Annotated in this window: 38 protein-coding genes; 27 read left to right on the top strand and 11 right to left on the bottom strand. The window is 49.8% G+C overall.

Annotated elements, in window-relative coordinates; genetic code table 11:
• Positions 1-163 precede the first annotated feature (163 nt).
• Together HMPREF0645_RS09505 and HMPREF0645_RS09500 are read left to right on the top strand one after the other, a co-directional pair.
• Positions 164-2062 carry a 2-oxoacid:acceptor oxidoreductase subunit alpha gene (locus tag HMPREF0645_RS09505; protein ID WP_007174770.1) on the top strand — a complete coding sequence of 633 codons (1899 nt, stop codon included), beginning with the start codon at positions 164-166 and terminating at the stop codon, positions 2060-2062.
• 56 nt (positions 2063-2118) lie between these two features.
• Positions 2119-3174 carry a 2-oxoacid:ferredoxin oxidoreductase subunit beta gene (locus tag HMPREF0645_RS09500; protein ID WP_007174769.1) on the top strand — a complete coding sequence of 352 codons (1056 nt, stop codon included), beginning with the start codon at positions 2119-2121 and terminating at the stop codon, positions 3172-3174.
• 10 nt (positions 3175-3184) lie between these two features.
• Here the strand turns inward: HMPREF0645_RS09500 and upp are convergent, their stop codons facing one another.
• A complete protein-coding gene (upp, locus tag HMPREF0645_RS09495; protein WP_007174768.1) occupies positions 3185-3844 on the bottom strand; it encodes a uracil phosphoribosyltransferase in 660 nt (219 codons plus the stop codon).
• Positions 3845-4117: 273 nt separating this feature from the next.
• On the opposite strand from upp, the gene pckA reads away from it, so the two are divergent.
• The 13 genes from pckA to HMPREF0645_RS09430 all read left to right on the top strand — a co-directional run bounded on the left by pckA (position 4118) and on the right by HMPREF0645_RS09430 (position 19341).
• A complete protein-coding gene (gene pckA / locus HMPREF0645_RS09490) occupies positions 4118-5731 on the top strand; it encodes a phosphoenolpyruvate carboxykinase (ATP) (RefSeq protein WP_007174767.1) in 1614 nt (537 codons plus the stop codon).
• A 717-nt stretch (positions 5732-6448) separates the two neighbouring features.
• Positions 6449-8743 carry a hypothetical protein gene (locus HMPREF0645_RS09485; protein ID WP_007174765.1) on the top strand — a complete coding sequence of 765 codons (2295 nt, stop codon included), beginning with the start codon at positions 6449-6451 and terminating at the stop codon, positions 8741-8743.
• A 6-nt stretch (positions 8744-8749) separates the two neighbouring features.
• Positions 8750-8932, top strand: coding sequence for a hypothetical protein (locus HMPREF0645_RS09480; RefSeq protein WP_007174764.1), 183 nt, complete (start codon positions 8750-8752; stop codon positions 8930-8932).
• Positions 8933-9193: 261 nt separating this feature from the next.
• Complete coding sequence (locus HMPREF0645_RS09475) at positions 9194-10567, top strand: DUF6242 domain-containing protein (RefSeq protein ID WP_007174762.1); 1374 nt, start codon at positions 9194-9196, stop codon at positions 10565-10567.
• Positions 10564-11241 carry a type IX secretion system protein PorG gene (porG, locus tag HMPREF0645_RS09470; protein ID WP_007174761.1) on the top strand — a complete coding sequence of 226 codons (678 nt, stop codon included), beginning with the start codon at positions 10564-10566 and terminating at the stop codon, positions 11239-11241. Before HMPREF0645_RS09475 ends, porG begins: the two co-directional genes overlap by 4 nt.
• A gap of 4 nt (positions 11242-11245) precedes the next feature.
• The gene (locus HMPREF0645_RS09465; RefSeq protein WP_007174760.1) at positions 11246-12013 is read left to right on the top strand and encodes an isoprenyl transferase; all 768 of its coding nucleotides are present in this window, start codon (positions 11246-11248) and stop codon (positions 12011-12013) included.
• Between the two features lie 102 nt (positions 12014-12115).
• On the top strand, positions 12116-14740 hold the full coding sequence (locus HMPREF0645_RS09460; protein ID WP_007174759.1) for a BamA/OMP85 family outer membrane protein: 2625 nt from the start codon (positions 12116-12118) through the stop codon (positions 14738-14740).
• Between the two features lie 142 nt (positions 14741-14882).
• Positions 14883-15410, top strand: coding sequence for an OmpH/Skp family outer membrane protein (locus HMPREF0645_RS09455; RefSeq protein ID WP_044123554.1), 528 nt, complete (start codon positions 14883-14885; stop codon positions 15408-15410).
• 76 nt (positions 15411-15486) lie between these two features.
• Positions 15487-15981 carry an OmpH/Skp family outer membrane protein gene (locus HMPREF0645_RS09450; RefSeq protein WP_007174757.1) on the top strand — a complete coding sequence of 165 codons (495 nt, stop codon included), beginning with the start codon at positions 15487-15489 and terminating at the stop codon, positions 15979-15981.
• Between the two features lie 140 nt (positions 15982-16121).
• Positions 16122-16676, top strand: a complete 555-nt coding sequence (locus HMPREF0645_RS09445; protein WP_007174756.1) for an OmpH family outer membrane protein — start codon at positions 16122-16124, stop codon at positions 16674-16676.
• Between the two features lie 94 nt (positions 16677-16770).
• Positions 16771-17616 carry a glutamate racemase gene (gene murI / locus HMPREF0645_RS09440; protein ID WP_007174755.1) on the top strand — a complete coding sequence of 282 codons (846 nt, stop codon included), beginning with the start codon at positions 16771-16773 and terminating at the stop codon, positions 17614-17616.
• A 44-nt stretch (positions 17617-17660) separates the two neighbouring features.
• Positions 17661-17996 carry a 30S ribosome-binding factor RbfA gene (gene rbfA, locus HMPREF0645_RS09435; RefSeq protein WP_007174754.1) on the top strand — a complete coding sequence of 112 codons (336 nt, stop codon included), beginning with the start codon at positions 17661-17663 and terminating at the stop codon, positions 17994-17996.
• 7 nt (positions 17997-18003) lie between these two features.
• Positions 18004-19341 (top strand): FtsX-like permease family protein, encoded by a 1338-nt coding sequence (locus HMPREF0645_RS09430; RefSeq protein ID WP_007174753.1) that lies wholly within the window; start codon positions 18004-18006, stop codon positions 19339-19341.
• Positions 19342-19363: 22 nt separating this feature from the next.
• Here HMPREF0645_RS09430 and HMPREF0645_RS09425 read toward each other — a convergent pair whose 3' ends face one another.
• Complete coding sequence (locus HMPREF0645_RS09425; protein WP_044123552.1) at positions 19364-20068, bottom strand: O-methyltransferase; 705 nt, start codon at positions 20066-20068, stop codon at positions 19364-19366.
• Between the two features lie 175 nt (positions 20069-20243).
• The gene (gene aroQ, locus HMPREF0645_RS09420) at positions 20244-20666 is read right to left on the bottom strand and encodes a type II 3-dehydroquinate dehydratase (protein ID WP_044123499.1); all 423 of its coding nucleotides are present in this window, start codon (positions 20664-20666) and stop codon (positions 20244-20246) included.
• A gap of 185 nt (positions 20667-20851) precedes the next feature.
• Here aroQ and xerD point away from each other — a divergent pair, with 185 nt between their 5' ends.
• The 11 genes from xerD to HMPREF0645_RS09365 all read left to right on the top strand — a co-directional run bounded on the left by xerD (position 20852) and on the right by HMPREF0645_RS09365 (position 34958).
• The gene (gene xerD / locus HMPREF0645_RS09415) at positions 20852-21772 is read left to right on the top strand and encodes a site-specific tyrosine recombinase XerD (RefSeq protein ID WP_007174750.1); all 921 of its coding nucleotides are present in this window, start codon (positions 20852-20854) and stop codon (positions 21770-21772) included.
• A 330-nt stretch (positions 21773-22102) separates the two neighbouring features.
• Positions 22103-24922, top strand: a complete 2820-nt coding sequence (locus tag HMPREF0645_RS09405; protein ID WP_007174749.1) for a M16 family metallopeptidase — start codon at positions 22103-22105, stop codon at positions 24920-24922.
• Positions 24923-25071: 149 nt separating this feature from the next.
• On the top strand, positions 25072-26361 hold the full coding sequence (metK, locus tag HMPREF0645_RS09400; protein ID WP_044123497.1) for a methionine adenosyltransferase: 1290 nt from the start codon (positions 25072-25074) through the stop codon (positions 26359-26361).
• A 75-nt stretch (positions 26362-26436) separates the two neighbouring features.
• Entirely contained in the window at positions 26437-27465 is a 1029-nt protein-coding gene (locus HMPREF0645_RS09395) for a DUF4271 domain-containing protein (protein WP_007174747.1), read from the top strand.
• An 8-nt stretch (positions 27466-27473) separates the two neighbouring features.
• Complete coding sequence (locus HMPREF0645_RS09390) at positions 27474-28229, top strand: uroporphyrinogen-III synthase (RefSeq protein ID WP_007174746.1); 756 nt, start codon at positions 27474-27476, stop codon at positions 28227-28229.
• 9 nt (positions 28230-28238) lie between these two features.
• Positions 28239-28670, top strand: coding sequence for a ribonuclease P protein component (gene rnpA / locus HMPREF0645_RS09385; protein WP_007174745.1), 432 nt, complete (start codon positions 28239-28241; stop codon positions 28668-28670).
• Between the two features lie 5 nt (positions 28671-28675).
• Entirely contained in the window at positions 28676-28918 is a 243-nt protein-coding gene (gene yidD / locus HMPREF0645_RS13390; protein ID WP_007174744.1) for a membrane protein insertion efficiency factor YidD, read from the top strand.
• Positions 28919-29007: 89 nt separating this feature from the next.
• Complete coding sequence (tyrS, locus tag HMPREF0645_RS09380; RefSeq protein WP_007174743.1) at positions 29008-30306, top strand: tyrosine--tRNA ligase; 1299 nt, start codon at positions 29008-29010, stop codon at positions 30304-30306.
• Between the two features lie 225 nt (positions 30307-30531).
• Positions 30532-33180 (top strand): calcium-translocating P-type ATPase, PMCA-type, encoded by a 2649-nt coding sequence (locus HMPREF0645_RS09375; protein WP_007174742.1) that lies wholly within the window; start codon positions 30532-30534, stop codon positions 33178-33180.
• A 1-nt stretch (position 33181) separates the two neighbouring features.
• Positions 33182-34132: a bifunctional riboflavin kinase/FAD synthetase gene (locus HMPREF0645_RS09370; RefSeq protein ID WP_007174741.1), complete on the top strand. Its 951-nt coding sequence runs from the start codon at positions 33182-33184 to the stop codon at positions 34130-34132.
• Complete coding sequence (locus tag HMPREF0645_RS09365; RefSeq protein ID WP_007174740.1) at positions 34125-34958, top strand: CPBP family intramembrane glutamic endopeptidase; 834 nt, start codon at positions 34125-34127, stop codon at positions 34956-34958. The genes HMPREF0645_RS09370 and HMPREF0645_RS09365 overlap by 8 nt, the downstream gene beginning before the upstream one ends.
• Positions 34959-35121: 163 nt before the next feature.
• On the opposite strand, the gene HMPREF0645_RS09360 is transcribed toward HMPREF0645_RS09365, so the two are convergent.
• The 8 genes from HMPREF0645_RS09360 to HMPREF0645_RS09325 form a co-directional block, all read right to left on the bottom strand.
• Positions 35122-35616, bottom strand: a complete 495-nt coding sequence (locus tag HMPREF0645_RS09360) for a hypothetical protein (protein WP_007174739.1) — start codon at positions 35614-35616, stop codon at positions 35122-35124.
• 657 nt (positions 35617-36273) lie between these two features.
• Entirely contained in the window at positions 36274-36786 is a 513-nt protein-coding gene (locus HMPREF0645_RS09355; RefSeq protein ID WP_007174738.1) for an RNA polymerase sigma factor, read from the bottom strand.
• Positions 36783-37559: an acetylglutamate kinase gene (gene argB / locus HMPREF0645_RS09350; RefSeq protein ID WP_007174737.1), complete on the bottom strand. Its 777-nt coding sequence runs from the start codon at positions 37557-37559 to the stop codon at positions 36783-36785. Before argB ends, HMPREF0645_RS09355 begins: the two co-directional genes overlap by 4 nt.
• A 30-nt stretch (positions 37560-37589) precedes the next feature.
• Positions 37590-39482, bottom strand: coding sequence for a biosynthetic arginine decarboxylase (speA, locus tag HMPREF0645_RS09345; protein WP_007174736.1), 1893 nt, complete (start codon positions 39480-39482; stop codon positions 37590-37592).
• 60 nt (positions 39483-39542) lie between these two features.
• Positions 39543-40175 carry a shikimate kinase gene (locus HMPREF0645_RS09340; RefSeq protein WP_007174735.1) on the bottom strand — a complete coding sequence of 211 codons (633 nt, stop codon included), beginning with the start codon at positions 40173-40175 and terminating at the stop codon, positions 39543-39545.
• An 89-nt stretch (positions 40176-40264) separates the two neighbouring features.
• Complete coding sequence (topA, locus tag HMPREF0645_RS09335) at positions 40265-42595, bottom strand: type I DNA topoisomerase (protein WP_007174734.1); 2331 nt, start codon at positions 42593-42595, stop codon at positions 40265-40267.
• Positions 42596-42827: 232 nt separating this feature from the next.
• A complete protein-coding gene (locus HMPREF0645_RS09330; RefSeq protein WP_007174733.1) occupies positions 42828-43352 on the bottom strand; it encodes an NUDIX hydrolase in 525 nt (174 codons plus the stop codon).
• Positions 43353-43375: 23 nt separating this feature from the next.
• Positions 43376-44545 carry a TlpA disulfide reductase family protein gene (locus tag HMPREF0645_RS09325; protein WP_007174732.1) on the bottom strand — a complete coding sequence of 390 codons (1170 nt, stop codon included), beginning with the start codon at positions 44543-44545 and terminating at the stop codon, positions 43376-43378.
• 178 nt (positions 44546-44723) lie between these two features.
• Here HMPREF0645_RS09325 and HMPREF0645_RS09320 point away from each other — a divergent pair.
• Positions 44724-46572: polyribonucleotide nucleotidyltransferase (locus tag HMPREF0645_RS09320; protein WP_007174731.1), on the top strand; the 1849-nt coding region annotated here is incomplete at its 3' end.

The raw sequence follows: 46572 nt of genomic DNA, 5'->3' as shown, positions 1-46572 counted from the left end.
TGCCAATACCCAAATAAAAATTCGCATTTGTTTTGTTATATCCTAAACTTATCCTAACTTTGCATTACCTGACATTAAACCTATGACCTTTGAGCAACAACCCAAACGAGGCAAGATGTAAGCATCACAAACAAAATGAAAACCTATCTAAATTTATTACACGATGGCAGAAGCATTAGAGGTTAAAGATCTCGAGGATGTAGTTGTAAGATTCTCGGGCGACTCGGGTGACGGCATGCAATTGGCCGGTAATGTTTTCTCAACCATATCTGCATCGGTTGGCAACGACATTTCCACATTCCCCGATTATCCCGCCGACATCCGTGCCCCGCAAGGGTCGCTCACGGGCGTTTCAGGCTACCAGGTGCATGTGGGCGAAAGCAAAGTCTACACCCCCGGCGACCAGTGCGACGTGCTGGTGGCAATGAATGCCGCCGCGCTGAAAACTCAGTTCAAGCATGTGAAACCACAGGGCATTATCATCATCGATACCAATGCCTTTGGTCCGGAAGACCTGAAACGTGCAGACTTCAAGACCGACGACTACCTGCGCGAACTGGGCATAGACCCCGATAGAGTGGTGGCCTGCCCCATCACACGCATGGTGAAGGCCTGCCTGGCCGAGACGGACATGGACATGAAGAGCAAGCTGAAGTGCCGCAACATGTTTGCCGTGGGACTGGTATGCTGGCTGTTCAACCGCGACCTGGAACTGGCCGAACAGTTTCTGCGCGATAAGTTTGCCCGAAAGCCGGCCATCGCCGAGGCCAACATCCAAGTGGTGATGGCCGGATACGACTATGGTGCCAACACCCACACAACGGTGCCAAACACCTACCGCATCGAGGCAAAACACAAAAAGCCCGGGCGCTATATGGACATCACGGGCAACAAAGCAACGGCTTATGGTCTGATGGCTGCCGCCGAACGTGCCGGCCTGAAACTTTTCCTGGGCTCCTACCCCATCACGCCGGCCTCAGACATTCTGCATGAGCTAGCCAAGCACAAGTCGCTGGGCGTTACCACCATGCAGTCTGAAGACGAGATCAGCGCCTGTGCAACGGCCATCGGCGCCTCGTTTGCGGGCGCACTGGGAGTCACTTCGACATCGGGACCTGGCATTTGTCTCAAGAGCGAGGCCATGAACCTGGCCGTGATCGACGAGCTTCCCTTGGTGGTCATCGACGTACAGCGTGGCGGACCGTCCACGGGCATGCCCACCAAGAGCGAACAGACCGACCTCCTGCAGGTGCTCTACGGTCGCAACGGTGAAAGCCCCATGCCGGTGATTGCACCCATCAGCCCGACCGACTGTTTCGAAGCAGCCTACATGGCAGCCAAGATTGCCCTGGAACATCTCACGCCCGTGGTGCTGCTCACCGATGCCTTTGTGGCCAACGGCTCGTCAGGATGGCGCTTGCCGGAAATAGACAAGCTGCCGGAGATTCAGCCACACTATGCACCGGACAGCCAGAAATACAAATACGTACCCTATAAACGCGACCCGGAAACACTGGTGCGCTATTGGGCCATTCCCGGCACGGAAGGTTACACCCACATTCTGGGTGGACTGGAGAAAGACGGTAAGACGGGAGCCATATCCAGCGACCCAGAGAACCACGACTTGATGGATCGCATGAGATACAACAAGATTGCAGCCATCCCGGTGCCCGACTTAGAGATTGAAGGCGACAAGGACGATGCCGAGTTGCTCATCGTGGGCTTCGGCTCGACCTACGGACATCTCTACTCCGCCATGCAGCAGCTGCGGAAGAAAGGCCACAAGGTGGCGCTGGCTCAGCTGAAATACATGAATCCGCTGCCCGACAACACGGCCGAAGAGCTGACAAAATATCCCTTGGTGGTGGTGGCTGAGCAGAACCTCGGACAACTGGCCGCCCTGTTGCGCATACGCATCAACGACTTCTCACCCTATCAATACAACCAGGTGAAGGGGCAACCCTTTGTCGTCAGCGAGCTGGTAGAGGCCTTCGAGACGCTCATCACCAACCCCAACGACAAAGCCATAGGCCGCACCTTTGATACCAAGATGCTGCAATAGCAGCGTCAGACCTGTCAAGGCCAAATTACAGAACCCAGATTAAAAGAAGACATCTTATGGAAGAAAATATTCAGACTGCAGCCCAGGAACAACCCGCCACGACTGTAAAATATACGGCAAACGACTTCAAGAAGGGACAGCCCAGATGGTGTCCCGGATGCGGTGACCACGCCTTCCTGAACAGCTTTCAGAAGGCCATGGCCGAGATCGGTGTGCCACCGTATGAGACGGTGGTCATCTCGGGCATCGGTTGCTCAAGTCGGTTGCCCTACTATGTGAATGCATACGCCATGCAGACCATACACGGGCGTGCCGCTGCCATTGCCACCGGGGCAAAGATCGCGAATCCAGAACTCACGATATGGCAGGTGAGCGGAGACGGAGACGCACTGGCCATCGGGGGAAACCACTTCATCCATGCCATGCGGAGGAACGTGAACCTGAACATGATTCTGCTGAACAACCGCATTTACGGCCTCACCAAGGGTCAGTATTCGCCCACCAGTCCGCGCGGATTCGTATCGAAGTCGAGCCCCTATGGCACCGTGGAAGACCCGTTCCGCCCAGCAGAACTGTGCTTTGGCGCACGCGGTAAATTCTTCGCACGCACCGTGGCCACCGACGGCTCACACACCATCCGCATGCTCAAGGCAGCCCACAATCACAAGGGAGCCGCTGTGTGCGAAATTCTGCAAAACTGCATCATCTTCAACAACGGCATCCATGAATCGGTCTACACCCAGGGAGGGCGCAAGAAAAATGCTATCTATCTGGAGCACGGCAAGCCGCTGGTCTTTGGCGAGAACAATGAGTTCGGACTTGTGCAAGAAGGGTTCGGCCTGAAAGTGGTGGAAATCGGCAAGAATGGCTACACCATCGACGACGTGCTTATCCACGATGCCCACTGCGAGGACGACACCCTACAGCTGAAACTCGCCATGATGGACACAGAAAAAGGATTCCCCGTGGCTCTCGGCGTCATTCGTGACGTGGAAGGCCCCTGCTATGATGAGGAAGTGAACAAGCAAATCGAAGAGGTGAAACAACAAAAGAAATATCACACCTTCGAGGAATTGCTCGAGACGAACGACATCTGGGAGGTAAAAGAATAAGACTCGCGGATTAGATTTTGCTGCCGTAGCACAGATCTCCGGCATCACCAAATCCCGGAACGATGTACTTGTTGGCATTCATTCCGGGATCAATGGCGGCACACCATATCGTGGTTTTGTCGTGGGGGAAGGTGTTCTTGATATGTTCTATGCCCTCGGGATTGGCTATGACGCAGCACACATGGACTTTCTTGGGAGTGCCCTTGGTGAGCAACGCCTTATAGCCCAACTCCATGCTGCCACCGGTTGCCAGCATGGGGTCGGCAATGATCAGCGTCTTGCCATCCAGTTCCGGAGTGGCCAGATATTCTACGTGAACCCCTACCTCGTGGTGCGCCTCGTCCTCATATTCCCGATAAGCCGAAACAAAAGCGTTGCCGGCGTGGTCGAACACATTGAGAAAACCCTGATGAAAGGGCAGCCCGGCACGAAATATCGTTGCCAGGACAATCTTGTCTGACGGCACGCTCACCTCCGATGTACCCAACGGCGTAGTGACTTCCTTGGTTTCATAACTCAACATTTTAGACACCTCGAAAGCCTCATACTCCCCTATACGCATGATGTTGTTGCGAAACAAAAGACGGTTTTTCTGGTACTCGGCATCGCGAATTTCTGCCATGTACTGGCCAATGATACTGTTACGATCAGACAGATTGATAATTTCCATAGATTTTGGGTTTATCTTTTGTATGGAAAGAGCATAAAAAAACAGCCCTCCCTAAAATTTGGATGCAAAGTTAGCAAAACGGATTTGCTTTTGCAAAGTCTAAATAGCAAATATCTTTCAACACGTTTTCTTTTTAACTTCTTTAACCTAAAAAGAGAAGAGTTAGGATAAAAATCACGCATAAACATTGTGTAGGTAAGCACTTTTTGTTAACTTTGCATGGAGTAAGTAGAAGATATTTATCACATTCATAACTTAAATACATTGAACGAAATGGCAAAGTTTGACAAATCCGTATTGGAAAAATACGGCATCACAGGTACTACAGAAGTAGTTTACAATCCCTCCTATGAGGTACTGTTCGAAGAAGAGACCAAAGAAGGCCTCGAAGGCTTCGAAGTTGGTCAGGAAACAGAACTTGGCGCAGTAAACGTAAAGACAGGCGTTTACACCGGTCGCTCTCCTAAGGATAAGTTCATCGTTGACGATGAGAATTCTCATGACACCGTTTGGTGGACATCAGACGAATACAAGAACGACAACAAGAAGGCTTCCAAGGAGGCTTGGGCTGCAGTAAACGAACTGGCTAAGAAAGAGCTTTCCAACAAGCGTCTGTTTGTTGTTGACGGCTTCTGCGGTGCCAACAAGGACACCCGCATGAAGATTCGCTTCATCGTGGAAGTAGCATGGCAGGCTCACTTCGTTACCAACATGTTCATCAAGCCTGTTAATCAGGAAGAACTCGATCAGGAGCCGGACTTCATTGTTTACAATGCTTCCAAGGCCAAGGTGGAGAACTACAAGGAACTCGGCCTGAACTCAGAGACAGCTGTTGTGTTCAACGTAACGACCAAGGAGCAGGTGATCATCAACACATGGTATGGTGGTGAAATGAAGAAGGGTATGTTCTCTATGATGAACTACTACCTGCCACTGAAGGGCATTGCCTCCATGCACTGCTCTGCCAACACCGACCTCAACGGTGAGAACACCGCCATCTTCTTCGGTCTCTCCGGCACCGGTAAGACCACATTGTCTACCGACCCGAAGCGTCTCCTCATTGGTGACGACGAGCACGGATGGGACGACAAGGGCGTGTTCAACTTTGAGGGTGGCTGCTACGCCAAGGTGATCAACCTCGACAAGGAGTCTGAGCCCGACATCTACAATGCCATCAAGCGCAACGCTCTCCTCGAGAACGTGACCGTAGATGCTAACGGCAAGATCGACTTCACCGATAACAGCACCACCGAGAACACTCGCGTGTCTTATCCGATCAACCACATCAAGAACATCGTTAAGCCGATCTCAGCAGGTCCCGCTGCCAAGCAGGTGATCTTCCTGAGCGCTGACGCATTCGGCGTGTTGCCTCCCGTATCTATCCTGAACTCAGAGCAGACCAAGTACTACTTCCTCTCTGGCTTCACCGCCAAGTTGGCAGGTACAGAGCGTGGCATCACCGAACCTACGCCTACTTTCTCGGCTTGCTTCGGTCAGGCATTCCTCGAGCTGCATCCTACAAAATATGCTGAGGAGCTCGTTAAGAAGATGGAGAAGAACGGTGCCAAGGCTTACTTGGTGAACACAGGTTGGAACGGTACCGGCAAGCGTATCTCGATCAAGGATACACGTGGTATTATCGACGCCATCCTGAATCACTCGATTGATTCTGCTCCTACCAAGACTATTCCTTACTTCAACTTCGTTGTTCCTACAAAGTTGGAAGGTGTAGACACCAACATTCTCGATCCACGCGACACATACGCTGACGCATCAGAGTGGGAAGAGAAAGCTAAGGACTTGGCCGGACGCTTCATCAAGAACTTCAAGAAGTATGAAGGCAATGAGGCAGGCAAGGCTCTCGTAGCTGCCGGTCCACAGCTGTAATCATTGCTCATTCTCTGCTTGTAAGGAGGTGCGCATCCGCACCTCTTCTACAAGACACAGAATCAGAATATATCACCCAAAAAGGCTTGTCTTCATCCGGAGGCAAGCCTTTTGGTTGATGTCTGTCAGGAGAGTAAAAAACACGGGCGCAAATCAAAAGAAGTATTAAAACCGTTAAAACTTGCAATAATATTTGGTGTGTCCGAACACAATGCGTATATTTGCATTGTCTTCGTGAGAAGATTCACATAAAGTTTCATTAGGTTAGTAGTTTGATAGATTTTTTAAGGTAAAGATTAGGATTATGTTATTAGATTTTGAATCACTCGTGATGTCTGTATAAAGTCTCACTTTGATGACTATTCTTAGTATTATTGCTTTGGTAATACCGACATCCGTTAACATTATTCTTACAAAAAAGCAGCGTGAGTGATCATACTGCTTTTTTGTTTTATAAAGACAATTAACGCTCAACTCATTTAACAAACGCAAAATACAGCGGCTATGTTCTTAATATTTGTTAAAAATTAGAGGGGGGGGGTAATTTTCTCTGTCAATTTCTAAATACTTTTGTAAAGTTTGCAAGACACAAGCATATTCGTAGCCCGTTTTCATGGTCTTGCACATGCCCGTATCTCGAATTCCTGGCAACACTCCCAAGTTGTTGCTACACCATACAAAAAATTATGAATGATAACACATTAACACTTTAAGAAGATGATAAGAAAACATCTACACACATTATTAATTACGTGCCTCGCTCTGCTGTCCTGCGTCACCGCCCAGGCTGGCCTCAACGAGTGGACAGTAAATCCGAAAAATTCGAAAGAATTGTTGTACACGTACAAGACAAAAACTTATGACTATGCCGGTTATAAAGTATACGGTGAAATTACATTTTCATTTGTCAACGAGCGTGTGAATCGTGTAGCTAACGACAACTGGAAAGATTTTCACATGCGCATAGGAACAGTTAAAGAGAATGGCGTAACTTATCAAACGTCTGGATATGTTAAAGTTGTAGGAACTGATGCCAATGGATTTTCTCATGATTTATCAAATTATTGTCACTTTCATTATTACAACTCAAATATTAATGAAAATAAGAAAGACTTGGTAGAATATAGTGATTTTCCAGTTTGGGGCTCAGCTTGGTGGGATATGGATGTGCAAAGTAGTATTAAATTGTTCTTCCATGACTACTATCATAATGTTCTTGAAACGGTACGAATCCCTCGCCCCATCGATACTGAAGTTAAATGCTACAGTACCACCGAAGGTTCATTGCTCACTGATCAAACACTATTAGTGCGTCACTATCGCACCAACCTTTTGAATCGCTATAATCAGTTTAATCAGCACATGAACAAAGGCGTGATGTATGTGAAGAACAATGGCGACGGTACATATCTTTTCGATCCTGTATGGGAGGAATTCAAGACCACTGACGCGTACAACAATCAATATGCCCGAAACAAATACAAACAAAACGCTTTAGGATGGACAGGACAAGTTGGTAGCGACAAGGTTGTAGTAGCTCCCAAAGGTACAGATGGAAAATATCGTCTTACCATCAATGCACTCTTGCCTATTGCTACAATCGAAGAACAAAAGGACGGTTTAGCCTATACACTGTTACAAGCCATTGTACGTGCACCAAAAGGTGCTAAAGTCAGAATGAGTGTCAAGGCTTGGGACTATGTAGATCGAGTGTACAAAATGGCTGAAACAGATGGTGCTGTTGTAGCAGGTGTTGGTATTGACGACACTCGCGATCTTACAAAAAATACTGCATACGGCACTGTTAATAAACATGGTCGCGTAGACTATCTAAAACGTGAGGCTAATGGTGGCTGGTTGAAATTGGAATTTCCAGTTAGACTGAAACAGGTTGAAAACAAACCAGGACAAGAAATGGAATCGAGAGGCTACATGATTCTCACTTCTGACCAGGAATTTGAGGTGAGCGACATTTTTATGCTGTGGCGTCCCAACCAGCCTGGATACTACCAAACATCTGCGAATTACAACCCCAATAAAATGGGTGATTACGATATGAATACATCCTACATTGACCTGACAGCAGAAAAAAAGTTCAGCCTCTTTGACCGAGGAGACAATCTCAATCGTGTGGTAAAGGTTAATGCAAACACTACCTTTGCACTTAAAGGGCACGAACACCCATGCAACGTCTTAGTAGAAGGGAAAAATATGCCGCTGCTTTATCTTACAGACCGTGGCGTGCTGACACACGACAACGGCTCATTCAAAGCAAACACTGGCGTATGGATAGACAAAAACAGAGACAAATATATGAAGAGCGGCTATACCTTTGGTGTAGACGAAGGCTTTACGGCTGATAAGGTATGGTTCGACCGCAACTTTGCTTATACGACAGATGCTAACGGCAAATCTCACAGCATGTCTACCATCTGCCTGCCATTCGCAATGAACGCAACAGAGCTGTCCAAGTTCAACGTATCAAAGGCTTACGAGTTCATGAAAGCCAAAGGCAACACGGCTACATTCCAGGAAGTGACATCAACCGAAGCTGACACTCCTTATTTGATAGAACCGAACGAAGCTATCACCACAGCCAACGAAACGCCTATCGAGTTTGTCAACAAGCAAATCCCTGCCAGCAACATTGCCACAGGCGACTTCATCGGAACCTACCAATATCGCAACTTACCAGCCAAAGACGGAGAATATACGAACTATATCTTCGGTTTCAATACACAGAAATTCAACTACGTGAAGTCTACCGGTGCTTCGTTTAAGCCTTTCCGCGCTTATCTCCGCTCTAAACAACAGGCCAACAAGGCCAAGAGCATTGTGTTGCAACTGTGGGACGGTTCGACAACTGATATCATGAACATTGACAACACAACAGCGCCATCGCCCAATGCACCGCTCTACACCATTGACGGGCGCATGGTTAGTCCCACGGGCAACTGTCAGAATCTGCCGAAGGGCATCTATATTCAGAACGGAAAGAAATTCGTAAAATAAGCACACATGATGAAGAAGATATATCAAAAACCACTTATCGCTATATGGAGTATTAACTCCGAAGATATTTTGCAAAAAATAGTGTCTGCGTCTAAAGAAGATGACGCTGCCGGTGCTAAGAAATTCGACATTGAAGAACCCGGCGATGAATGGAATGAACCTGTATGGTCAGATTCTGATTTCGAATAAAGCAAACAACCAAGGGCAACTTGTTGGCAGCAACAAGGCTCCTGACAATCAAGAATGGGTGGATCGGTTTTTCCGACTCCACCCATTCTTTTTTTTGTTGCCGTGCGTCCACACCCGACTGACCGCAACAAGTTCTGACAAACCTAAACAAACCTAAAAATACTCCTATAAATCAATATTTTGCATAATAAACAATTAAAATACATGATAAATTGAATTATTCTAAGTAAATTTGCAGCTAAATTCATTAAATAGCGCGCAATGATGAAGAAGCTTATGTCAGTAGTCATCATGGTTTCTGCCATGTGCCTACTTTCTTCTTGCTTGAAAGATAACAATGACGAGATAACCTATCACGACGACACTGCAGTGACGGGATTCTCGCTCGGCACCCTGAAACGCCACCTTCATACCACGGCCAAAGACGGAGTTACCGACAGTGTGTATACGGTTGCCTATAACGCCAAGGACTTTGCATTCAGCATCGACCAGACAAGAAAGCTGATCTATAATCCCGACTCCCTGCCCCAAGGCACGGATGCATCGAAGATAATGGCCTCGATCACGTCGAAAAACAGTGGTACGATTGTCCTGAACCTGAAAGACAGATCGGGCAGAGACAGCCTCTGCTACTATAATCCCAAGGACACGCTCGACTTCACCGAGCCCATGCGCTTACGCGTCTACAACATGCGCAAGACGGCCTATCGCGAGTACATCGTGAAGGTGAACATTCACCAGGAAACCGGAGATGAGATGACTTGGAAGCAGGGTAGCTTCGCAGAGCTTGCTGGCGTGGCCGAGCGCAAACTGATTGAGAACAACGGAACGATGTATCTCTTCGGCATGAAGGAGGGGAAGACCGTCGCCTTCAGGCAAGAGGGTGACAGCTTTAAGCCACTCGGCATCTCGTTTGGCTCCAAGGCCTACAAGAACGTGGTTGCCATGGAGGGTTGGCTGTATGTATTCGATGGAAAATCCGTGAAACGATCGGCAGACGGTCTTTCGTGGAAAGAAACCGGATCGCCAACTGGTCTGACCCAACTGGTGGGTGCAAGCAGCAACAAGCTCTATGCGCTGGCTGCGGGCGGACTCATGTCGTCGGCCGACAACGGTGCCACATGGAGCACCAATGCCTTGGACGACAACGCCGCCAACCTACCCACTGAAAACATTTGCTTCGTGTGCATTCCGGCCAAGACCAATGCCCAAACCAATAGCCTCATGATCATCGGAACCCGCGACGGGGAGACGAAGATATGGCGCAAGGTGGAGGAGAACGCAAGTGGATCGCAGGATCAGCCCTGGGCATTCTATTCCCCGGACGACTATAACAAGCACACCCTGCCGGCACTGACCAACCTACAGGTGATCAGCTACGACAATGCACTGCTGGCACTGGGCGGCGACTTGAGCACACTCTACAGCAGCAAAGACCAAGGGCTAACCTGGTTTGCAACCGACAGCTACAAGCTGCCAGCGAGCCTGCCCCGGCGGGAGACGCCCTTTAGCATGGTTTGCGGCAACAAAAACATGATATACATCACCCAGGCCAACGATGCCATCGTGAGAACAGGACGCATCGCCCGAATGGGATGGGCCAGGGAAGAAAGGACATTGACCGCATCAAGATGAAACAACTGGCCATCTTCATCATGCTGTTGGGTTCTGTCACTCAGCTGAGTGCACAGGACGACCCGGAGTATCGCATGGAGATTGGCGCAGGAGTGGGACTGAACGGGTATCTCGGAGACTTTAATGGTAACATGACCAAGAACCTCCAGCCCATGGTGTCCGTACTGGCAAGATATGTCTTCAACCCGTACATGGGGTTGCGCATGAATGTGAGCCGCGGTACGATGAAAGGTTCGTCGGCTGACGTGGAAACCCACTATCCCGACTATGCCAAGGCGCCCCACACATTTAACAACGCGCTCTATGACGCATGCCTGACCTACGAGTACAACTTCTGGCCATACGGCACAGGACGCGACTACCGGGGAGCCAAACGCCTTGTGCCGTTTGTGTTTGCAGGCATAGGCGGCACATACGCAGATACACCAGACAAGAGTGTACTGGCGTTTAACGTGCCATTGGGCATCGGCATGAAATACAAGGTGGGCGAACGCATGAACTTGGGGCTCGAATGGGCCATACACTTCGCCCAAACCGACAAGATAGACGGAGCAAAGGATCCCCTCTATGTGAAGAGCAGCGGACTGTTCAAGAACACCGACTGCTACTCGGCGCTACAGCTGACATTCACCTACAGCTTCATGGCCAAGTGCAAGACGTGTAACAAGGAATAAGAATATGGCAGAACCCGATATGACAAAGATACCCCGGCACATCGCCATCATTATGGATGGAAATGGCCGTTGGGCTGCCGAGCAAGGCAAGGAACGCAGCTTCGGCCACCAGGCCGGGGTGGACACGGTGCGCTGCATCACTTCTGAGTGCACGCGCCTGGGTGTGAAATTCCTCACGCTCTACACGTTTTCCACCGAGAATTGGAGTCGTCCGCAAGACGAGATCAGTGCGTTGATGGGACTCGTGCTGACATCCCTGGAAGACGAAATCTTCATGAAGAACAATGTCCGGTTCCGCGTCGTGGGCGAGATGGAACGCCTGCCCAAGGACGTTCAGGACAAACTGAAGGAGACTATGGACCATACGGCGAAAAACTCGGCCATGACTATGGTGGTGGCGCTGAGCTACAGCTCACGCTGGGAAATTACCAAGGCCACCCGAGAGATTGCCGAGGAGGTGAAGGCGGGCAAGCTGAGGCCAGAAGACATCAACGAGGACATCGTCAACGAACACATGGCAACCAACTTCATGCCCGACCCCGACCTGCTCATCCGAACCGGCGGGGATCTGCGCATATCCAACTATATGCTGTGGCAAATTGCATACTCCGAGCTCTATTTCTGCGACACCTATTGGCCTGCCTTCAGGGAAAAAGACCTGCACAGGGCCATTGTGAGCTACCAGAATCGCCAACGGCGTTTCGGCAAGACAGAAGAACAGGTGGAACAGGAGAGCGGGGTAAAGCAAGAAACGGAGAAAGAAAAAGAGTAATCAGGTAAAAAGGACGGGGATACAGACGGATTGAAACGGAGCGGGGCAACAGCCCACAGCCACCGTACAACAACAACCCTCCGACACCTAACACGATACAAAATGCACCATAATACGAACAAAATACTTGCAGTTCTCATGGCAACGGCTTGCCACATGGGGGCAGAGGCACAGGACAAGATTGTCTTTCCTGATATCACATACGCCGGAACACCGCGCGAAGTAGTCATCGGCGGATTCAACGTCAGCGGTATGGAAGGCTATGAAGACTATATGCTCACAAGTATTTCCGGACTGCAAAAAGGTCAGCGCATCACACTTCCCGGCAACGAGATCACCGAGGCGGTGAAACGATACTGGAAGCACGGCCTATTCTCTGATGTGAAGATTGCGGCAGACTCGCTGGTGGGCAATAAGGTATACTTGCACATTGCGCTGAAGCCCAGACCTCGCGTGTCGGAAATCAATTATATTGGCCTGAAGAAAAGCGAGAGGGAAGACATGGAGCAAAAGCTCGGCATGATCAAGGGCGGACAGATAACACCCAACATGATTGACCGCGCCAAAATCCTGGCCAAGAAGTATTTCGATGACAAGGGCTTCAAGAATGCCGATATAGACATACAGCAACGCGAAGACGTTACAGCCAAGAATCAGGTGATACTTGATGTCATCATCGACAAGAAACAGAAGATGAAGGTGCGCAAGATCACCATCGAGGGCAATGAGAAACTGAAAGACCACAAGATCAAGGGACGCCTTTTCAGCAAAGGAGCTTTTTCCAAGACCCACGAGGCCGGCAAGCTCTCTTCTTTCCTGAAGTCGAAAAAATTTACGCCGGAGCGTTGGAAGAAGGATAAGGAAAATCTGATCAACAAATATTATGAGCTTGGCTACCGCGATGCTGTGATACTGGAAGACAGCGTGTGGAACGTGGACGATAAGCACGTCAGCATCTATATCAAGGTAGACGAGGGACAAAAATACTACATCCGCAATATTCACTGGGTGGGAAACACGGTCTACAATTCCGACTATCTGGGCAAGGTGCTCGGTATGGAGAGTGGCGATGTGTATAACCAGAAGCTCATGGACAAGCGCCTCAAGGAAGACGAAGACGCCGTGGGCAACCTCTATTATAACAACGGATATGTATTCTCATACATCATACCAACCGAGATTAATATCGTAGGCGACTCGATAGACTTGGAGATGCGCGTGCAAGAAGGCCCGCAGGCTCACCTGAGTCACGTGCGAATCAATGGCAACGACCGCCTGTACGAGAACGTGGTGCGTCGGGAATTGCACACCAAGCCGGGCGACCTATTCTCCAAGGAGGCACTCATGCGTTCGGCTCGCGAGCTGGCATCGGTGGGACACTTCGACCCTGAAAAGGTTACCCCCGACGTTGTGCCCAACGGAGAAACCGGTACCGTGGACATCAACTGGAACCTCGAACAGAAGTCCAACGACCAGATTGAGTTCTCGCTGGGATGGGGTCAGACCGGTATCATAGGGCGAGTGGGACTCACACTCAACAACTTCTCCATGGCCAACTTGTTCAACAAGAACAAGGAGCACCGCGGCATCATGCCTATCGGCGACGGCGAAAAGCTGTCACTGGGCGTGCAGACCAACGGTACTTATTACCAAAGCTACAACGCCAGCTACTCCACCAATTGGTTTGGAGGAAAGCGCCCCATACAATTCTCGTTCGGTGTGTTCTATTCGAAGCAGACCGACATGGCGAGCAACTTTGCTAACTCTGCTTGGCGCAACAACTATATGTACAGTCTGATGGGGTCGAGCAGCTATAGTTACAACTACACCAACTACGAAAACTATTACGATCCGGACAAATACGTGAAACTTTTCGGTGCCAATTTAGGCTGGGGAAAGCGCCTTCGCTGGCCGGACGACTACTTCAATTTGTCGCTTCAGCTGTCGTTCACGCGCTATATGCTGAAGAACTGGAGATACTTCCCATTGACCACCGGAAACTCCAACAATCTGAACTTGGGCATCGCGCTCAACCGCGCATCCACCGACAACCAACTCTTCCCGCGTCGCGGATCGGACTTCTCCGTCAGCCTGACGCTCACGCCGCCATGGTCGAAATGGGATAAGAAGGACTATAAGAACCTTGCCACCAACCCCAATCTGCCCAGCTACGTGACAGAACAGCAAGAGAAATTCAAATGGATAGAATATCATAAGTGGAAGTTTAAGGCCCGCACCTTCACAGCACTCACCAGCGCCCAGAAATGTTTAGTGCTGATGACCCGTATCGAATTTGGTATTCTTGGTTCCTATAACAAGCATAAGAAGAGTCCGTTTGAGACGTTCTATATGGGTGGTGATGGCATGAGTGGATACTCCACAACCTATGCCACAGAGACGATTGGACTTCGAGGATACGAGAACGGCTCACTGACGCCTTGGAGATCTGAGGGCTATGCCTACGACCGATTCTCCCTGGAGCTTCGCTATCCGTTGATGCTCGGCAACACCACCATCTATGCCCTCTCCTTCTTAGAGGCAGGTAATGCATGGACAGATACCAATAAGTTTAATCCGTTCGACATGAAGCGCTCTGCCGGTGTCGGCGTGCGTATCTTCCTGCCGATGGTCGGACTCATGGGTATCGACTGGGCTTACGGCTTCGACAAGGTGTTTGGAACAAAGGGTGGAAGCCAATTCCACTTCGTGTTGGGCCAGGAGTTCTAAAGCCCTCGCCCACCACCCGATCTCTGAAGAAGGTGATATCACGCTACAAACAGCAAGTAACTTAATTGTAGTTTAGCCCGTCTTAACTATAGCATAGACTTTAAAAAAGGAATTAGTCATGAGAAAGATAATCAACAAAACGATGCGTAAGAGCATTCTGAAGGCCTGTTTGCTGCTTTCCCTTTTCGCGCTTTTACCCATCAAAGGCAGCGCACAGAAGTTCGCCCTCGTCGACATGGAGTATGTGCTGAAAAACATACCGGCCTACGAGCGTGCCAACGAACAGCTCAATCAGATCTCAAAGAAATGGCAGGCAGAGGTGGAGGCGCTCAACACAGAGGCCGGAACCCTGTACAAGAACTACCAAAACGAAGTGGTTTTCCTGTCTCAGGAACAAAAGAAAGCCAAGCAAGAGCTGATTATGAACAAAGAGAAGGAGGCCGCTGAACTCAAGAAAAAATATTTCGGACCGGAGGGAGAGCTGTTTAAGAAACGCGAGAGTTTGATGACTCCCATACACGAGGAAATCTACAACGCCGTCAAAGAGATTTCCGAACTGCGCGGCTACAGTTTGGTGCTCGATCGTGCTTCAGACACCGCCATCATCTTTGGCTCGCCCAAGGTAGACATTTCGAATGAGGTGCTCGAGAAGCTGGGCTATGGAAGATAAGATAAACGAAAAAAACACCAAGCCACGGAATATATAAATTAAAGATATAATTAATAATTAAACAATAGAAAACGAAATGAAAAAACTATTATTGATGGTGATGCTGATGGCTCCCTTGGCCACATTTGCACAGAAATTCGGCAAGGTTAACACACAGAACATCATGCAGTCACTGCCCGAGATTTCAAAAATAAACGGAGAACTCGAGGCCACATCCAAGCAGTACGAGAACGAACTGAAGAGCATGCAGGAGGAACTGCAACGCCAGAGCGAGGCCTACGACAAGGGCAAGAGCACCATGAACGCTACCGCACAGCAGGCTAAGGAGCAGGAATTGCAGCAGCTCTATCAGAAGATTCAGCAGACATTCCAGGACAACCAGCAGTCGCTGCAGAAGGCACAGCAAGAGAAGATGCAACCCGTCATCGCTAAAGTGCGCAATGCCATCGAAGCCGTTGGCAAGTCTGGCGGATACACTTACATCTTCGAAGAGGGTGTAGCCGTTTACACCGGTACAAACGTTGAAGATGTAACAGCCAAGGTTAAGGCTGAAATCAACAAGACAAAATAACCGTTCTGCCGAACGGACTGAAAGTCAAGGCAAGAGAAATATCAAGCAAGGTAGGTTCCCAGAAGCTCCGAGCTTAGTATTCCTCTTGGCTTAACTTTTTATCATTCATACTGTTTTATATTACAAGAAAGGCATACACAATGAAAAGACTATTCCTCTACATCATGCTCACAGCTGCCACTTGGCAGGCTCAGGCACAACAGCCAGTCACACTTCCTGAGTCTATGCCCATGACATCCACACAGGCACCGGCTCTGCGCTTTGGCTATTTCAGTTACAAGTCAGCCCTCGAGGCTGCGCCCGGCTATGCTATTGCCCGCCGCAACATCGATGACCTGCGCATCAAATACGACAACGAGATGAAGCGCGTAGAGGATGAGTTCAACAAGAAATACGAAGACTTCCTCGAAGGACAGAGAGACTTCGCACCCTCCATCCTGCAAAAACGCCAAGCCGAATTGCAGGAACTGATGGAGAAAAACATGGCTTTCAAGCAAAAAGCCAAGCAGCTGCTCAAGCAGGCCGAAGAGGAAGCCTATCAACCCCTGAAGGAAAAGCTGGCACACGCCAGCCTTACCGTTGGAAAGACGAAGGGATTAGCATTCATTCTCAACACTGATAATAACGCCGTGCCCTACATCAATGCCAGCGTAGGCGAGGATGTAACGTCTGCCATTATTGCTGCCATGCAATAACCACCGGACAACTCTTACACCCCCAAACACCCCAAATCACTCGCACTCGTCTGCCCCACCACACCATTTTTATCTACCACACCGCCGCGACAAAATGAGCAAACAACTGTCAGCACAAAAGCAAGGAGCCATTGGCGTGTTCGATTCCGGTTACGGAGGACTCACCATCCTGCATGGCATACGCCGACTTTTGCCGCAATACGACTATATTTATCTCGGCGACAACGCGCGCGCACCGTATGGTCCCCGCTCGTTTGATGTGGTTTACGAGTTCACCCGGCAGTCTGTCGCAAAACTCTTTGCCATGGGTTGCCAACTTGTTATCATTGGCTGTAACACAGCATCGGCCAAGGCACTGCGATCAATACAGCAAAACGACCTGCCACAATGGGATCCCGACCGGCGCGTGCTGGGTATTATCCGACCCACAGCAGAGGTTATCGGCCAACTCACCCGCAACAACCATGTTGGTTTGCTGGCCACGGAAGGAACGGTGAAAAGCCAAAGCTACAACATGGAAATTGCCAAGCTGTGGCCACAAATTCAAGTGACGGGACAGGCATGCCCCTTCTGGGTATTACTGGTGGAATACAACGAGGCCGACTCTCCCGGTGCCGACTATTTTGTCAAGAAGCGCATCGACCAGCTCATGCAACTGGATCCGGACATCGATACCATTATCCTGGGCTGCACACACTTCCCGCTGCTTATGCCGAAAATCCAGAAATACGTGAAGCCGAACGTGCGAATCGTGCCACAAGGAGACTATGTAGCCAAAAGTCTGAAAGCTTATCTGGAGCGTCACCAGGACATGGAAGCACGACTCACAAGACACGGAACGGTGAGCTATTTCACCACCGAAAATCCCGAAAAGTTCAAGGAGAGTGCCACCATCTTTCTTCATGAGAATATTCAAGTGACCCACATTAACCTGGAATAACACATCAACGAACCATTCTAGAACCGTTCTTAACTATCTATATTATGCAAGAGACAAGACAAAACAAGGTGTCGCGCCTGCTCCAGAAGGAACTGGCCGAGATTTTCCAAAGCCAGACACGCCAAATGAAAGGTGTGTTGGTGAGTGTGACAAAAGTACGAATCAGTCCTGATCTAAGCATCTGCACAGCCTATCTGAGCATTTTCCCCTCCGAAAAAGGCAGCGAACTGCTCGACAATATCAAGGCCAACGAGAAGACCATTCGCTACGAACTGGGCAAACGCGTACGAAACCAACTGCGCATCATTCCGGAGCTGCGGTTCTTCATCGACGACAGCCTCGACTACAGTGAGCACATCGACGAACTGCTGAAAAAATAAGAATCCGATGGAAAAGAAACCTTCAGGCAATCGCCCAGGAGCAGCCTCCTATAAGAAAAACGGCCTTGGAGTCAACTCCTTCCCGTTTTTCGTAGCACGCCGGTACCTCTTTTCCAAGAAAAAAACCCATGCCATCAACGTCATTTCCCTCATATCGGTGATTGGCGTTGCCGTTGCCACCATGGCACTTGTCATTGTCATGTCGGTCTTCAACGGGTTCCATGACCTGGTGGCAAGCTTCTTCACCAACTTTGACCCACAAATCAAAGTGATGCCGGTCATGGGAAAAACCGTTCCCGCCGACGATCCCATCCTGACCGAGATCAGACAACTTCCCCAAGTGGATGTTGCCACCGAAACCGTAGAAGACATTGCCCTCGCCGTCTACAACGACAACCAAGCCGTGGTGAAAGTGAAAGGCGTGGACGACAACTTCGACCAGTTGACACACATTACGGAGATTCTGTATGGCGAGGGTGAATTCAAACTGCACACGGCCAACCTCCAATTTGGAACGCCCGGCATCCGTCTGGCTCAGGAACTCGGCACCGGGACACAATGGAGAGACTACATGAAGCTTTACGCCCCGCGCCGCGAAGGACAACTCGACCTGTCGAACCCGGAAGATGGTTTTGTGGCCGACTCGCTCATATCGTCGGGCGTCGTATTCTCTGTCAACCAGGGAAAATATGACAAAAACCTGATTATTACCAGTCTGGGCTTTGCGCAAAATCTCTTGGGACAGCCGGGCATGGTATCGGCTTTGGAGTTAAGACTCAAACCGGGATCAGATTTTGACAATGTGAAATCCAAAATGCAGAAGATTGCCGGCGACAAATACAAGGTGCTGGATCGGTTTGAACAGCAGGCCGACACCTTTAAAATCATGCAGATAGAGAAGTTCATGGCCTACATCTTCCTCACCTTCATCCTCGTGGTGGCTTGTTTCAACATCGTGGGGTCGCTCTCCATGCTTATCATAGACAAGAAAGACGACGTGAACACGCTACGCAACCTGGGAGCCACAGACAAGCAGATCACGCAGATATTTCTCTTCGAAGGGCGCATTATCAGTGTGATAGGAGCAGTTGCAGGCATCTTGCTTGGACTACTGTTGTGCTGGCTCCAACAGCAATACGGCTTTGTCAAGATGGGCAATGCAGACGGCACATTCGTCGTCAATGCCTACCCCGTGAGCGTTCACTATACCGACGTATTGCTTATTTTCTTCACCGTGATCATAGCCGGTTGGCTCGCGGTGTGGTATCCCGTAAAAACGTTTACAAAGAATCATCTGAATGCCCACGTTCCGCAAGGAACAGACAGCAACAACAAGGCAGAATAGTTTTTCCCGAATCCAACGACCATCAGGGATTCACGCGGATGATGGTGAGTCCATCGCGCATGGGCAGCATCATCTTTCCCACCCGCGTGTCGTCACGGATATAATCGTTAAAGCGTCGTATGCCCTGTGTTTGCGGGTCATGGTCATAGGCCGGGTCGGCCACATGTCCATCCCACAGCGTGTTGTCGGCCAGAATGATGGCACCGGGAGTCATCAGGGGCAACAGCATGTCGTACATCTCGACGTAGTTGCGCTTGTCGCCGTCGAGAAAAGCCATATCAAACTTCACACCCAGTTTTGGAGCCTCAACTATCGCATCGCCAATGCGGAAGTCTATAAACTCGGCCACCGGTGAATTTTCAATCCAAGGTCGTGTGAAGTCTTCCATCTCGTCGTTGATCTCGAAAGTAAACAGTCGTGAAGCTGCTTCCGTAGCAGGGCGATTCTCCCCGCCACGCACCACTCTCTCAAGCTTGGTAGCGTGAGTGGCAATCTCTTTCAACCCTTCAGCCATGCAGATGGCCGAATAACCCGAAAAAGTACCAATCTCAAGTATGTATCGCGGGCGTTGCATCATGACAAACATTTTCAGCAACCGTCCCTGCAGGTGCCCACTGGCCATCCGTCCGTGTATGGTATGGATGTTGGTGGCCCGATACAAACGGTAGAGATAGTCACCCTCAGGCTCGCTGTGGTGGAGAACATATTGTTCTAATTCACAATTCACAATTTTCAATTCACAATCATTTGCAATTCATAATCCTTTGCAATTCATAATTCATAATTTTCAATTCACAATCCTATGCAGCTCAGAATAAGCTGCTCATAACTTAAAGTCAGTCTATCTACAGCTTTACATTCGTTTTTCAACGCGCAGCCAATTGTGAATTGAAAATTGTGAATTATGAATTACAAATTCCTTGTACCGCCAACCGATACGAGTCGAGGCCGAAACCGCAGATCACACCCTTGCAGCCGGCGGAAATCATGGAGTGATGGCGAAATTCCTCACGCTGGTGCACATTAGAGATATGTACCTCAACCACAGGACTTTTCAATGATCGGATGCAATCCAAAAGAGCCACCGAGGTATGGGTGTAGGCTCCGGCATTCAGCACAATGCCATCGTAGGAAAAACCCACCTCCTGCAATTTGTTGATCAACTCGCCCTCGATGTTACTCTGGTAATATTCCAGCGTCACATCGGCAAACTCCGACCGTAACGTGGGCAAGTAGCTCTCAAACGAACTTTTTCCATAGATTCCGGGCTCGCGAACCCCCAAAAGGTTCAGGTTCGGCCCATTCATAATCAATATCTTCTTCATGATTGTTTTGCCTTTCGGCTCTTTTGCTGTAAATTTGCATACAGGGACAGACCGCAACCGACCTCCTGTCGGACTTTCCGTCACCGACGCAGAAGCGTCTCCCTGCCCCTGCAAAGATAGTGCAAAAGAGAGACAACACAAAGAAAAACAAATAATTGTTTTGTCGCACATCCTTCTCATTCGCTATGGACAAATATCAATACCAAGACATCACCAAGCGCTACATCCGCTATCTGAAACTGCAACGCAGCTATTCGCCAAACACCCTCGATGCCTACCAGCGCGACCTCAACAAGCTGCTTGACTTCCTGAGGAAGGTCGACGTGGCACCCTTCGACGTGAAACTGGAAGACTTGCAGCAATTCGCTGCCTCGCTCCACGAGCACGGCATCGGGTCGAAGTCGCAGGCTCGCATCCTCAGCGGCGTGCGGGCGTTTTATCGTTTCCTCGTGCTCGACGGATATCTGGAGGTAGACCCCACCGAACTGCTCGAGTCGCCCCACCTGCCCAAGCACCTGCCCGAATACCTCACCACCGACGAAGTGGACATGCTCCAAGACAGCATCGACCTTTCCACCAACGAAGGGCACCGCAACCGGGCCATCATCGAGGTGCTTTTCTCCTGCGGGTTGCGCGTTTCCGAACTGACCAACCTGAAACTTTCAGACCTCTTTTTGGAAGAGCAGTTCATCCGTGTCATGGGCAAGGGCAACAAGGAAAGACTTGTGCCCATCTCCGATCGGGCCATCGAGGAATTAGGCTATTGGTTCGACGACCGGCGGCAGATGATCATCAAGCCCGGCGAGGAGGACTATGTGTTTCTCAACCGGCGAGGCCATCATCTCACCCGTACCATGATACTCATCATGATCAAGCGCCAAGCCGAGGCCGCCGGCATCAAGAAGACGATATCACCCCACACCCTTCGCCACTCCTTCGCCACCGCCCTGCTGCGCGGAGGAGCCGACCTGCGCGTCATTCAAGACCTCCTGGGCCACTCCAACATCGGCACTACAGAGATGTACACCCACCTTGACAACACTTCGCTGCGGAAAGACATCCTCGAACACCACCCGCGAAACATCAAGAACAAGAATCAACACTAACTCCCCTCTTAGCTCTTATCTCTTATCTCTTTCCTCTTCATTCTTCCCTCTTCCCTCTTCCCTCTTCCCTCTCCTTCGGCCGCAATCCACGTGCACGGCGTTCGACAGACAATCGCACATCGGCCGATATCCATTCGTTTCACGTTCGCACCACGCCAACAAGCCGCACGATTCACAACCAGCGCACAGCCCATGGGGCCGGCGGACGAGCAAGCATGAAAATACGGAATATTCAGACTTTTAAACATATATTTTTTTGACCTGTAACGGAAAAGGGTTAACTTTGCATTCTAATTTCCAGAATATCAATACATAATCATCATTTACGATATGAAAATCAAAAACATCGTCACAGCCCTGCTGCTTCTGATAACAGCTGCTGCGCAGGCACAAATGCCCGACATGACCCTCCCTGTAGACAAAGATGTCAGGATGGGCAAGCTCGATAATGGCCTGACTTATTTTATCCGCCATAACAACTGGCCGGAAAACCGAGCCAACTTCTACATCGCCCAGAAAGTGGGCTCTATACAGGAAGAGGAGAGCCAGCGCGGATTGGCTCACTTCTTAGAGCACATGGCCTTCAACGGCTCGGACAACTTCAAGGGCAATGCCCTGATCGAGTGGTGCCGTACCAAGGGCATCGAGTTCGGTGGCGACCTGAACGCATACACCAGTATCGACCAGACGGTGTACAATATCGACAATGTGCCCACGCACCAACAGGGCACCATCGACTCCTGCCTGCTCATTCTGCGCGACTGGTCGTGCGGACTGCTGTTAGAGCAGGACGAGATTGACAAGGAGCGTGGCGTCATCCATGAAGAGTGGCGCATGCGCACATCCGCCAACAGCCGCATGCTGGAGCGCAACCTGCCCAAGCTTTATCCCGGTTCCAAATACGGACTGCGCTACCCCATCGGACTGATGTCGGTGGTAGACAACTTCAAGCGACAGGAGTTGGTGGACTACTATCACAAATGGTATCACCCCAAGAACCAGGGAATTATCGTGGTAGGCGATGTTGACGTTGACCAAGTTGAGGCAGAAATCAAGCGCCTGTTCGGCAGCATCAAGACACCGGACCATCCGTCACCAATCGTCGACGAACCCGTGCCCGACAACCCCAAGCCCATTGTCATTATCGACAAGGACAAGGAATACCCCAGAAGCATCATCGAACTGATGATGAAGCACGACACCTATCCCGACAGCCTGAAGCAACAGCTGCCCTATATGATAGAGAACTATGCCAAGACCGCAGCTTTCAGCATGCTGAACCAGCGATTTGTGGAAGAGGCACAGAAAGCCGACTGCCCATTCGTGAGTGCTCAGGCCGGCGACGATTCCTACATCTTCTCAAAGACCAAGGACGCCTTCTCGCTCAGTGCTTCGCCCAAGAACATGGAGCAAACCGCACAGGCTCTCAAGGCGGCCTTCAAGGTGGTGCGCCAGGCAACGGAGTTCGGATTTACCCCGACCGAATACAAGCGTTTCCAGACCAACATGCTGAGCAGTCTCGACAAGACCTACTCCAACAAGGACAAACGCTATTCCAAGCAATTCTACAACGAGATCCTGGGTTACTTCCTGACCAATGAACCAATGCCCGACATCGACTTCACCTACCAAACCATGAAGCAGGTTGTCCCGGCCATTCCATTAGAAGCCATCAACCAGGTGCTTCCCAGCTTGGTAAGCCAGAACGACACCAACCTGGTTATCATCAACTTCAACAACGAAAAGAAAGGTAACGTATACCCCACGGAGGCACAGTTGCTCGGCGCCCTGAGCGAAGCTCGTGCAGAGAAAATCGAGGCCTACGTGGACAACGTGAAGGACGAACCACTGATGACCAAACTCCCGAAAGCAGGAAAAATCACGAAAGAGGAGAAGAGCAAGAAGTTCGGCTATGACATCCTCACCCTCAGCAATGGCGTGACCGTGCTGCTGAAAAAGACCGACTACAAGAAAGACCAAGTCATCATGAGCGGCGTAGGTGGTGCCGGAAACTCCGTGTACGGCAAGGAAGACTATGCCAATATCAAGGCGTTCGACAGCGTGATCGATGGCAGTGGCCTGGGCAACTTCTCGCTCACCGAACTGGGCAAGGCACTGGCCGGTAAGATTGCCAACGCCAGACTCTCGATGGGACCTCGCCGTATGGCCGTGAGCGGCAATTCCACCCCCAAGGACGTGGAAACAATGCTGCAGCTGACCTATCTCTACTTCACCGACATCAGAAAGGATCAGGACTCGTATAACAACATCATCCAGCAATACGAGCTGGGACTGAAGAATAGGGAACTCAGCCCCGAGGTAGCCTTCAGCGACTCCATCTCGGCCACCATCTACGGACACGGTTGGCGCGAGGCTCCGTTCCTGGCCAAGGACATCAAGAACATCAACCCCGACCGCATCCTGGCCATGGCCAAGGAGCGCACAGCCAATGCCAACGGCTGGATTTTCGAAATCGTGGGAAACTATGACGAGGCAACCATTCGCCCGCTCATATGTCAGTATCTTGGTGCGCTGCCCTCAAAAGGAAAGAACATGACTGGCACACGCGTATCGGTGCCCACAAAGAAGAACGTTGACAATATCTTCTACCGCAAGATGGAGACGCCCAAGGCTAACTCTCTCATATCGTGGTTCAACCACAAGATGCCCTATTCGCTCGAAGGCTCCATCAAGGCCGACGTGGCCGGACAGGTGCTGTCGATGGTCTATCTCAAGAAAATTAGGGAGGAGGCCAGTGCAGCCTACTCGTGCGGCGCACAGGCCAGCATGAGCACTGCCGACGATGGATTCCACCTGGCACAAATCATGGCTTTCTGCCCCATGAAACCGGAGATGAAAGACGAAGCCCTGAGAATCATAGACGAGGAACTGTACAACCTGGCCAAGACCTGCGATGCCGAGATGCTGGCCAAGATCAAGGAACTGATGCTCAAACAAATCGACGACAACGAGAAGACCAATGGGTTCTGGAGCGGTCTGATTATGAACAACTACATGATGGACCTCGACTCCTACACCAACTACAGAGCCATTGTACAGGGGCTCACCCCGGAGGCCATCTCGCAGTTTGTGAAAGAGTTCCTCAAGGATTCCAACAAGGTGAGCGTCGTGATGTTGCCCCAGGAGTAGTCGCCGACCACCACGGCATCATCCGTAACTTTTGCACCATCAAGTTCAAGTCAGCGGCAGGCTGCATCCTGCCGCGCTTCCCCTCAGAACATCGATTAACATAATAGGAGGTTTGCATGCAGGCAACCTCTTTATTTGATTTGTTTTTTATGTCTTATTTATTTTCATCAGAGTCTGTTTCCGAGGGACATCCTGACAAGGTAGCCGATCAGATTTCAGATGCTATTCTCGACCAGTTTCTTGCCTACGACGAATCTGCACACTGTGCCGTCGAAAGTTTCGTAACGACCGGGCAGGTGATCATCATGGGTGAAGTACGGTCGAAAGAATACATTGACCTGCAAGCCATAGCACGCCGGGCCATCAAGCATGTGGGCTATACCAAGGCAGAATATCAGTTCGACCATAACTCATGTGGTGTGCTCACGGCCATCCATGAACAGAGCGACGACATCGACCGCGGCGTATCGCGCGAGGAGGAAGAGCAGCAAGGAGCAGGCGACCAGGGCATGATGTTTGGCTATGCCAGCAACGAAACCGACAACTACATGCCCGCCACACTCGACCTGGCACACCTCATCATGCGCACACTGGCGGATATCCGCAAGGAGGGCAAGCAGATGACATACCTGCGCCCCGATGCCAAGAGCCAGGTAACCATAGAATACAACGACAATAACGAGCCCGTGCGCATCGACACCATCGTTGTGTCTACCCAGCACGACCCGTTTGTCACGCCGGAAAATGACACGCCGGAGGCCCAGCAGAAGGCTGACAAGGCCATGCTTGACAGGATTAGGGAAGACGTGATTCGCATCGTGATACCGCGCGTCAAAGATGCTGCCGGCAACAAACTGCAGGCTCTCTTTAACGACGACATCAAATACATGGTGAACCCAACGGGAAAATTCGTGATAGGCGGACCGCATGGAGACACGGGGTTGACCGGTCGCAAGATTATTGTAGATACCTACGGCGGTCGCGGGGCTCACGGCGGCGGATCATTCTCGGGCAAGGATCCGAGCAAGGTAGACCGCAGTGCCGCATACGCCACACGATACATCGCCAAGAACATGGTAGCCGCAGGCGTGGCCGATGAAATGCTCGTACAGCTTGCTTACGCCATTGGCGTGGCTGAACCCGTAAGCGTTTATGTCAACACATTCGGCCGAAGCCATGTGAAGGAGTCGGACGCAGACATCGCCCGGAAGATTGAAGAACTGTTCGATCTGCGCCCCAAGGCCATAGAGCGCATGCTCAAGTTGCGCCAGCCCATGTATTTTGAGACGGCGGCATACGGCCATATGGGTCGGGAGAACCAGGTGGTGAGCAAAACCTTCACCAGCCTGTATCATGAACGGAAAACCATGGAGATCGAACTCTTCACATGGGAAAAAATCGACCAAACGGAGCGCATCAGGAAAGCTTTCGGCCTTTAAAAGCCGAAACTTCCCCTATCCACGCTTTGGTTCCACAGGCTACTGCCGGCAGTAGCCTGCATTTTTATTAATCCCATGACCCAGCAAGACTCTCTCTCCACAAGCCCGACAGCCACCGCAGAAGCCCCGATCAAGGCTTCTGCCCATTCCCGTTCCGGCTACCACACACCCCATGAGATCATCAGCCGGCTTCCTGCAACAGCCACCCCATGGCAGCAAGACTCAATATTAAGAGCGAACTACAAGTTTCCGAAAGTAGACTGGAGCAGCCGTGCCAATCCCATGAAAACTCCTTTGGGCAAAGCCGACAAAGTCCTCACCGCGGATTTGGCAAAACCCATGTACCACGGCAAGTCGCTGGTGCAACCCGATTCGACATACATACCAGAGCATGTCGTGTATCACCAGGGGGTTGCGGGCGACCCCATACCCTACAATATTGCCAACGACAACCTCATCACGTCCATTCTGCTGGGTTGCTTTATACTTGCGGCCGTGTCTATTGCCCAGACCGGGAACTTCATACAACGACATTTCAAGAACTTCTTCCGCACCCCAAGCGAGGGCACAACCGTCATCACGGAGACAGGCAACGAACTGCATTTCCAGTATTTCCTACTTCTGCAGACCAGTCTGCTCTTTGCCCTTGTGTTTTTCTTCTACTCCAAGACGATGGGCAATGGCACGACAGGGCTGCCGCAATACCTCGTCATTGGTATTTACACGGGTATCATCATCGCCTACATATTGACCAAAGCACTGTTCTACAACCTTGTGGGCTGGGTGTTTTTTGATAGGAAAAAAAATGAACAATGGACCAAGTCCGGACTGTTCCTAACAGCCACTGAAGGGGTCGTACTTTTCCCCATTGTCATGCTCCATGCCTACTTTAACTTTTCAATCGAAACCACCGCCATTTACACCATCATAGTTATCATTTTGGCCAAAGTACTGGCCTTGTACAAGACATATATTATCTTTTTCGAAAAAAACACTGACTTTGTGCAAAGTTTTTTGTACTTTTGCACATTAGAAGTAGTGCCACTCGGCGTTCTATGGGGCGTTCTCGTCTTCATGGACGATTATTTAAAAGTAAATTTTTAAAACAAAAGATGATAAAGAAGATCATGATATCACAGCCGAAACCGGCCAATGATAAATCTCCTTATTTCGATCTCGAGAAAAAATATGGCGTAGAGTTTGTATTCCGCCCATTCATCAAGGTTGAAGGTCTTAGCGCAAAAGAGTTTCGCCAGCAAAAAGTAAGTATTCTTTCCCATACTGCCGTTGTATTTACCTCGCGGCATGCCATCAACAACTATTTTAAGCTTGCCAAGGACCTGCGTCTCACCATCCCTGAGGAGATGAGATACTTCTGCGTTACCGAAACTATTTCCCTCTACATCCAAAAGTATGTGCAATACCGCAAGCGCAAGGTGTTCTTCGGAAGCACGGGGAAAATAGACGACTTGCTGCCCGCCATGATGAAGCGCAAGGATGAGAAATTCCTCGTTCCCCTGAGCAGCGTTCACAACGATGACATCAAGCATTTGCTTGACAGCAAAGGACTAAACCACACGGAATGTGTGATGTATCGCACCGTGAGCAACGATTTCACTCAAGAGGAAGTTGACAATTTCGATTGCGACATGCTCATTTTCTCAACTCCTACAGGTGTGGAATACCTGACAAAGTCTTTCCCAGACGTCAAGCAGGGTAAGTTGAAGTTCGGAGCCTTTGGCCCGGCTACCGGCAAGGCGCTCGAGAATGCAGGACTCAAAGCCTCGCTCGTTGGTGGCACGAAGGAGCACCCCTCGATGATCAGTGCACTGGAAGATTTCCTCAAAAAGGAACATAAGAAGAAATAAAGTATCGCAATGCCGGAACTTCCCTCCACACTTCACAAGGAGGAGCGGATATATAGCAAGAAGACTATAGATGCTCTTTTCCAAGGAGGCCGAAGTCGATCGATGTCGGCTTTCCCCCTGAGAGCAGTGTATATGCCTCTGCAAGTAGGACAGGAAACGGCAGGAAGCAGCACCTCGAACCATGCAGAAAGGTCGAAAGCCAAGATGATGGTCAGCGTTTCCAAGCGGTGTTTCAAGCATGCGGTGGATCGCAACAGGGTGAAACGTCAAGTGCGCGAAGCCTACCGAAAGCATAAAGCCATCGTTGCCGAACACGAGATTGCCATCGCTTTTATTTGGCTTGACAACCACTTGCGCAGCAGTGAAAAAGTAGAGAGCAGTGTGATTCGTTTGCTGCAACGGATCGACGAGTGCCTGCAGAAGGAAGGACTACAGCAATGAACAAAATGAAACAGGCTTTACATTTTATCGGCCGAGTCTTGGCCTGGGTATTGATACAGCCCATTGAGTTTTATCAGAGATTCATCACCCCTTACACCCCGGCCTCCTGCAGATTCACACCAACCTGTTCCGAATATGCCCGCCAAGCTTTGCTCAAGCACGGTCCCATCAAGGGATTGGCATTGACCATATGGCGAATACTAAGATGCAACCCCTGGGGTGGAAGCGGGTACGACCCGGTTCCGTAAGTTGTCCGTCAGGCGCCCCATTATTCTGAATATACCCCATCGGATCATCATACCCGTGGGGTTCAACCCAAACAACGATTAGAATTAAAATGAAAAACTTTGTCGAAGAACTGAAATGGCGCGGTATGCTGGCACAAATCATGCCAGGTACAGAAGAATACCTCCTCCAAAACATGGTATCAGCCTATCTCGGCACTGACCCTACAGCCGACTCGCTTCACATCGGTCACTTGTGTGGCATCATGATGCTGCGCCACTTGCAACGCTGCGGACACAAACCCTATCTCCTCGTGGGAGGTGCCACGGGCATGATAGGCGACCCTTCGGGCAAGAGTCAGGAGCGCAACCTGCTCGACGCAGACACGCTCTACCACAACCAAGAGGCCATTAAAAAACAGTGCGCCAAGTTCCTGGACTTCGACGGCAACGAGCTCAACAAGGCCGAATTGGTGAACAATTACGACTGGATGAAGGATTTCACCTTTCTCGACTTCGCCAGAACCGTGGGCAAGCATATCACTGTAAACTACATGATGGCCAAGGAAAGCGTACAGCAACGTCTCAACGGAACGGCACGCGACGGACTGAGCTTCACCGAGTTCACCTATCAGCTTCTACAGGGCTACGATTTCCTGCATTTGTATCAACACAACGGCGTTCGCCTGCAGCTCGGAGGCAACGACCAATGGGGAAACATGACCACTGGGACAGAACTCATACGCCGTACGCTCGGCAACGATGTCGAGGCCTTCGCACTCACCTGCCCACTCATCACCAAGGCCGATGGCAAGAAGTTTGGTAAAACTGAGAGCGGTAACGTGTGGCTCGACCGCAACCGCACCACCCCCTACACTTTCTACCAGTTCTGGCTCAACGTGTCGGATGATGATGCAGAACGCTATATCAAAATATTCACTGACCTCGACCGGGAAACCATCGCTGCACTCGTTGCAGAGCACACCGAGGATCCCGGACGTCGAACCTTGCAGCGCCGTCTGGCTGAGGAGGTCACCACGATGGTACACTCCAAGGAAGACCTTGACATGGCCATCGCCGCCTCGAACATTCTCTTTGGCAAGGCTACCAAGGATCAGTTGGCTCAGCTCGACGAAGCCACGCTCAACGACGTATTTAAGGATGTGCCTCACTACGAACTTGACAGAACGCAACTCGGCGGCAAGGCCATCGACTTGTTCTGCCAGGAGGATTGGGAAATATTCCCCAGCAAGGGCGAGATGCGCAAGATGGTGAAGGGAGGAGGCGTGAGCCTCAACAAGGAGAAACTGGTTGCCTTCGACCAGCCCGTCACCGCCGACGACCTCATCGACGGCAAATACCTGCTCATGCAGCGTGGCAAGAAGAACTACTACCTCATCAGCGTGAAGTAAATCATGCCATCAATTACCGCGATGAGGTAAGATTTATAGAAATGACTCGGAGTGCCGGCTTTTAAGTCAAGCCACCTCCGAGTCGTATTGTTATTACAGGGTCAGATATGAAGTGATTCTCTAATTTGTCCTCAACAATTCCCCTCATTTTTAAATATTATTTAGGGACAGCGTTGGGTCGTTCTACGGTTTTTCGCTATATTTGCATGAAACAACAAAACAGTTATGAATAAGTTGACATCGAACACTGTGAACCCATTGGGGTTGACAGATGTCCAAGTCGCGGAGAACCGTCAAAAATATGGTGATAACGTTTTAACCCCGCCCAAGCGCGTTTCTCCTTGGAAACTTTATATCGATAAATATCGGGATCCGATCATTCAAATTCTTATTGTAGCAGCAGTCGTTTCATTGGTTTTAGCATTTTTCGAAAACGACTTCGTCGAGACGATTGGTATCATTCTGGCTACCTTTATTGCAACCACCGTTGGCTTTTATTTTGAAATGGATGCTGCCAAGAAGTTCAAGGTACTTACCGCCGCCAACGAGAATCAGTACGTAAAAGTGCGACGCAACGGAAAAGTGATGGAGGTTCCGCGACGGGAAGTTGTTGTCGGGGATATCGTCTTGATAGAGGCGGGTGATGAGATTCCGGCAGACGGGGAACTCATCGAAGCGGTGAACTTGCAAGTGGATGAATCGAGCCTGACAGGGGAGCAACTGACAACAAAGAGCACAGCATCACCCTCCGCTTCTGAACACCGAAAGACCAACACCACATCGGAGCATGGTCAGGAATCATCAGAGGCTCAGGGTGCAGCCCATCCGCTGAATGCTTATCCTGCCCATGTTGTCCTTCGATCATCTATGGTCATGAATGGCTATGGCGAGTTTGTTGTTACCCAGGTTGGAGATGACTCGGAAATAGGCAAGGTCGCCACAAGTTCTACAGAGCGCACAAGTATTAAGACGCCCTTGAACCTGCAGTTAGAGAAGCTGGCCAAGTTGATTTCGAGAGTCGGTACAGGGGTTGCCTTGGCTGCTTTTGCTATATTCTTGGTACATGATATATTAACCGACAGCATCTGGCAGGGCAACAACTATGTTGCCATGGCCCATGTGGTCCTGAAGTATTTCATGATGGCAGTGACGCTTATCGTGATGGCGGTGCCCGAGGGACTGCCCATGGCCGTTACGTTGGCTTTGGCCCTGAACATGCGTCGCATGCTAAAGTCGAATAACTTGGTTCGCAAACTCCATGCCTCTGAGACGATGGGGGCAGTCACCGTGATCTGTACAGATAAGACAGGAACACTGACACAGAACCAAATGTCGGTGAGGGAATGTACGCTGGCCGAGGACATAAACCGTGATCAATTTTATCAGGCCATTGCAGTCAACACGACGGCTCATTTAGACGATGCCAAGGGAGTCGGTAATCCCACCGAAGTAGCTTTGTTGAAGTGGTTAAAGGAACAGGGGGAGGATTATACCGCACTCCGTAAACGTGCTCCTATTACCAAGATGCTGCCCTTCTCCACCGAGAACAAATACATGATGACACTTGTCGACAACAAGTATCTCTACGTTAAGGGTGCACCCGAGATAGTGATGGACATGTGCGAAATACCCGAGGCCAAGCGACAGGAAATCAATGAAAAGGTTGTCGGATTTCAAGAGAAGGGCATGCGCGTCCTTGCCCTTGCCATGGGTGAGCGAGATGATTTTGCATACTCCGGTTTGATTTTCCAAGGCATTTTCGCCATTGAGGACCCCATTCGTGAGGATGTGCCTGCAGCCGTTTCATCGTGCCGCAAGGCCGGCATAGAGGTCAAGGTCGTTACCGGAGATCATTCGGCAACAGCCATCGAGATAGGCCGGGAAATAGGAATATGGCATGAAGGGGAAAAGAATGAAGACCAATGGCATATCACGGGTGCTGACTTTGCAGCACTCAGTGACGACGAGGCCTACGAATTTGTAAAGAATCTCAGGGTGATGTCTCGCGCACGACCTTCCGACAAGCAACGCCTTGTCAATCTGCTGCAAAAACGCGGCGAGGTAGTTGCCGTGACCGGAGATGGTACCAATGATGCCCCGGCCCTGAATCATGCCCATGTAGGGTTGTCGCTCGGGTCGGGAACCTCTGTGGCCAAGGAAGCCTCTGACATCACGTTGTTGGACGACAGCTTCCATTCGATTACCTCAGCCGTGATGTGGGGACGATCGCTCTACAAGAACATCCAACGGTTTTTGTTCTTCCAGCTGGTCGTGAATCTGTCTGCCTTGTTGCTGGTGCTTGGTGGGGCATTTATCGGAACCGAGATTCCATTGACCGTTACCCAGATTCTTTGGGTCAATCTCATCATGGATTCCTTCGCTGCAATGGCAATGGCATCCCTGCCTCCTTCTCGCGAGGTGATGCGCGACAAGCCACGCAGTCGGTCTGAGTTTATCATATCCAAACCGATGATGCAGAGCATTACCGGTTGCGGACTTGTGTTTTTTGCTGTCATGTTCGTATTCCTCATCTGGTGCGAACGACATGGCATGGGGCAAGGAGTGGATGTACACGAACTAACTCTCTTTTTCACCACCTTTGTCATGTTGCAGTTTTGGAATTTATTTAACGCCAAATGTTATGGCTCAAGGCATTCGGCCTTTCGGTATTTATGGCGCGACAGAGGCTTACTCATCGTGCTGGTGTTTATCCTTGTGGGCCAATGGGGTATTGTGACCTTCGGGGGAAGAATGTTCCGCACACAACCGCTCAGCCTCGGCGAATGGGGCACCATTCTATGCCTGACCGGCATCTTTGTGTTTGGCGGTGGCGAATTGTTTAGGGCTTTCAAGCGACTGAGAAGCAGAGAATAAAATGACTGTAATCAATTTCAATCAAGATCATATCGCCAACATCAACCCATGTGTGGCAACGATCGGTTTTTTTGACGGTGTACATTTGGGCCATCGCTTCCTCATCGAACATGTCAGGGATGAAGCACAGCTGATGGGCTTATCGTCAATGGTTATCACTTTCGACCACCATCCACGCGAGGTGTTGAACCAAGATTATCAACCGGAACTGCTGACCACGTTGGACGCCAAACTGCAATTACTTGAAAACACAGGAGTTGACCATGTGGTTGTGCTGCATTTTGACGAAAAGATGTCGCAGCTTTCAGCCCAGGAGTTTATGAACCATGTGCTCCACGATCGGCTTCATGTGAGAAAACTTATCATTGGCTATGACAATCGGTTTGGCCATAACCGTGCTGAGACTTGCGAAGACTATGTTCGTTACGGTGAGGAACTGGGGATCGCTGTGGCCCATCATTCAGCTTTAAAAATGGATGGTCTCGAGTTAAGTTCCTCGGTTGTCCGCGCATTTCTGAAAGGCGGCGAGATAGAACTGGCCAACCGCTGCCTGGGATACCCCTATTCCATCGTGGGCAAGGTCGTTCATGGCTTCAAAAAGGGTCGTGGGATAGGATACCCCACGGCCAATCTCGACTTGTCCGACTCCCACCAGCTTGTACCTTCCGATGGAGTGTATGCGGTTAGAGTCCAGATAGGAGCCTCTGGCCAATCCCTTCCTGCCATGACGGGCATTGGACTGCGACCGACCTTTGGAGGCACAGAGCGCACACTGGAAACCCATATCTTCAATTTTCATGAAGACATTTATGGACAGCAGTTGCGACTGACCTTTGTCAAACGAATACGTGCCGAGCAAAGGTTTGACCATGTAACACAACTTGTCAACCAGCTCAAGGAAGACGAGAAGATGATAGAAAAATTATTTAATAAGGAGAATACTGATGAATAAAACGATTCGCGGCATACTTGATGTCGTATTGTTTGTGGTGTGTTTTTTCATGATTCAATACGTTGTGACGATAGGTGTCAGTGCGGCCTCGGCATGGTTTGATGGAGAACCGTGGGCTGAAATTTCCGATCGGTTAGTCCATGGTAGGTTCTACATGTCGGGCAAGCTCCTGGTTGCTACCTCAGCTCTGGCAAGCGGCCTGACCATAACCATTTTCACCTATGCCAGATGGGCCGTGGTGTCGCGCACGTGGCTGGCTTCTCATCCATGGACAACACTGATATGGGTAGCTCTCATGGCTATAGGTACCATATTGCCTTCGCAGTGGCTGCAAGAACAGATGGACTTCACGTTGCCCGAGAAAACCGTGCAATTGTTCGAAGCCATCATGGGTGAGCCCGCCGGATATTTGGCGATTGGGATATTGGTGCCGATTGCCGAAGAACTCGTATTTCGCGGAGCCATACTGCGCACACTTTTGAATCTGTTTAACAAAAACATGCATTGGGTCGCCATTCTCGTCTCGGCCATCCTCTTTGGAGCCATGCATGGAAACCTACCTCAATTTGTACATGCCACGCTGATCGGACTCATCCTTGGTTGGATGTATTACCGCACCCATTCCATCGTTCCCGGCATTGTGTTCCATTGGATCAACAACACGGTGGCATACATCATGTTCAACCTCATGCCCCAGATGGCCGATGGTAAGCTCATCGACATGTTCCAAGGCAATAGTCGCACCATGTGGCTTGGACTTGCCTTTTCCTTTTGCGTGCTTGTTCCGAGTATGTATCAGCTGTTCTACAGGTTGAAACGAAACTAAAACCGTCTTGTTCAAGCAATAAACACAAGAGGCCACACCTCGATCACGAGTGGTGGCCTCTTCTCTACGTTAGTATGTTATGAAAAATTTGAGAGAATCGAAGCTTCACAGCTTCATGTTGTTTTACTAAACATTATTTTATAGAGAAAGCATAGAAAATAATCTATTTAATGATGGGTTGCCCGACTGTTGCACTTGGCTCGACCATGCTTTGCTTCATGGTATCCGACATAGCACTGTCGCCTAAGGCTACTGATGTTCCCTTGTCGAATTTGGGCATGCTGTACCCGTCGTAATTCACAATGGGGTTGTCCATATGATTGCCGAACGGCAACTGCATGGCGTTACCCAAGGTCAGGATAATGGCCACGACGGCTGCGGCCTTGAAGAGCGGCTTGAAACGCTGTGCCATAGTGATGACACGTGCCTTTACCGGTTTCGAACCTTCAATGACAGAGAGAATCTTCTCGTCAAACTCTTCTCCCAACACATCATGTTCCTTCTGCACCTCCGCATAGTTGAAGAGGGGCTTGTAGCGCATGAGGTCAGCGGGCACGCTGTCCTGACTGAAGAAAGCGCGCAAGATATCCTCCTCTTCGAGTGAGGTCTCACAGCGCCAATAGCGCTCCAGAAGTTGGTTGATGTATTTATAATCCATTTTAATCTTTTGCCTGTCTATTCAAATGACGTTTCAAACAGACGTAAGTTACAAGAAACCGGTTTTTTAACTTTTGTTTAGTATTTACATCGTTACAGTTTCTCCTCGTCAATCAACCAAGACGATGTTACCTTCCTACAAGGATAGCAGGATATCCCTGGCCTGAAGTTTGTTGGATTGGTGCATACGGCCGTTCGAAAAGCGTAAAATATAGTTACTGTTTTTCGGTCATTATTTTCGAGACTTATAGAGAAAAAAACGCCATCTTTTTACGGCATAACCGGGATCGGCATAACCAAAATGCGAAAGGTTGCTGCGACAGGAGCCTTCTCATTGCACGATTAGGCCTTAGTGGCTGTGCGGATGAGCTCGAATCGCACAGCGGTTGAAGCCTATTCGCCATGCCGTTCGATACTCAATCGCGCGTGGAAAAATAGGAGAAAAAAGGCTGTTTTATAAAAAGCGCTGATCGTCAAGCGGTTGCAAAATGCCGTGTAGTTCACGTATTTCGAGCAAAGGCAAACTCATTTTCAAATCGGCGAAAATCTGGAGACGTTTTGTCAATAGTTTTAACCTTTTCCGATGGTTAAAACCGGGTGAATCGTTATCCCGAATGGACAAGAAGAGAACTGCCCATGTGGATGTTCTACACTACACCTAAATGCCAAACTCGTTAAGGTCGTGAAATCGTTGTTTGATGGTTTGTCGCCCTCTGAAGATATTGACTTTTACCTGTTCTTCGGTTATCTGCAACACTTTTGCAATATCCTTGTAGGTCTTGCCCTCGAAATCCCGCAACTGGATGCAGCTTCGTTGCTTTTCGGGTAGGCCATCCACAATTTGCCGAACGAGCGAGAGCCTGTCCCGTTCGACGAGCAGTTCATCAGGGCTTAGGTTATGGTCTGGGTGTTCTTGCTGTGAGGAGTCGAGCGATTCATTCTGGTTTCCGCGCTTTCTGATACTGTCAAGCGAGAGGTTTCGGCAGACGGTGAAGCAGAAAGCCTCGATGTTGTCTATCTCGTCCCACGACGCTCTGCGGTTCCATATTTTTATCATCGTTTCCTGCACAATATCCTCGGCTTCGGCACTGTCGAGCGTAATGCGCTGTGCGAGGCGGTAGAGCTGATTTTTCAGCGGTAGGATATCGTCACGGAAACTTATTTTCTTCATGCTTTAATCACGGTGCCCTGTTCGCCGTCCATGGCGGTGGCCAACGTAATGATAACACGCGACACGCCAGCCTTTACTGCCCGGAGTGCGTTCTCAATCTTTGGAATCATACCACCAGCTATAACGCCTTGGGCTACGTAGCGTTCAAAGTCAACTTGGGTTATCGTTGGAATCACACTGTTGTTGTCATCAGGATCGGCCAATACCCCTGGTTTTTCAAAACAATAAATCAAGGTTACGTCGTAAAATTTGGACATAACCTTGGCTACTTCTGAGGCAATGGTATCGGCGTTGGTATTGAGCATGTTGCCTTGTCCGTCATGAGTCAACGGAGCCATGACGGGCGTGATGCTCTGTTCGATGAGGTCTTTCAGCCGAGCTCCGTCGGTGCTTTCCACATCTCCTACAAATCCAAAGTCTATCCCATCCTTGAGCGGGCGTTTGCGGCTTCGGATCACGTCCATGTCTGCTCCTGTAAGTCCCAGGGCATTCACACCACCAGCCTGCAGACAGGCCACAATATTCTTGTTCACCAACCCACCATATACCATGGTCACCACCTCAAGCATTCCGGCGTCGGTAATGCGTCGCCCGTTCACCATTTTGCTCTCAATACCCAAGGCCGCAGCAATCTTGGTGGCCCTGCGCCCACCGCCATGCACAAGTAACTTGTTCCCTTTGATGGTCGAGAAGTTTTGCAGGAACTGCGCAAGTTTAGCCGGGTCTTCTACGATGGCGCCGCCAACTTTCACTATGGTGACCTTTTGTTTCATGATGATATGGGTAATGATTGTGAAGTCTTTCTATTCCAGATAGGTGTAGCCATACAGGCCGGAGCGATAGTTGCTGAGAAATTCTTTTCCCTCTTCTATGGAGATCTTTCCTTGCTTGACACTCTTGGTTACCCACTGCTCAAGTTGGCGTACCAGTTTCTTGGGATTGTATTGCACATATTCCAGTACTTCCTCCACGGTTTCGCCGTCAAATATCTGGTCAATGTTATATTTCCCATTCTTCACACTGATATGGGCAGCGGTGGTATCGCCGAAAAGATTGTGCATGTCGCCGAGTATTTCCTGATAGGCACCGACAAGGAAAACACCGAGATAATACGGTTCGTTTTTCTTCAGGGTGTGCAAGGGCAGCACCCTGCTGATGTGTCCGTCAACGACAAAATTGCTGATTTTCCCATCCGAATCGCAAGTGATGTCGTGCAACGTGGCCTTGCGCGTGGGACGTTCCTTGAGACGCTGCAGGGGGGCAATGGGGAATAATTGGTCAATGGCCCATGAGTCGGGGAGACTCTGGAAAAGCGAGAAGTTGCAGAAATATTTATCGGCCAACAGTTGGTCGAGCCTTCTCAGTTCGTCGGGAACGTGTTTCATATCCTTGGCGAGAAGGTTCACCTCGTGGCAAACACTCCAATACATGGCCTCGATTTCGGCACGTGTTTGCAAGTCAACGAATCCATGGGAGAAGAGTTCGAGCGACTCCTCACGTATTTGTTCGGCGTCGTGCCAGTCCTCAAGCATACCTTTGGGACTCAGGTTGCACCAGATGTTGTACAACTCTTTTACCAACGGATGGTCATCTGACTTGGCTTCAAACTCCTCGGGCATTTCCGGTAGCGAGGTAGTCTCCAGCACATCGATGACCAATACGGAGTGATGGGCCGCAAGACTACGTCCACTCTCTGTGATAATATTGGGATGCGGGATGTTGTTCTTATTGGCGGCATCCACAAACGTGGACACACAGTCGTTCACATACTCTTGAATAGAATAGTTGACCGAGCTTTCACTATGGGCACTCCGGGTTCCGTCATAGTCCACACCAAGACCGCCACCGCAGTCTACGAAGTCTACATGATAGCCCATCTTGTGCAGGTTGATATAGTATTGAGCCGCCTCGCGAAGTGCTGTTTGTATGCGCCGTATCTTGGTTATCTGGCTGCCAATGTGAAAGTGGATGAGCCGCAGGGAGTCGTGCATGCCCATGGCATCAAGTTTGCGCAAGGCCTGCAGTAATTCCGTGGCCGTAAGCCCGAACTTCGAGGCGTCTCCACCACTCTCTTCCCACTTGCCCGAGCCGGAGGAAGCCAACTTGATACGTACACCAAGATTGGGACTCACCTTCAATCTCTTGGCCACCTTGGCAATCGTGTCTAACTCATTGAGCTTTTCCACGACAATAAAAATGCGCTTGCCCATCTTCTGTGCCAAGAGAGCGAGCTCTATATAATCTTCGTCTTTGTAGCCATTGCAGATGATGAGGGCATCGCTTTGGCATTGCACGGCAATCACGGCATGCAGTTCCGGTTTCGATCCTGCCTCAAGCCCCAGGTTGAACTTGCGTCCATGAGTGATGATCTCTTCCACCACCGGTTGCATCTGGTTGACCTTGATGGGATAGATAATAAAGTTGTCGGCCTTGAATTCATATTCCTCCTTCGCTTTGATAAAACAGGATGCTGTTTTTTCAATTCGATTATCAAGAATATCGGGAAAACGCAGCAATACGGGTGGAGTGACATCGCGAAGGGCAAGTTCGTCCATGACATCCCGGAGGTCTATCTCGGTGTTGTCCTTGCAAGGAGTCACATAGACATCGCCTTTCTCGTTGATGCCAAAGTACGAAGTTCCCCAGCCGTTAATGTTGTATAGCTCTTTCGAATCTTCAATAGTCCACTTCTTCATGAGTGAAAAGAGTAAAAGGGTAAAAATAAATAGTATGTTGTCTGGTTGCCTGAGGTGATTTTACCGGTTCAATCCGACAGCCTCCTTCAGCTTAGCCACTGTATTTTTTATCTTGTCGTGATCATCCAGCAGGGTCACATCTACAGTATGTTTGGCTTGGGTGTAGTACACTTCACGTTGCTTCAGTTGTTGTTGGATGAACTCTTTCACCTCTTCGGCTGTTTTGTCAAGCAATAGCGGGCGGACGGTCTTGCCCATCTTCAGATGTTTGAACAACACTTCCGGGTTGCTCTTCAGATACACCGTTTCAGCCTTGCTGTTAATATATTCCATATTGTCGAAGAAGCAGGGCGTTCCTCCCCCACAGCTAATGACCACGTTTTCAAACTCTGCCACTTCATGCAACATGTTGTGTTCAATAGCACGAAATCCTTCTTCGCCGCGCTCGGCAAAGATTTGACTTACTGTTTTGCGCATCCGATTCTCTATGTACCAGTCAAGGTCATAGAACGGCACGCCCAAATCTGCAGCCAAAGCTCTGCCCACGGTAGTTTTGCCCGACCCCATGTAACCAATGAGGATGATGCGACATGGGGTTTCCGGCTTTCCTTGGCCTTCTCCATACTCTTCAGAGATGGAGTACTCCGACCGGGAATCCGAACCGCCAATTTTGGCATTTGTATCATCAATCATTGGTCTGTGCATTATCTATCAACGTATTCTTGCGCTGTAAGCGGGGCTGTTTCGCTTGAAATGAGAATGGAAGTAGGTATAAAGAGGGATTACTTCTTTCTCCTGGCTTTGGTTTTTGGAGCCGTGTTTACAATCTCCATACATTCCTCGAAGCTTAGATCTCCAGCCAAAGCACGCTCGTGCAGTTTCTTATCGATGCGATAGTTTTTACCATCGTAAGCTACATAGGGGCCGTAGCGACCCTTCAGCAGTTCCATCTTATCGTCTTGTTCAAAAAGCTTGATGTGGCGTTCCTTCTCTTGCTTGCGTTTGTCTTCTATCAATTTGATAGCCGTATCGAGCGTCACGGTCATGGGATCTTCGGACATAGGCAGCGACACATATTTCTTGTTGTGCAGCACGTAAGGGCCGAAGCGGCCGGAACCAATGGTGACGGTGGTTCCTTCAAACTCGCCAATCTCGCGTGGGAGCTTGAATAACTCCATGGCTTCGTCAAGCGTGATGGTCTCCATACTCAGGTTTTTGGGTAGTTGTGCAAAGCGAGGCTTCTCCTCGTCGTTGGCAGACCCGATCTGAACCACGGGGCCATAGCGCCCTATTTTGACAAATACCGGCTTGCCGGTGCTGGGTTCCTTGCCTATCTCGCGCTCTCCAACTTTATGCTTGAAACGTGACTTCATCACCGATTCCACCACCGGACTGAAATCGCTGTTGAACTTCTTCATCATGTGCTTCCACTCTTTTTTTCCTTCGGCTATCTGGTCGAATTGATGCTCCACCTTGGCCGTGAAATTATAATCCATGATTTCAGGAAAGTTTTCGAGTAGGAAGTCGTTCACCACAATGCCGATATCAGTAGGCAGAAGCTTTCCTTTTTCCGAGCCGGCCATCTCCTTCTTTTTCTTGGATGTAATCACGTTGCCCTTCAATGTGTCCGTCACATAGGTGCGCTCAGTACCGCTTTTGTCACCCTTCTGCACGTATTCGCGCTGTTGAATGGTCGATATCGTCGGCGCGTATGTGGATGGTCGGCCGATGCCCAATTCTTCCAGTTTATGCACGAGACTGGCCTCGGTATATCTGTATGGGCTTTGGGAAAAACGCTCGGTAGAACTAATCTCGCGGCGTTCCAGCTTGTTGCCTACTCGGAGGGTGGGCAATACGTTTGTTTCTTCCTGACCGTTGTCGTCGTCATCAGTTGATTCGCGGTATACTTTCAGGAATCCATCAAAGGCCACAACCTCTCCGGTCGCTACAAATTTGGCGTCCATGCCGTCGATATCTATCGTTATCGTAGTCTTCTCAATCATGGCATCCGCCATTTGCGAGGCGATGGTTCGTTTTCTGATCAAGTCATACAAGCGCCGGTCTTGGTTGCTCAACTCCTGCCCATGCTCACTGACGAAAGTCGGACGAATGGCCTCGTGAGCCTCCTGTGCTCCCCTCGACTTGGTGTGATAGTTGCGGGGCTTGCTATATTCCTCGCCGTAGTTGGTGATAATGTCGTCCTTACAGGTGTTGATGGCCAGATTGGACAGATTCACACTGTCCGTACGCATGTAGGTGATGCGCCCGCTCTCATACAATCGCTGGGCAACCATCATGGTTTGCGACACACTGAATCCCAACTTCCGAGCCGCCTCTTGTTGAAGCGTAGAAGTTGTGAAGGGTGGAGCGGGTGTTCGTTTCAGCGGTTTTTTGGCCACGTTGTCTACCGTGAACGTTGCATTCTTGCATTTTTCAAGAAACGCCACAGCCTCCTCATGGGTCTTGAATCGCTTGTCAAGCTCAGCCTTCACCTCATTCTTACTACCATCGGGATTCTCTATGGCAAAAATACCATTGACACGGTAAAAGGCTTCGCTTTGGAAAGCTTGGATTTCACGTTCGCGCTCGACAATGAGTCGAACAGCCACACTCTGCACACGTCCTGCCGACAAGGCCGGCTTCACCTTACGCCACAATACGGGGGAAAGCTTGAAACCTACGATGCGGTCGAGCAAACGGCGAGCTTGCTGAGCATTCACTAAGTTCATATCAAGATGGCGCGGAGTCTTGATGGCCTCTTGAATCGCATTCTTTGTAATCTCATGGAAAACAATGCGCGAGGTTTTCTCCTCATCCAAGCCGAGCACCTCACATAGATGCCAACTGATGGCCTCTCCTTCGCGGTCTTCATCAGATGCCAGCCAAATCTTTTCGGCTGTCTTTGCATTTTTCTTGAGTTCGGCTACAATCTTTTTCTTTTCTTCTGGAATCTCATAGTCAGGCTCCAGGGTGTCTTCATCGATGCTGAGCTCTTTTTTCTTCAAGTCCCGGATGTGTCCGTACGAGGACATGACTTTATAATCTTTACCGAGAAACTTTTCTATGGTCTTAGCCTTTGCAGGGCTCTCTACAATAACTAAATTATCTTGCATACTTGCATTGTTGTTATATAATGGTTGGCAAAAATAAGGAAACTTTTACACCTACCTTATTATATAGATTTTAATTTGGATTTTTTAACAGAATCCGCCGTCGCTAATTCCAATTAGAAGTGCAAAGCTTGCGATGTATAAAAACATGAAAACACCGCAGAGGTTTGCACTTCTAATTGGAATTAGCGCTTTCGTGGTATCAGACTTTCGAAGAAAAAGTCGACCCGTTGCCTTACTTTTGCTGCGAGGCTATAAACTCAGTGAGACCGTGCCTGATAGACCGCAGACCAAACAACTCCGTGTGAATATCTTCAAGTGCTATCCAATGGTATTCCGCAGCATCATCATGCGCCTCCACATGCGAAGTGTCGGACACATGGCATAGGAAAAAACTGTCAAGGGTCTTGACTTCAAATCCTCCATACTGATAAACATTGGGAAAGCTGAACAAATACTCCACGCGGGAAACCTCTAATGTTGTTTCCTCCTTGACTTCCCTGATGACTCCCTGTTCGGCAGTTTCTCCAATATTGGCAAAGCCACCGGGCAAATCAAGCGTGCCTTTACCGGGGTCTATCTTCCGGGTGAGCACCAGTAATTCGTTCTTTTCATTGAGAATCAAGGCCACGTTGGCTGCACTGGGATTCAGATAATATTCGAATCCGCAGTTATCGCATTTCTTGCTTTTGTCGTCGTTGACCTCAAAGTGTCTGCTGCCACAAACAGGACAGTACTTGAATTTTTCCAGTGGATGCATAGTATTTTTCTTTATAGTGTAGGCTACAACATAGCCTTGATTTCGGCATCGATATCTCGTACCTGTACGTCACGCTTCTGCAACACGTTGTTCCTGTCGATGAGGAAAAAGGTTGGAATGCTCTGCACATTGTAATGAGCGGCGGCTTCTGATGCCATGGCATTCTCATCGCGGACAGAGACCCAAGGCAGAGCGGCTACTTTTTCTTTCCAGAAATGCTCATCTGGATCCAGGCTCACCTGATAAATCTCAAGCCCCTGTGCATGATACTTGTTGTAGAGCTCACGCAGTCGCATGATGCGTTCTGTGCTGGTCTTGGTAGCAAAAACATGGAAGTCAAGCAGCACGACCTTCCCCTTTTGTTCTGTGAGCTTGCGTATATTTCCCTTGTTGTCGGGCAGGGCAATTTCTATAACACCTGCATCCGACACCCTGCTCACATCGATGGACTGTTGCTGCCGGGCTTGGATAATCCGAATATTCTTCATGCCTTCGATGGCGATATTGTGCAGATTCTGCCCGCGTTCAGTCCCGGGATAGAACGTATCCCAGCTTGTGGCCACGGCTGCAAACACCTGTACATCCTCCTTGTTGCTGTGCGGGTCGAAGATAAGCATGGGACGACTCCCCACAACGAATGTCTGGAACAGGGCATAATAAGAGTATGCTCGCTTCGGTTCCTTGAAGATATAGTCGCGCTTCACCTGATTTTTATAGACGGCAAGCACCTTTTGTATGCTGTCGGCCTCGAGAGCATAGGGCACATTGGGATTCTGGGTGATCGCGTTCACCTGACTTTGCAGGTTCATCTGCAACAAAGCCAGTTCCTTAATCTTGGCACACTCCTCCGAGCCGTCAATCTCATATTGTACGGACATTGTGGGACAAGAAGCCTTCACAGTGATAGTTTCGGTAGAGTCCACACCGATGTTGATGATCTGGCGCGCAATGCGCAGGCGATAAAATTCAGGATGATCGGCTGCCTCAGCCTTGAAGGCAAAGGCTCCGTCTGCTCCTAACTTCACAGAGTCTATGGTGACGGGACCATTCAGGCTCATGTTCTCAAAGTACAGAATCGAGTCCTTGGCTTCAGAGATATTTCCAGTAACTCGAACCTTTTCTCCCGTGCAGGAGGTCATGGCTAATGCGGCCAGTGTCAAGGCCGAGGCTACAAAGAGTTGAGATATTTTCATTTGTCGGTATTCTATTTTCTAATTTGCTGTCACGAGGTCAGTTGCAAAGTTAATGTCAAAAGGCCAAAAAAACAAAAAATAACACCCTTTTCTTCTTTTTTTACGTATTATATGGGTAACTTTGTGGCATTCTATATTTAGATGTAAGTCAAAACAATAAGATTTTTTAGATTTTTAGATGAACGTAATTACAAAAACCGTTCAGTTGCCAGATGGCAGAACCATCTCAATTGAAACCGGAAAGGTTGCGAAACAAGCCGACGGTGCAGCTGTCCTTCGTTTAGGAAACACCGTCCTACTGGCCACTGTTTGCGCAGCTAAAGAGGCAGTTCCGGGTACAGATTTCATGCCTTTGCAGGTCGATTATCGTGAGCAGTACAGTGCTGCCGGTCGTTTCCCCGGGGGATTCACCAAACGCGAAGGCAAGCCAAGCGACGAAGAAATTTTAACTTCCCGTCTCATCGACCGGGCTCTTCGTCCACTTTTCCCAGCAGATTATCATTGTGAAGTTTACGTGCAGGTTATGTTGCTCTCCGCTGATGGCGTGGACCAGCCCGATGCATTGGCAGGTTTCGCCGCATCAGCAGCCATGGCATGCTCAGACATTCCTTTTGATTATACCATTTCTGAAGTTCGCGTTGCGCGCGTGAATGGCGAATTTGTTATCAACCCCACATTCCAGCAGATGGAAGAGGCCGACATGGACCTCATGGTAGGTGCCACAAAGGACAACATCATGATGGTTGAGGGCGAGATGAAGGAAGTTCAGGAAACCGACCTGATCGCTGCACTCAAAGCAGCCCACGAGGCCATCAAGCCGATGTGTGTACTGCAGGAAGAACTCTCCAAGGAACTGGGGACAGACACCAAGCGCGAATATGAAGACGAGGTAAACGACGATGAGCTGTGCCAGCAAATCAAGGATGAACTTTACCAACCTGTTTACGACGTGAATCGCCAGGCTTTGGAGAAGCACGCTCGCCACGAAGCTTTCGACAAGATTTTCGCCGATTTCATCGAGAAATACGATGCTGCCCACACCGACCTCACAGAGGACGAGCTCGAGGAGAAGCACGCCGAGGCAGCCCGCTATTATGAAGACGTGATGCGCGATGCGATGCGTCGCTGTATTCTCGACGAAGGCTTGCGTCTCGACGGACGTGGAACGACAGACATTCGCCCCATCTGGTGCGAGGTGTCGCCACTGCCCATGCCCCACGGAAGCGCTATTTTCCAGCGTGGTGAAACGATGAGTCTCTCGACCTGTACATTAGGCACGAAACTCGACGAGAAACTCGTAGACAACGTGCTCAACCGCGGATACCAGCGTTTCCTGCTGCACTACAACTTCCCCCCATTCTCTACCGGCGAGGCCAAGGCACAGCGTGGCGTGGGTCGTCGCGAGATTGGCCATGGCCACTTGGCATGGCGAGGCATCAAGGATCAGATTCCGGAAGACTTCCCCTACACCGTCCGTTTGGTGAGCCAGATTTTAGAATCCAACGGTTCATCGTCCATGGCCACGGTTTGTGCCGGCACATTGGCACTGATGGACGCAGGTGTTCCTATGAAGAAGCCCGTTGCAGGTATTGCCATGGGGCTGATTAAGAATCCTGGCGAAGACAAGTATGCCATCCTGAGCGACATTCTCGGCGACGAGGATCATTTGGGCGACATGGACTTCAAGACCACCGGTACGAAGGATGGTCTGACTGCCACCCAGATGGATATCAAGTGCGACGGTCTGTCATTCGAAATTCTCGAAAAAGCCCTGATGCAGGCTAAGGATGCCCGCGAGCATATCATGGGCGAGATGATGAAGACCTTATCAGAGCCACGCAAGGAGATGAAACCTCAGGTACCACGCATTGTGGCTATCGAAATACCCAAGGAGTTTATCGGTGCCGTGATTGGCCCTGGTGGAAAGATCATCCAGCAGCTGCAGGAAGACACCGGATCCACCATCACTATCGACGAAGTCGATGGTGTGGGCAAGGTTCAGGTTTCTGCCCCCAACAAGGAAAGCA

The organism is Hallella bergensis DSM 17361, from assembly GCF_000160535.1.
In the GTDB taxonomy this organism is placed as follows: domain Bacteria; phylum Bacteroidota; class Bacteroidia; order Bacteroidales; family Bacteroidaceae; genus Prevotella; species Prevotella bergensis.
This window is presented reverse-complemented; position numbering and strand designations above follow the sequence as displayed.

Bases quoted from the DNA above. Each gene is read 5' to 3' on its own strand.
- HMPREF0645_RS09390 (WP_007174746.1), top strand. From the start codon at position 27,474: ATGATAAAGAAGATCATGATATCACAGCCGAAACCGGCCAATGATAAA.
- HMPREF0645_RS09500 (WP_007174769.1), top strand. From the start codon at position 2,119: ATGGAAGAAAATATTCAGACTGCAGCCCAGGAACAACCCGCCACGACT.
- HMPREF0645_RS09375 (WP_007174742.1), top strand. From the start codon at position 30,532: ATGAATAAGTTGACATCGAACACTGTGAACCCATTGGGGTTGACAGAT.
- HMPREF0645_RS09465 (WP_007174760.1), top strand. From the start codon at position 11,246: ATGGCAGAACCCGATATGACAAAGATACCCCGGCACATCGCCATCATT.
- HMPREF0645_RS09430 (WP_007174753.1), top strand. From the start codon at position 18,004: ATGGAAAAGAAACCTTCAGGCAATCGCCCAGGAGCAGCCTCCTATAAG.
- HMPREF0645_RS09445 (WP_007174756.1), top strand. From the start codon at position 16,122: ATGAAAAGACTATTCCTCTACATCATGCTCACAGCTGCCACTTGGCAG.
- yidD (WP_007174744.1), top strand. From the start codon at position 28,676: ATGAAACAGGCTTTACATTTTATCGGCCGAGTCTTGGCCTGGGTATTG.
- HMPREF0645_RS09355 (WP_007174738.1), bottom strand. From the start codon at position 36,786: ATGAAGAAAATAAGTTTCCGTGACGATATCCTACCGCTGAAAAATCAG.
- pckA (WP_007174767.1), top strand. From the start codon at position 4,118: ATGGCAAAGTTTGACAAATCCGTATTGGAAAAATACGGCATCACAGGT.
- HMPREF0645_RS09505 (WP_007174770.1), top strand. From the start codon at position 164: ATGGCAGAAGCATTAGAGGTTAAAGATCTCGAGGATGTAGTTGTAAGA.
- HMPREF0645_RS09480 (WP_007174764.1), top strand. From the start codon at position 8,750: ATGATGAAGAAGATATATCAAAAACCACTTATCGCTATATGGAGTATT.
- tyrS (WP_007174743.1), top strand. From the start codon at position 29,008: ATGAAAAACTTTGTCGAAGAACTGAAATGGCGCGGTATGCTGGCACAA.
- HMPREF0645_RS09405 (WP_007174749.1), top strand. From the start codon at position 22,103: ATGAAAATCAAAAACATCGTCACAGCCCTGCTGCTTCTGATAACAGCT.
- murI (WP_007174755.1), top strand. From the start codon at position 16,771: ATGAGCAAACAACTGTCAGCACAAAAGCAAGGAGCCATTGGCGTGTTC.
- xerD (WP_007174750.1), top strand. From the start codon at position 20,852: ATGGACAAATATCAATACCAAGACATCACCAAGCGCTACATCCGCTAT.
- topA (WP_007174734.1), bottom strand. From the start codon at position 42,595: ATGCAAGATAATTTAGTTATTGTAGAGAGCCCTGCAAAGGCTAAGACC.
- porG (WP_007174761.1), top strand. From the start codon at position 10,564: ATGAAACAACTGGCCATCTTCATCATGCTGTTGGGTTCTGTCACTCAG.
- rnpA (WP_007174745.1), top strand. From the start codon at position 28,239: ATGCCGGAACTTCCCTCCACACTTCACAAGGAGGAGCGGATATATAGC.
- argB (WP_007174737.1), bottom strand. From the start codon at position 37,559: ATGAAACAAAAGGTCACCATAGTGAAAGTTGGCGGCGCCATCGTAGAA.
- HMPREF0645_RS09325 (WP_007174732.1), bottom strand. From the start codon at position 44,545: ATGAAAATATCTCAACTCTTTGTAGCCTCGGCCTTGACACTGGCCGCA.
- HMPREF0645_RS09365 (WP_007174740.1), top strand. From the start codon at position 34,125: ATGAATAAAACGATTCGCGGCATACTTGATGTCGTATTGTTTGTGGTG.
- HMPREF0645_RS09395 (WP_007174747.1), top strand. From the start codon at position 26,437: ATGACCCAGCAAGACTCTCTCTCCACAAGCCCGACAGCCACCGCAGAA.
- HMPREF0645_RS09485 (WP_007174765.1), top strand. From the start codon at position 6,449: ATGATAAGAAAACATCTACACACATTATTAATTACGTGCCTCGCTCTG.
- HMPREF0645_RS09360 (WP_007174739.1), bottom strand. From the start codon at position 35,616: ATGGATTATAAATACATCAACCAACTTCTGGAGCGCTATTGGCGCTGT.
- HMPREF0645_RS09370 (WP_007174741.1), top strand. From the start codon at position 33,182: ATGACTGTAATCAATTTCAATCAAGATCATATCGCCAACATCAACCCA.
- speA (WP_007174736.1), bottom strand. From the start codon at position 39,482: ATGAAGAAGTGGACTATTGAAGATTCGAAAGAGCTATACAACATTAAC.
- metK (WP_044123497.1), top strand. From the start codon at position 25,072: ATGTCTTATTTATTTTCATCAGAGTCTGTTTCCGAGGGACATCCTGAC.
- HMPREF0645_RS09340 (WP_007174735.1), bottom strand. From the start codon at position 40,175: ATGATTGATGATACAAATGCCAAAATTGGCGGTTCGGATTCCCGGTCG.
- HMPREF0645_RS09450 (WP_007174757.1), top strand. From the start codon at position 15,487: ATGAAAAAACTATTATTGATGGTGATGCTGATGGCTCCCTTGGCCACA.
- HMPREF0645_RS09455 (WP_044123554.1), top strand. From the start codon at position 14,883: ATGCGTAAGAGCATTCTGAAGGCCTGTTTGCTGCTTTCCCTTTTCGCG.
- rbfA (WP_007174754.1), top strand. From the start codon at position 17,661: ATGCAAGAGACAAGACAAAACAAGGTGTCGCGCCTGCTCCAGAAGGAA.
- aroQ (WP_044123499.1), bottom strand. From the start codon at position 20,666: ATGAAGAAGATATTGATTATGAATGGGCCGAACCTGAACCTTTTGGGG.
- upp (WP_007174768.1), bottom strand. From the start codon at position 3,844: ATGGAAATTATCAATCTGTCTGATCGTAACAGTATCATTGGCCAGTAC.
- HMPREF0645_RS09460 (WP_007174759.1), top strand. From the start codon at position 12,116: ATGCACCATAATACGAACAAAATACTTGCAGTTCTCATGGCAACGGCT.
- HMPREF0645_RS09330 (WP_007174733.1), bottom strand. From the start codon at position 43,352: ATGCATCCACTGGAAAAATTCAAGTACTGTCCTGTTTGTGGCAGCAGA.
- HMPREF0645_RS09475 (WP_007174762.1), top strand. From the start codon at position 9,194: ATGATGAAGAAGCTTATGTCAGTAGTCATCATGGTTTCTGCCATGTGC.